General features: G+C 61.1%; 44 protein-coding genes (1 of these 44 running past the window's edge). 32 read left to right on the forward strand and 12 right to left on the reverse strand.

Going from position 1 to position 57,671, the window contains the following annotated elements; all coding sequences use genetic code 11:
- A partial coding sequence (locus tag BM317_RS10520; protein WP_092474264.1) for an Ig-like domain-containing protein occupies nucleotides 1–5,442 on the forward strand: 5,442 nt, incomplete at its 5' end.
- Between the two features lie 262 nt (nucleotides 5,443–5,704).
- Here BM317_RS10520 and BM317_RS10525 read toward each other — a convergent pair.
- The 3 genes from BM317_RS10525 to BM317_RS10535 all read right to left on the reverse strand — a co-directional run bounded on the left by BM317_RS10525 (nucleotide 5,705) and on the right by BM317_RS10535 (nucleotide 8,712).
- A complete protein-coding gene (locus tag BM317_RS10525; RefSeq protein WP_092474266.1) occupies nucleotides 5,705–7,603 on the reverse strand; it encodes a trypsin-like serine peptidase in 1,899 nt (632 codons plus the stop codon).
- Between the two features lie 117 nt (nucleotides 7,604–7,720).
- Complete coding sequence (locus BM317_RS10530) at nucleotides 7,721–8,116, reverse strand: YbaN family protein (RefSeq protein WP_092474268.1); 396 nt, start codon at nucleotides 8,114–8,116, stop codon at nucleotides 7,721–7,723.
- 8 nt (nucleotides 8,117–8,124) lie between these two features.
- On the reverse strand, nucleotides 8,125–8,712 hold the full coding sequence (locus BM317_RS10535) for a UPF0149 family protein (RefSeq protein ID WP_060738682.1): 588 nt from the start codon (nucleotides 8,710–8,712) through the stop codon (nucleotides 8,125–8,127).
- 400 nt (nucleotides 8,713–9,112) lie between these two features.
- Between BM317_RS10535 and recQ the strand changes: the two genes are divergently transcribed.
- The 3 genes from recQ (at nucleotide 9,113) to BM317_RS10550 (ending at nucleotide 13,872) form a co-directional block, all read left to right on the forward strand.
- Nucleotides 9,113–11,239, forward strand: coding sequence for a DNA helicase RecQ (gene recQ, locus BM317_RS10540; RefSeq protein ID WP_092474270.1), 2,127 nt, complete (start codon nucleotides 9,113–9,115; stop codon nucleotides 11,237–11,239).
- Nucleotides 11,240–11,356: 117 nt separating this feature from the next.
- A complete protein-coding gene (locus tag BM317_RS10545) occupies nucleotides 11,357–11,791 on the forward strand; it encodes a MarR family transcriptional regulator (protein ID WP_003199001.1) in 435 nt (144 codons plus the stop codon).
- A 119-nt stretch (nucleotides 11,792–11,910) separates the two neighbouring features.
- On the forward strand, nucleotides 11,911–13,872 hold the full coding sequence (locus BM317_RS10550) for a FimV/HubP family polar landmark protein (RefSeq protein WP_092474272.1): 1,962 nt from the start codon (nucleotides 11,911–11,913) through the stop codon (nucleotides 13,870–13,872).
- A 139-nt stretch (nucleotides 13,873–14,011) separates the two neighbouring features.
- On the opposite strand, the gene BM317_RS10555 is transcribed toward BM317_RS10550, so the two are convergent.
- Entirely contained in the window at nucleotides 14,012–16,219 is a 2,208-nt protein-coding gene (locus BM317_RS10555) for a patatin-like phospholipase family protein (RefSeq protein ID WP_092474274.1), read from the reverse strand.
- A gap of 71 nt (nucleotides 16,220–16,290) precedes the next feature.
- On the opposite strand from BM317_RS10555, the gene BM317_RS10560 reads away from it, so the two are divergent.
- On the forward strand, nucleotides 16,291–16,578 hold the full coding sequence (locus tag BM317_RS10560) for an Rdx family protein (RefSeq protein ID WP_060738678.1): 288 nt from the start codon (nucleotides 16,291–16,293) through the stop codon (nucleotides 16,576–16,578).
- Here the strand turns inward: BM317_RS10560 and BM317_RS10565 are convergent.
- Together BM317_RS10565 and BM317_RS10570 are read right to left on the reverse strand one after the other, a co-directional pair.
- Nucleotides 16,572–17,462, reverse strand: coding sequence for a DMT family transporter (locus BM317_RS10565; RefSeq protein ID WP_092167382.1), 891 nt, complete (start codon nucleotides 17,460–17,462; stop codon nucleotides 16,572–16,574). The genes BM317_RS10560 and BM317_RS10565 overlap by 7 nt on opposite strands.
- Before the next feature lie 117 nt (nucleotides 17,463–17,579).
- Nucleotides 17,580–18,329, reverse strand: coding sequence for a helix-turn-helix transcriptional regulator (locus BM317_RS10570; RefSeq protein WP_092167385.1), 750 nt, complete (start codon nucleotides 18,327–18,329; stop codon nucleotides 17,580–17,582).
- Between the two features lie 135 nt (nucleotides 18,330–18,464).
- Here BM317_RS10570 and BM317_RS10575 point away from each other — a divergent pair, with 135 nt between their 5' ends.
- Nucleotides 18,465–19,280 carry a UDP-2,3-diacylglucosamine diphosphatase gene (locus BM317_RS10575; RefSeq protein ID WP_092167387.1) on the forward strand — a complete coding sequence of 272 codons (816 nt, stop codon included), beginning with the start codon at nucleotides 18,465–18,467 and terminating at the stop codon, nucleotides 19,278–19,280.
- A 156-nt stretch (nucleotides 19,281–19,436) separates the two neighbouring features.
- Here BM317_RS10575 and BM317_RS10580 read toward each other — a convergent pair whose 3' ends face one another.
- Both BM317_RS10580 and BM317_RS10585 read right to left on the reverse strand, forming a co-directional pair.
- On the reverse strand, nucleotides 19,437–20,027 hold the full coding sequence (locus BM317_RS10580) for an HD domain-containing protein (RefSeq protein WP_092474276.1): 591 nt from the start codon (nucleotides 20,025–20,027) through the stop codon (nucleotides 19,437–19,439).
- A gap of 12 nt (nucleotides 20,028–20,039) precedes the next feature.
- Nucleotides 20,040–20,351 carry an Mpo1-like protein gene (locus tag BM317_RS10585; protein ID WP_092167391.1) on the reverse strand — a complete coding sequence of 104 codons (312 nt, stop codon included), beginning with the start codon at nucleotides 20,349–20,351 and terminating at the stop codon, nucleotides 20,040–20,042.
- A gap of 139 nt (nucleotides 20,352–20,490) precedes the next feature.
- On the opposite strand from BM317_RS10585, the gene BM317_RS10590 reads away from it, so the two are divergent.
- Entirely contained in the window at nucleotides 20,491–21,552 is a 1,062-nt protein-coding gene (locus tag BM317_RS10590; protein ID WP_092167393.1) for an AraC family transcriptional regulator, read from the forward strand.
- On the opposite strand, the gene BM317_RS10595 is transcribed toward BM317_RS10590, so the two are convergent.
- The gene (locus BM317_RS10595) at nucleotides 21,509–22,963 is read right to left on the reverse strand and encodes a TrkH family potassium uptake protein (protein WP_060738671.1); all 1,455 of its coding nucleotides are present in this window, start codon (nucleotides 22,961–22,963) and stop codon (nucleotides 21,509–21,511) included. The two genes, BM317_RS10590 and BM317_RS10595, sit on opposite strands and share 44 nt — an antisense overlap.
- Nucleotides 22,964–23,082: 119 nt before the next feature.
- On the opposite strand from BM317_RS10595, the gene BM317_RS10600 reads away from it, so the two are divergent.
- Nucleotides 23,083–23,646, forward strand: coding sequence for an NAD(P)H nitroreductase (locus BM317_RS10600; RefSeq protein WP_092474278.1), 564 nt, complete (start codon nucleotides 23,083–23,085; stop codon nucleotides 23,644–23,646).
- Between the two features lie 196 nt (nucleotides 23,647–23,842).
- On the opposite strand, the gene BM317_RS10605 is transcribed toward BM317_RS10600, so the two are convergent.
- The 3 genes from BM317_RS10605 to phhA form a co-directional block, all read right to left on the reverse strand.
- Nucleotides 23,843–25,036 carry an amino acid aminotransferase gene (locus BM317_RS10605; protein ID WP_092474280.1) on the reverse strand — a complete coding sequence of 398 codons (1,194 nt, stop codon included), beginning with the start codon at nucleotides 25,034–25,036 and terminating at the stop codon, nucleotides 23,843–23,845.
- Complete coding sequence (locus BM317_RS10610; RefSeq protein WP_003184087.1) at nucleotides 25,036–25,392, reverse strand: 4a-hydroxytetrahydrobiopterin dehydratase; 357 nt, start codon at nucleotides 25,390–25,392, stop codon at nucleotides 25,036–25,038. The genes BM317_RS10605 and BM317_RS10610 overlap by 1 nt, the downstream gene beginning before the upstream one ends.
- A 99-nt stretch (nucleotides 25,393–25,491) precedes the next feature.
- Complete coding sequence (gene phhA, locus BM317_RS10615; protein ID WP_053120239.1) at nucleotides 25,492–26,277, reverse strand: phenylalanine 4-monooxygenase; 786 nt, start codon at nucleotides 26,275–26,277, stop codon at nucleotides 25,492–25,494.
- Nucleotides 26,278–26,703: 426 nt separating this feature from the next.
- Here phhA and BM317_RS10625 point away from each other — a divergent pair, with 426 nt between their 5' ends.
- The 24 genes from BM317_RS10625 to BM317_RS10740 all read left to right on the forward strand — a co-directional run.
- Nucleotides 26,704–28,263, forward strand: coding sequence for a sigma-54-dependent transcriptional regulator (locus BM317_RS10625; RefSeq protein WP_060738667.1), 1,560 nt, complete (start codon nucleotides 26,704–26,706; stop codon nucleotides 28,261–28,263).
- Between the two features lie 179 nt (nucleotides 28,264–28,442).
- The gene (vioA, locus tag BM317_RS10630; RefSeq protein ID WP_060738666.1) at nucleotides 28,443–29,561 is read left to right on the forward strand and encodes a dTDP-4-amino-4,6-dideoxy-D-glucose aminotransferase VioA; all 1,119 of its coding nucleotides are present in this window, start codon (nucleotides 28,443–28,445) and stop codon (nucleotides 29,559–29,561) included.
- Complete coding sequence (locus BM317_RS10635) at nucleotides 29,558–30,316, forward strand: WbqC family protein (RefSeq protein ID WP_092167404.1); 759 nt, start codon at nucleotides 29,558–29,560, stop codon at nucleotides 30,314–30,316. The genes vioA and BM317_RS10635 overlap by 4 nt, the downstream gene beginning before the upstream one ends.
- A complete protein-coding gene (locus BM317_RS10640; protein WP_170842296.1) occupies nucleotides 30,303–31,289 on the forward strand; it encodes a hypothetical protein in 987 nt (328 codons plus the stop codon). The genes BM317_RS10635 and BM317_RS10640 overlap by 14 nt, the downstream gene beginning before the upstream one ends.
- Nucleotides 31,286–31,843: a GNAT family N-acetyltransferase gene (locus tag BM317_RS10645; protein ID WP_092167409.1), complete on the forward strand. Its 558-nt coding sequence runs from the start codon at nucleotides 31,286–31,288 to the stop codon at nucleotides 31,841–31,843. The genes BM317_RS10640 and BM317_RS10645 overlap by 4 nt, the downstream gene beginning before the upstream one ends.
- Entirely contained in the window at nucleotides 31,840–32,619 is a 780-nt protein-coding gene (locus tag BM317_RS10650; RefSeq protein ID WP_060743068.1) for a phytanoyl-CoA dioxygenase family protein, read from the forward strand. Before BM317_RS10645 ends, BM317_RS10650 begins: the two co-directional genes overlap by 4 nt.
- Before the next feature lie 4 nt (nucleotides 32,620–32,623).
- On the forward strand, nucleotides 32,624–33,376 hold the full coding sequence (locus tag BM317_RS10655) for a class I SAM-dependent methyltransferase (protein WP_060738662.1): 753 nt from the start codon (nucleotides 32,624–32,626) through the stop codon (nucleotides 33,374–33,376).
- Nucleotides 33,373–36,879 (forward strand): glycosyltransferase family 2 protein, encoded by a 3,507-nt coding sequence (locus BM317_RS10660; protein WP_092474284.1) that lies wholly within the window; start codon nucleotides 33,373–33,375, stop codon nucleotides 36,877–36,879. Before BM317_RS10655 ends, BM317_RS10660 begins: the two co-directional genes overlap by 4 nt.
- A gap of 246 nt (nucleotides 36,880–37,125) precedes the next feature.
- A complete protein-coding gene (locus tag BM317_RS10665) occupies nucleotides 37,126–37,863 on the forward strand; it encodes a flagellar basal body rod protein FlgF (RefSeq protein WP_060738660.1) in 738 nt (245 codons plus the stop codon).
- Nucleotides 37,864–37,912: 49 nt separating this feature from the next.
- The gene (gene flgG, locus BM317_RS10670; protein ID WP_053146447.1) at nucleotides 37,913–38,698 is read left to right on the forward strand and encodes a flagellar basal-body rod protein FlgG; all 786 of its coding nucleotides are present in this window, start codon (nucleotides 37,913–37,915) and stop codon (nucleotides 38,696–38,698) included.
- A gap of 70 nt (nucleotides 38,699–38,768) precedes the next feature.
- A complete protein-coding gene (flgH, locus tag BM317_RS10675) occupies nucleotides 38,769–39,464 on the forward strand; it encodes a flagellar basal body L-ring protein FlgH (RefSeq protein WP_060738659.1) in 696 nt (231 codons plus the stop codon).
- Between the two features lie 45 nt (nucleotides 39,465–39,509).
- Entirely contained in the window at nucleotides 39,510–40,580 is a 1,071-nt protein-coding gene (locus BM317_RS10680; protein WP_162488974.1) for a flagellar basal body P-ring protein FlgI, read from the forward strand.
- 10 nt (nucleotides 40,581–40,590) lie between these two features.
- On the forward strand, nucleotides 40,591–41,895 hold the full coding sequence (gene flgJ / locus BM317_RS10685) for a flagellar assembly peptidoglycan hydrolase FlgJ (protein ID WP_092167414.1): 1,305 nt from the start codon (nucleotides 40,591–40,593) through the stop codon (nucleotides 41,893–41,895).
- A gap of 10 nt (nucleotides 41,896–41,905) precedes the next feature.
- A complete protein-coding gene (gene flgK / locus BM317_RS10690; RefSeq protein WP_092167416.1) occupies nucleotides 41,906–43,972 on the forward strand; it encodes a flagellar hook-associated protein FlgK in 2,067 nt (688 codons plus the stop codon).
- Between the two features lie 13 nt (nucleotides 43,973–43,985).
- Complete coding sequence (locus tag BM317_RS10695; protein ID WP_092167418.1) at nucleotides 43,986–45,551, forward strand: flagellar hook-associated protein 3; 1,566 nt, start codon at nucleotides 43,986–43,988, stop codon at nucleotides 45,549–45,551.
- Nucleotides 45,552–45,661: 110 nt separating this feature from the next.
- Entirely contained in the window at nucleotides 45,662–49,243 is a 3,582-nt protein-coding gene (locus BM317_RS10700; protein WP_092474336.1) for a glycosyltransferase, read from the forward strand.
- 64 nt (nucleotides 49,244–49,307) lie between these two features.
- Nucleotides 49,308–52,202 (forward strand): TIGR00180 family glycosyltransferase, encoded by a 2,895-nt coding sequence (locus tag BM317_RS10705; protein WP_092474287.1) that lies wholly within the window; start codon nucleotides 49,308–49,310, stop codon nucleotides 52,200–52,202.
- Nucleotides 52,203–52,532: 330 nt separating this feature from the next.
- Nucleotides 52,533–53,459 carry a ketoacyl-ACP synthase III gene (locus BM317_RS10710; RefSeq protein WP_027912745.1) on the forward strand — a complete coding sequence of 309 codons (927 nt, stop codon included), beginning with the start codon at nucleotides 52,533–52,535 and terminating at the stop codon, nucleotides 53,457–53,459.
- Between the two features lie 274 nt (nucleotides 53,460–53,733).
- Nucleotides 53,734–54,582 (forward strand): flagellin domain-containing protein, encoded by an 849-nt coding sequence (locus tag BM317_RS10715; RefSeq protein WP_053178496.1) that lies wholly within the window; start codon nucleotides 53,734–53,736, stop codon nucleotides 54,580–54,582.
- 72 nt (nucleotides 54,583–54,654) lie between these two features.
- Nucleotides 54,655–55,020 carry a flagellar protein FlaG gene (locus tag BM317_RS10720; RefSeq protein WP_072408533.1) on the forward strand — a complete coding sequence of 122 codons (366 nt, stop codon included), beginning with the start codon at nucleotides 54,655–54,657 and terminating at the stop codon, nucleotides 55,018–55,020.
- Nucleotides 55,021–55,102: 82 nt separating this feature from the next.
- The gene (gene fliD / locus BM317_RS10725) at nucleotides 55,103–56,533 is read left to right on the forward strand and encodes a flagellar filament capping protein FliD (protein ID WP_092167425.1); all 1,431 of its coding nucleotides are present in this window, start codon (nucleotides 55,103–55,105) and stop codon (nucleotides 56,531–56,533) included.
- Between the two features lie 131 nt (nucleotides 56,534–56,664).
- Nucleotides 56,665–57,060, forward strand: a complete 396-nt coding sequence (gene fliS, locus BM317_RS10730) for a flagellar export chaperone FliS (protein WP_060738652.1) — start codon at nucleotides 56,665–56,667, stop codon at nucleotides 57,058–57,060.
- Between the two features lie 11 nt (nucleotides 57,061–57,071).
- Nucleotides 57,072–57,368, forward strand: a complete 297-nt coding sequence (locus tag BM317_RS10735) for a flagellar protein FliT (RefSeq protein ID WP_003199075.1) — start codon at nucleotides 57,072–57,074, stop codon at nucleotides 57,366–57,368.
- A gap of 168 nt (nucleotides 57,369–57,536) precedes the next feature.
- Nucleotides 57,537–57,671, forward strand: the 5' portion of a protein-coding gene (locus BM317_RS10740) for a sigma-54 dependent transcriptional regulator (RefSeq protein WP_003199076.1). The gene runs 1,341 nt beyond the window's last position; only the first 135 of its 1,476 coding nucleotides appear in the window; the start codon lies at nucleotides 57,537–57,539; the stop codon falls past the right edge of the window.

The raw sequence follows: 57,671 nt of genomic DNA on the forward strand, positions 1-57,671 counted from the left end.
TTCGCCGTAGTCGTTACCGACGATAACGGCACCACGGCCAACGGCAACCTGGACGTAAATATCGTCGACGACCTGCCCAAAGCCGTGGACGACAGCAACGCCAGTACGGCCTCGGAAACCCACCTGACCCTGACCGGCAGTGTGCTGACCAACGACACCCAAGGTGCGGACCACGTGGCGTCCGGCCCAATCACGCCCGGCACTTTTACCGGCACCTACGGCACCCTGGTGCTCAACGCCGACGGTTCCTACACCTACACCCTCAACACCGCCGATGCCGATTTCAAAGGCTTGCACGGCGGCGGCAACGGCAGCGAAACCTTCACCTACACCCTGACCGACGCCGACGGCGACACCAGCACCGCGAACCTGGTGCTGCAAGTGCACAACAATGATGATCCGGTGGTCATCACCGGCCTCGACACCGAGGGCGGTGAGCTGTCGTTGCAGGAGAAAAACCTCAGCGACGGCAGCAACCCGGACGCATCGGCCCTGACCCAAAGCGGCACGTTCACCGTGACCGCGCTGGACGGTGTGCAGACCTTGAGTGTTGGCGGTATCAATGTGGTTGTAGGCGGCGTGTCGGCAGGTTTCCCGCAGTCCATCACCACCGCGCTGGGCAACACGCTGACCATCACCGGCTTCAACGCTGCTACTGGTGTGGTCAGCTACAGCTACACCTTGCTGGACAACGAAGCCCATCCAAACGCCAACGGCGCCAACAGCGTTAGCGAACAATTCGCCGTTGTGGTCACCGACGATAACGGCACCACAGCCAACGGCAACCTGAACGTGAACATTGTCGACGACTTGCCGACCGCCCATGCTGATGCCGCCTCGGTGGATGAAGGCGGAACGGTCAGTGGCAACGTCCTGAATAACGACGAAGGCGGCGCCGACGGGCCGGCCGTGAGTGGTGCCGTGATTGGTGTGCGCGCTGGCAACGACACCTCGACTCCGGCGATCGGTGGTTTGAACACCCAGATCAATGGCACCTACGGCTACCTGACCCTGGACGCCAACGGCAACGCCGTCTACCACAGCAACCCAAACACCGTCAGCGCCCCAGGCGCGACCGATGTGTTCACCTACACCGTGCGTGACGCCGACGGCGATGAGAGCACCACCACCATCACCATCGATGTCCACGATATCTGCCTCGTCGCCACACCCGAGCACGAAATCAGCGTCTACGAAAAAGCCCTCGACCTGAACCAGGACGGCCAGGACCTGGCCCCCGGGACTGTCACGGGCAGCGCCCCGAATGCCACCAGCGAGACCGCCAGCGGCAGCCTTGTCGGCTCGATCAGCGGTGCCGTTGGCGCGGTCACGTTCGCGCTGGTGGGCAACGCCGCCGGTGCCTACGGTCAACTGTCGCTTCAGCCCGACGGTTCGTATACCTACACCCTGACGACGCCAGCCACCACCACGCCCCAGGCCAACGATGGCCCGAACGTGCTGAGCGAAAGCTTCACCTACCAGGCCACGGACTCGTTGGGCAACACGGTCACCAGCACCATCGTCATCGACATCGTCGACGACGTGCCCAACGCCCATGCCGATGTTGCCTCGGTGCAGGAGGGCGGCACGGTCAACGGCAATGTGCTGGACAACGACGTGCTGGGCGCGGACGGTGGCATGGTGGTTGGCGTACGCGCCGGCAGCGATACCTCGAACCCTGCCGTCGGTGGCTTGAACACCCAGATCAATGGCACCTACGGCTACTTGACCCTGGACGCCAACGGCAACGCCGTCTACCACAGCAACCCGAACACCGTCGGCGCACCGGGCGCCACCGATGTGTTCACCTACACCGTGCGCGATGCCGACGGCGATGAAAGCACCACCACCATCACCATCGACGTGCACAACAGCTGCCTGGTCGCCGCACCGGACCACGAAATCAGCGTCTACGAAAAAGCCCTCGACCTGAACCAGGACGGCCAGGACCTGGCCCCCGGGACTGTCACGGGCAGCGCCCCAAATGCCACCAGCGAGACCGCCAGCGGCAGCCTTGTCGGTTCGATCAGCGGTGCCGTTGGCGCGGTCACGTTCGCGCTGGTGGGCAACGCCGCCGGTGCCTACGGTCAACTGTCGCTTCAGCCCGACGGCTCCTACACCTACACCCTGACCTCGCCAGCCACCACCACGCCCCACGCCAACGATGGCCCGAACGTGCTGAGTGAAAGCTTCACCTACCAGGCCACGGACTCGTTGGGCAACACGGTCACCAGCACCATCGTCATCGACATCGTCGACGACGTGCCCAAGGCTCACTGCGATTTCGCCTCGGTGGTGGAGGGCGGCACGGTCAATGGCAACGTGCTGGACAACGACGTACTCGGTGCCGACGGTGGTGCAGTCATCGGCGTACGTGCCGGCAACGACACCTCGAATCCAGCCATCGGCGGCCTCAACAGCCAGATCAGTGGCACCTACGGCTACCTGACCCTGGACGCCAACGGCAACGCCGTCTACCACAGCAATCCCGATGCTGTCGGCGCACCAGGCGCGACCGATGTGTTCACCTACACCGTGCGCGACGCCGATGGCGATGAAAGCACCACCACCATCACCGTCGATGTACACAACAGCTGCCTCGTCGCAGAAACCGACCATGACGTGACCGTCTACGAAAAAGCCTTGGACCTGACCCAGGACGGCCAGGACCTGGCCCCCGGCACCGTCACCGGCAGTGACCCGAGCGCCACCGGTGAAACCGCCAGCGGGACCTTGGTCGGCTCGGTCAGCGGTGCCACGGGTGCCGTCACCTTCACCCTGGTGGGCAATGCCAGCGGTGCCTACGGCCAGTTGCTGCTCCATCCCGATGGGTCGTACACCTACACCTTGACCTCGCCGGCCACGACCACACCCCATGCCAACGATGGCCCGAACGTGCTGAGCGAAAGCTTCACCTATCAGGCCACGGACGCACTGGGCAACAGCACCACCGGCAGCCTGGTGGTCAGCATCGTCGATGACATACCAAAGGCCGTTGCGTCCGAGCGTTCGGTGACGGCGGTGGAGGTCGATTCGAACCTGCTGATCGTGCTTGATGTGTCCGGCAGCATGAAAGACGATTCCGGCGTGCCGGGGCTCTCGCGTATGGATCTGGCCAAACAGGCAATCAGCGCCTTGCTCGACAAATACGACGACATGGGCGACGTCAAAGTCCAGCTTGTGACCTTCAGCGGCAGTGCCACCGACCAAAGTGCCGTGTGGGTGGACGTGGCAACTGCCAAGACGCTGATCGCCGCGCTGAGCGCTCACGGTGACACCAATTACGATGCGGCCGTGGCGATGGCCAAGACGGCGTTCGCAACTCCCGGACAACTGACCGGCGCACAGAACATTGGTTATTTTTTCTCCGATGGCAAGCCGACCTTGGGCGAAATCGGCGCGGCGGACGAGGTCGCGTGGAAAGCCTTTCTCGATGCCAACGGCATCAAGAATTACGCCGTCGGCCTGGGCAGCGGTGCCAGAAACGTCAACCTCGACCCGTTGGCTTATGACGGCAGCACGCACACCAATACCAACGCGGTGGTGGTCACCGACCTGAACCAGCTCAACTCGGTGCTTTCCGGCACCGTGCAAGGCGCGCCGGTCACCGGCAACCTGCTGGGCGAGGGGGGCTCGTTCGGCGCCGATGGCGGGTTTATCAAGAGCCTGGTGGTCGATGGCACCACGTACAGCTATGACCCGGCGGCCAACGGGGGCCATGGCGCGCTGACCGCCAGCGGCGGGCTCAACCATGGCTCCTTCAATACCGCCACCAACACATTGAGCATCGCCACCGACCACGACGGTACCCTGGTGGTCAACCTGGATACCGGTGCGTTCAGCTACACCTCCCAGACGGCCACCAGCACCTTGATCACCGAGCACATCGGCTACACCGTCAGCGACCATGACGGTGACCTGGCGAGCTCCAACCTGGTGATCAACGTCGTGCCCAACAGCCCACCGATCGCTGCCGACGACAACATCATCACCAACGTGCTGTCGGGCAACATCGTGATCCCGGGCGAGTTGCTGCTGGGTAACGACAGCGATGCCAACGGCGATCCGCTCACCGCGTCACCCACCAGTTTCAATACCGGTTGGGTCGCCAAAGGCGCGGACTTCACCGGCAGCACCGGCACGGCCAGCTTCACCGGCAACAACGTGCAGTCGATCAACCTCAGCCGCAGCGCTTTCGTCGCCAATACCGCGAGCATGACGGCGATGCTGGTGGTCAGCGGTGCATTGGGGATGGTGTCCAATAACAACACCAACGATGAAGACCGGCTCAACATCAGCCTCAAACAGGGCGAAACCCTGACCCTGGACCACAACCTGTCGGCCGGTCACATTGCGATGGAGTATTCACTCAACGGCGGGCCGTTCATTGCGATCAACGACGGGGCTTCCTTCACCGCTGCAGCGGATGGCAATTACCAGATCCACGTCACCAATATCGCCAATCCCGGCGGCGGTAATTCCAACGCGGCGGAGAACTATCAACTGACCCTCACCGTCGACTATGCCGGGGCGCAAGACAAGACACCGGATTACCACGGCAGCTACACCGCCAGCGACAACCACGGCGGCAGTGACAGCGCAGCGGTAGGCATCAGCTATCAGGCGGACCATACCCTGACAGGCACCAGTGGCGACGATGTGCTGTTGGCCGGCAACGGCGACAACCTCCTCAACGGGGGCGATGGCAACGACGTACTCAGTGCCGGTTCGGGCAACAACACCCTGAACGGTGGGGCAGGCAATGATCTGCTCTACAGCGGCACGGGCAACGACCTGCTTGATGGCGGTACGGGCAACGACACCGTCAGCTACGCCCACGCCACGTCGGCAGTCACGGTGAACCTGGGCCTGTTGGCGGCGCAGAACACCCTGGGCGCGGGCACCGATACATTGAGCCACATCGAAAACCTCGTGGGCTCGAATTTCAATGACACCCTCACCGGCGACGGCGCCAGCAACCGCCTCGACGGTGGCCTGGGCCATGACGTGCTCAATGGCGGTGGCGGTGACGACCTGCTGATCGGTGGCCTGGGCAACAACACCCTCACCGGCGGCAGCGGCGCCGACACCTTCCAATGGCAGGCGGGCAACAATGGCCACGACGTGATCACCGACTTCACGCCCGGCATCGACAAGCTCGACCTGTCCCAGCTGTTGCAAGGGGAGAATGGCAGCGCGGCGTCACTGGATGATTACCTGCATTTCAGCGTGAGCGGCAGCGGGGCGTCGCTCATCACCAGCATCGACGTCAGCGCCATCGCCGGCGCCACGCCGAACCAGACCATCGACCTGGCGGGCGTCAACCTTGCCAGTCACTACGGCGTCGCGCCAGGCGCGGGGGGGATCATCGGCGCAGCGGACACGGCGACCATTATCAATGGGATGTTGAATGATCATTCGTTGAAGGTGGATACGGTGTGAGGTGAGCTGAAATGACAGAGCCCGCCATTTTCCTGAGTGGAAATGGCGGGTTTTTATATTCCGCTCCCAAATCCCTTGTGGAAGCGAGCCTGCTCGCGATGACGGCGGCACGGACGACATCTCCATCAACTGAACCACCGCCATCGCGAGCCAGCTCGGCTCCCACGGATGTGATGGCGGCAGAGCGGACTGACGTTATCCGGCGTTCAGTTCGCCCACTGCCAGCATTTGATGGTGACTCCGGGCGTTGGCGCTCGCGCGCTCATATCGTGCCCACAATGATGATGAACGTCGCCGCCTTGTCATTGGAGGTCGCGGTTATCGTCACGAAACCAGATTTGTTCCCGGCGATCAGCTTCGGCGACACTGCCTCACCATGGCTATTGGTCGTCGCTGTCGGCGTCTGATCGGCCCCGACGAATCGGGTTCCAGTCTCCCTGTCATCGGTAATCGTGTAGGTGACCCATGCATCCTCTACCGGATCCCGACCTTCATCCAATGTCCGTGCCGTGAGGGGAAGAGGGAACTCGGTACCCTCTGGCGCGATCTGTCCTTGCCCCGTTATCACCGACAGATGCTCCACAGCATCCGTCGGGTCACCGTCTTGCGACACCACCCGCAAGTGGAACGTGGCCGTCCTGCCGCTCGACATGGCAGTAACCTGCAATGTACCGGCCCTGGAGTCGGCGACCAGCGTTGGCGACGTCGCGTCACCCACGGTGTTCGTCTGCACGGTGGGTGTCTGATTGTCCCCTTCGAACCGCGTCCCTGTTCCACCGTCATCAGTGACCGCGAAGGTGACATCCGCGCCCACGACCGCCGCGTCCATCGGGTCTTTCGCCCGTGCGGTCAAGGGTTCCGGGAACCGGCTGTGCAGTGGGGCGGCCTGAAAATTCCCCGCCTGTGCTCGTAGTGACTGAACCTCGCCTGGGCCCCGCGACATCACGTTCAGGGCGAGGTTGTTCGCTCCGCGGATCTGTCCTGTATAGGACAATAGTCGTACCCGGCCATCGCTGACCAGGCCGTCGGGGGCGGTATCATCCACGCGCAGCGCCACCGACTGTGCCGTGGTCCAGTTCGCTGCGCCTGACAAGGTGCATGACGCGGCCTTGCCGTTCTCGGCGATCCATTGGGTGGTTCCGCTCTGGCAGGACACGTCGGTGATCGTGGTATGTGTGGGGGCGTGATAATACAGCTGTTCACCGGGTGCCCCGGCCACCGGGGATTGCCCATCCACCTGCGTCACGCGCACGGGTACCTGTACGCCCACCGCTCCCGGCTTGGCCATCGGCACGCCCGGCTGCTCCACCGGGACACTGCCCTCAGGCAACTTCTCGTCGAAATATCCCGCGATAGCGGGCCAGATGCTGCTCATCTGCGCGCCAGCGTTGTACCCCGAACTGAAACCAAAGTTCAGGGCAATCACTGCGTTGGTTCGTGCATCGATCACTGGCGATCCGGAAGACCCTGAGTCGGTATCGCAGTTGTATTTTGCGAAATCAGTGCGACCGTTGTTGCGTACTTCGGTTACCCAGCAGGGATGTCCGTCATCATGAAGACGCGAAATCCGTTTCGGCCCCGCCAAGGGATGCCCTGCAACGTAGACCGGGTCGCCGACCTCCGAGATACGGGTATCCAGGCCCAGGTAGCCGAAGGCATCCAATACGCCGCTGTCGACCGCCTCCTGATCCAAGGCCAGCAGCGCAAAATCGGCCGACCCATCGGAGGCCAGGAGCCGCTCGACCGGAACCCGGACAGCAGGCTGAACTGCATCCGAGTCGCAGCTGGATTCCTCGTAATCGAACTCCACGACCATCCGAGCCAGATCCGGGTTCTCACCCACGACATGCAGGTTGGTGAGTACCAGGTTTCCAGGGCCTACCCGCCACGCAGTCCCGTAGCTGCTCCCTGTATAAAGCCGGCCCACGGCGCGTGAGCGTTGGTATTTTGCCGGTTCCGACTCCTGTACACACCGAGCCTTCTCGAGCTGACTCTCGCCGATGATCTGGCCCGGAGTGATCGGGATGGGAGGCGCAGGCTGCGCGGCGGCAGCGACGGCCGCCCCCGCGACCATTACCAGCCCAGCACAGGACTGTATCAACCCATGGGCAGCCGACCGCAAGGCCAGCGGCACCGGAGTTTTTTTCAGTCGGGTCAGCATGGCAGACGCTCCGTTCGCGTAGGGACGATGGAGCGATTTATGCGGTGGAATGGGTTGACTGCCTACTGTCAGAGCTGACAGGGTTAAGCAGGTCACAGACGGATGGTCGGGGCTTGCTTAAGGTTTGCGCAGGGTTTTTTGCTTGAGGATGTAAATTGTCACCAGCACTGCGCTGGTGAGCATGAACCCCCGCGCCCATGGCAGTGGCACCAGGTAGCAGGACAACAGGATACTCGCCCACATCAGCCCGATGGCATAGGCCTTGCCCTTGAGCGGGATGCCGTTGCCGCTGAGGTAGTCGCTGATCCACGGGCCGAGGCGGGGATGTTCGACCAGCCATCGGTAGAAGCGCGGCGAACTGCGGGCGAAGCAGGCCGCGGCCAGCAGCAGGAAGGGAGTGGTGGGCAATACGGGAACGAAAATGCCGATGACTCCCAGCACCACGCTCAGCCAGCCGATGGCCAGTAGAGCGTAACGCAGGATCAGCGGGCGGTTGCCGACTGGCGAGGGCACCCGGTCACTCAGTGGTGGCGAGGCTTGAGGATCGCCGGTTTCTCGTCCGGGGCGTTGCACAGCAGGTACAGGGCGGTGAGGGCTTCGGGGATCTGGACGATCATGTCGTCCATCAGGTTCGCGTCCGCGGCGATGTCGGAAAATTCCGGTTGCTCGTCGAACAGGCCGGAACCCACCATGATCGGCAGGAGCATTTCGCTGACTTCCTCTTCGGCGGTTTCGAACCAGGCGGCTTCGCGCAGGAACACGCCTTCCATGAAGCCGATGCACCAGCCTCGCAGCTCCGAATCGTCCGGGTCATCGCCCAGGTCCAGTTCGCATGGCAGCTCGAATTCTTCGTCGGAGGCCAGTTGACGGGCGATATGGGCCTTGAGGCCGACCAGGGTGGCTTCGATTTCGGCGCGCTGGGCTTCGTCGCTGTAATGCGGCTCTTCGGCGAACAGGGCGTCGATCCACTCACGATCCGGCACCGTTTCGGCGCAGATCGACAGGGCGGTCAGGTAGCCGTGAGCGGCCACGTAGTCCAGCGCTTCCTCGTGCAGCTCATCGGCGTCGAGGAAGACTTGCAGGCGGGTCAGTTGCTCAGCGAAGGACATTACGGGCTACCTTGGGGAATAAACAATGCGGGAATTCTAGGCCTTCTTGAGCGCCCAGGCCAGCCGCGTGGTGTATTTGCCTCCACTTGGGGGCACGGGCGGGCCGCTATACCTGTAGGAGCTGCCGTCTTGATCTTTCGTTTCTCGACTCAATGGGCAGTGGAAAGATCGCAGCCTCGTTGCACTCGGCAGCTCCTACAGGGCGCATGGCGTGCAATCGCCTATTTGACACCTCTTGTCAGCAGCGCCCTTCGCAACGAAGGCCTCGGGTATACTGCCGCGTTTTGTGATGCCCTGCGGCGTCCCGCCGGTTCGAAACGCGCACTTACGATTTGCCGGTGCAGCTTTTTTGATTCTGAACCAGCCTTGCAGGGATGTTTCGGTGATTTTTGGAGTTTCTATGCTCGAACAGGCTCAACGCGTCCTCAAGGATATCTTCGGCTACGACAGTTTCCGTGGCCGTCAGGGTGCCATTATTGAGCGCGTGGCCAGCGGTGGCGATGCCTTGGTGCTCATGCCCACCGGCGGCGGCAAATCCTTGTGCTTCCAGGTGCCGGCGCTGCTGCGCAACGGCCTGGCGGTGGTGGTTTCGCCGCTGATTGCGCTGATGGACGACCAGGTCGCGACCCTCGAGGAACTGGGGGTTGCCGCCGCTTCACTGAATTCCACCCTCAGTGCCGAGCAACAGCGGGACCTGGCGACGCGGATCAAGCGCGGCGAAGTGAAAATGTTGTACCTGGCCCCGGAACGCCTGGTACAGCCGCGCATGCTGGCGTTCCTGCAGAGCCTGGAAGTCGCCCTGTTCGCCATCGACGAAGCCCACTGCGTGTCTCAATGGGGTCACGATTTTCGACGTGAGTACCTGCAACTGGGGCAATTGGCGGAACTGTTCCCCGACGTGCCGCGCATCGCGCTGACCGCCACCGCCGACAAACGCACCCGCGAGGAAATCGTCGAGCGCCTGCACTTGCAGGGGGCCGAGCGGTTCCTGTCCAGCTTCGACCGTCCCAATATTTTCTACCGCATCGTGCCCAAGGAGCAGCCACGCAAGCAACTGCTGGCGTTTCTCGCCGAGCGCCGCAGCGATGCCGGCATTGTCTATTGCCTGTCGCGCAAAAAGGTCGATGAAGTGGCGGCGTTCCTGTGTGAGCAGGGGTTCCCGGCGTTGCCGTATCACGCCGGCCTGCCCAACGACCTGCGGGCCTACCACCAGAAGCGCTTCCTCAACGAGGAAGGCCTGATCATGGTGGCCACCGTGGCGTTCGGCATGGGCATCGACAAGCCCAACGTGCGTTTTGTCGCACACCTGGACTTGCCCAAGTCCCTCGAGGCGTACTACCAGGAAACCGGGCGTGCCGGCCGTGATGGCTTGCCGGCCGATGCCTGGATGGCCTACGGCCTGCAAGACGTGGTGATGCTCAAGCAGATGCTGCAGAACTCCGAAGGCGATGAGCGCCACAAGCGCCTGGAACAGCACAAGCTCGACGCCATGCTCTCGCTGTGCGAAGAGACCCGCTGCCGTCGCCAGACCCTGCTGGCCTATTTCGACGAAGACATGCCCCAGCCTTGCGGGCACTGCGACAACTGCGTCGATGGCGTGGAAACCTGGGACGCCACCGAACCGGCCCGCCAGGCCTTGTCGGCGATTTTCCGCACCGGCCAGCGCTATGGCGTCGGGCACCTGGTGGACGTGTTGCTGGGCAAGGACAACGAGAAGATCCGCAACTTCGGCCACCAGCACCTCTCGGTGTTCGGCGTGGGCAAGGCGCGCACCGAAAGCGAGTGGCGTTCATTGTTCCGGCAACTGGTGGCCCGCGGCCTGGCAGACATTGACCTGGAAGGCTATGGTGGCCTGCGCTTGTCCGAAACCTGCCGGCCCTTGCTCAAGGGCGAGGTTACCCTAGAACTGCGCCGCGACCTCAAGCCGGCCACGGCGATCAAGAGCAGCAAGAGCCAGGCCAGCCAATTGGTCCGTGGCGAAGAGCGCGATCAATGGGAAGCCTTGCGTGCCTTGCGTCGCAAGCTGGCCGAGGAACACGGTGTGCCGCCGTACGTCATCTTCCCCGATTCGACGCTGCTGGAAATGCTCCGCAGCCAGCCCACCTCCCTGGCGGAAATGGCCCGGGTCAGCGGCGTGGGGGCGCGCAAGCTGGAGCGTTATGGCGAAGCCTTCCTCCAGGTCCTGGGGGGCGAGGTCGAAGCGCCGAAAGCGGTGGCCGATGTGCGCCACGAGCTTATCACGCTGGCCCGGGCCGGCATGACCCCGCTGCAGATCGCCGGGCAATTGCAGTGCTCGGAGAAAAACGTCTACACGATGCTGGCCGAGGCCATCGGCAAACAGCAGTTGTCCCTGGAACAGGCACTGGATCTGCCCGAGGAACTGATGGGCGAGGTACAGGACGCGTTCCTGGACGGCGAAGGCGAGTTACCGCCGGTGTCCGAAGTCGCCGCGCTGTTTGTCGGACGGGTGCCCGAAGGTGTGCTGTATTGCGTCAGGGCTGCGTTACAGTCGGAATTTGAAGTCTGATCAGTGAGTTGCGCTCCTTTAACGATTCAGTACAAGGCGAACCTTGCTTGAATCCAAAGCTCATGCTTAGCTGACTAATAATTAGTTTTTCTCTATTTCAGATCTGATGAGTTTTTTATGCCGTTAACCGATCAACACCGTTTTGGCATGCAGTTGGCGCAAATGTCTCGAGGCTGGCGCGCCGAACTGGACCGCCGCCTGGCCGGGCTGGGCCTGTCCCAGGCGCGCTGGCTGGTGCTGCTGCACCTGGCCCGTTTCGAACAGGCGCCGACCCAGCGTGAACTGGCCCAGAGTGTCGCCGTCGAAGGCCCGACCCTGGCCCGGTTGCTCGACAGCCTCGAGACCCAGGGGCTGGTGCAGCGCCAGGCGGTGGCCGAAGACCGTCGGGCCAAGAAAATCGTGCTCTGCGCACCGGCCCTACCGTTGATCGAACAGATCGAAACCATTGCCACGCAATTGCGCCGGGAGCTGTTCGAAGGTGTCGACGAGGCGGACATGCGCGTGTGCATGCGGGTTCACGGCACGATCCTGGCTAACCTGGAAAAATCCTGAGGCAGATCCCTGGCGTCAGACTTTTGAGATTCGCCGGTTAGCGAACTATAACCAGTACTAGGCGTTCCTATTGGGAGCGTTTACGCCGCGGTTGGTTCTGGTAATCGAAAGGGATGCCCATGCTTGTAAGTTTGCAGTCCACGTTGCGCAGTTGGGTCAACGTGTCGATCGTCGTGGGTGCCCTGGGGTTTTCGGCCTTGGCGTCCGCGCTGGGCCTTGGCGAGATCACGCTCCATTCCGCCCTGAACCAGCCGTTGCGCGCCGATATCGCCCTGGTCGATGTGGCCGGAATCAGTGAAGGGGATCTGTCGGCCAGCCTGGCGAGCCCGGACGACTTCAGTCGTGCGGGTGTGGAGCGGGTGTTCTTTCTCAGCAACCTGCGCTTTACGCCGGTATGGCGGGGTGAGCGCAGCTTCATTCGGGTGACGTCCAGCAAGCCGGTGGAAGAGCCCTTTCTCAATTTCCTGGTGCAGCTCAATCAGCCCAATGGGCGCCTGCTGCGCGAATACACTGTGCTGATCGACCCACCGGGCTCACCGGGTATCGTGCCGGCCCGTGACGAACCGGCCACGGCCCAGCAGGCTGCGATGCCGAGCCAGGCCACTCCGGCCATCAAGCCGCCCCCGGCGGTACAGGGCAAGCGTTACACGGTCGTGCAGGGAGACAACCCCTGGGTGATTGCCCAGCGCCTGCATGACGCCGGCAGCAACGCGTCGGTCAATGAGTTGATGCAAGGGATCCAGGCCTTGAATCCCGGCAGCGACCGGCTCTCCATCGGCCAGCGCCTGTTATTGCCCGACTCGGCCGTGCTGCCGACAGCGGCTGCATCCACCGCTGGCCAGGCGTCCGCCGCAGCCGATGAGCAGTTGGCCGCCAGCGTGCTGCAGAACCAGGAGCAGCAGAAGACCATCGAGGCTCTGCAGGCGCGGCTCCAGGCCCAGGACGAAGAAATCGCCGGCCAGCGCAAGCAGATCAGCGAATTGCAGACCCGCCTGGCCGAGACTCCAGTCCCCGTTGCGTCGACGCAACCGGCGCAGCCTGAATCGGAGCCGGCTCCAGACGTATCCCCCGTGACCGAACCGGTTGCAGAGCCAGAGGGCATCAATTGGACATGGGTGGCGGGGTTGATGGCCCTGTTGGGGTTGCTCGCATTGTTACTGTTCATTCGGCGTCGCCAGCAGCAGGGCGAGTTGGAGCCGATGACCGAGCGCCCCGAGCCGATGCTGGAGGAGGGTGACGAAACCTTTGCATCAATCCCCGAGACGGAGCCGTCCGAGGCTGCGAACTCGTTCAACAACGGTGATGCGCCCCAGGGTGATGTGCTTGAGGGCGTCGGGATCTACCTGACCTACGGCCGTTTCACCGAGGCCGCCGGGCTGTTGCGCGCGGCATTGCTGGCCGAACCGGAACGCACCGACCTGGGCCTCAAGTTGTTGGAGGTATTGGGCAAGCAGGGCGATGTCATCGGTTTCCAGGCCCAGGAACATCATCTGCTGGCACAAGGCGTCGATGCCGGGACGCTGGAGGATATCCGCGGGCGCTATCCCAAGGTTGCCTTGATTCCCGCACCGATAGCGGAACAGGCACAGCCCCTGGCGCCGGTTCTTGCGCCTGAACGTGAACAGGCACCCAATGACGAGTTCGAGCTGGACCTGGACGCACTGTCCATGGAAACCAGCTGGGACCTGGCGGATGACCAGGGCACCGTCGCCGAAGAAAAACCTGCGACGCCACTGCCCGACAACAGTGTCGAGGGCTTGTCGCTTTCAGGTTTCGACGAACCGGAGTTGCAATGGGAAGCGCCCCTGGAAACCGAGTCGCTGGACGATGATTTCCTCGATGGCTTTGCCGATGAAGAGCAGGCGCTGGAATTTGAGCCGCTGGCCCTTGAACCTGTTTCCCTGGACGGCCTGTCCCTCGAACCCCAGGGCCCGGAGCATTCGGTCAAGCTGGAAGAGGCACAGAACTGCATCGACGATGGCGACCTGAAGACCGCCATCACCCTGCTTGAAGAATTGCTCGTAGAAGGTGACGAACCCCTCAAGCAGACCGCCCGGGTGCTGCTGGCGGGGATTCGCTGAGATCCATCGAGGTTGTGGCGGCTGGTCTCATCGCGAGCAAGCTCGCTCCCACGGAATCTGCGCGTTCATGTGGGAGCGAGCTTGCTCGCGATGACGGTCTGTCAGGTTATCAATCCAGCCCAGGCAAACACCCAGCCCCTCAAAACGTCTGTCCCAGGTTCAGGTACACCGCCTGTTCATCGTCGTCGTTGAAGCCATAGCTGAAGTTCAATGGCCCCAGCGGTGTATCGAAACCGAGGAAAATGCTGGCGGCGTTGATATAGCCACTGTCGAATTCATTGTCGTTGTTCCAGGCCCGGCCGCGTTCCAGGGAACCGCCGATGTACAACGGGAAATCCAATGGCAGGTAGGCCCGCGGTGTGAGGCGGCGGTAATACACGGAACGCATCAGGCTCATGTTCTGTCCGGATACACCATCTTCGCGAAAGCCGGACAATTGCCGCGCGCCACCGAGCACAAAGCTGGAGGTCACGACCTCCGCGGTGTCCAGGGTGCGGCCGTAGCGCCCGCCCAGGATGAAGGTGTCCGGGCCGCTGCTAAGCGCCTTGTCCAGTTTGAATTCCCACTGGCGGTAGCGCTGGTCGGAGCCCAGCCCCGGTTCGTATTGGCGCCAGCTCAGGCCGATGTCTTCCCCTTCATGGGGGAAATACACGCTGTCGAGGGAGTCGAACGAATACTTGAGTTCGTAGAAACCTTCGTTGAAGTTCTCGCTGGGCTGGTCGTGGTCGCCGATGCGCACATCGGCCTTGCCCCAGGCCTGGCCGACACCGAAGCGGATTTCGCCGCTGTTGCCGATCTGGCGGCCCACGTTGAGCCCGAAGCCATAACGTTCGACGCGATACTGGGCCACCGGATCGTTGTCCAGGATGGACTCCACATTGCGCGATTCGAATTGCCCATAGGGGGCAATGAAGTAGCGCGAGCCGACGTCCAATGGCTGGTAGAACTCACTGTACAACTCCTGCTTGTCGCCGATCTGCGCCCGGGTCAGCCACTCGGCGCCCAGGCGATTGATGCCGTTGACCCGATAGCTGGCCCCCAGGTTGAAAGCGCTGTCGCCGCGCATATCGTCCGACAGGCTCAGCCCCAGCCGCAGGTAGTCGGTGCCGGTGCGTCGGCCCCGGGCGCTGATCACCAAGGTGTGGTCCGGGCCCTTGTGGACCACGCGGTATTGCACCTGTTCGAAGTAGTCCAGGCCGTACAGCGTGCCCATGTCGGTCTGCAGGCGGCCCAGGTCCAGCGGTTCGCCGATCTGCTGGCGAATGTAGTAGCGAATCACGTCATCGCCGACTTTCGAGTCGTTCTCTACGCGGATGGCGGTGATGACCGGTGTGCGTTCGCTGGGCGCGCGCGCGGCCATGAGTTCGGCGTCGGGCGCTTCGGAAGGGCGTAGCGGGGCCAGGCGTGCCTGGAGTATCCGGGTGGCGCGATAGCCGGCGTCGATCATGTCCCGGGCCCGGCCGAAGTCGGTGGAGCCGAAGCTCGCCAGGGCCGGCTGGATCAATACGTCGCTTTTTTTCAGGGTGGCCAGTTGTTCTTCAGAGTTGCGCCGGGTCATCAGGGTGGTCGACTGGTTCAGCACATCGACCACCGTGACCAGTTGCTTGCGGGTGCGCAGCGGGGTGCCGATGTCGACCACGATGGCCACATCCACACCCATGTCCCGGGCCACATCCAGCGGGATATTGTCGGCCATGCCGCCGTCCACCAGCAGCCGGCCGTCCAGCTCCACCGGGGCGAACACTGCTGGGATCGACATGCTGGCGCGAATGACCTTGGGCAGGTGGCCTTTGCGGAACACGACTTTTTCGCCTGTGGCGATGTCGGTGGCGACGGCGCGAAACGGGATCGGCAGTTTGTCGAAGTCCCGCGTGTCGCTGGCGTGGGCCAGCAGGCTTTCGAGCAGCAGGGCCAGGTTCTGGCCCTGGATGACCCCCAAGGGCAGGCCGAGGCTGCCGTCGTCGCGAAAGCTCAGTTTCTGTTTCACCAGGAAGTCGCGGTCATCCTGCTTGCGCCGGAATGGCACGTCCTTGCGTGGCGGGGCATCGGACAAGGCCTGTTGCCAGTCGATGCCCAGGGCGAGTTTTTCCAGTTCGTCGATCTTGTAGCCCGAGGCATACAGCCCGCCGATCACCGCGCCCATGCTGGTGCCGGCAATGGCATCGATCTTGATGCCTTGCTCCTCCAGGGCCTTGAGCACGCCGATGTGGGCCAGGCCCCGCGCCGCGCCGCCGGACAGCACCAGGCCGATTTTCGGGCGTGGCGCTTCGACGGCGGGCTCGTTGGCATGGCCGGACAGGGGCAACAGCAGCAGAAGCAGAAGCAGGAGGGGGAGCAGGCGGCGCATCGTCTATCTCGGGGCGGGCGATCAAAGGCAGGTATTATAACGACGCCTTCGAACCCAGGAGTTCACCCGCAATGACCGAGCACAAGCCTGAAGTTGTCATCACCTATTGCACCCAGTGCCAATGGCTGCTGCGTGCCGCCTGGCTGGCCCAGGAACTGCTCAGCACCTTCGGCGACGACCTGGGCAAAGTGTCCCTGGTGCCGGGCACCGGCGGTGTGTTCCACATCAGTTGCGACGGTGCGCAAATCTGGGAGCGCAAGGCTGATGGCGGTTTTCCCGAGGCCAAGGTCCTCAAGCAGCGGGTCCGCGACCGGATCGACCCGGAGCGGGACCTGGGCCACAACGACCGGGTTCAGTGAGACGCGGCTTGGGCGCCCATCCCCGGTTTCTTCGAACCGCCCAGCTGGCTCGAGATCACGATGGCCGCGATGATCACCACGCCGCCCACCAGCATCCGCAGGGTCGGGCGTTCGTCGAACAGCCACCAGGCCATGGCGATGCCGTAGACCGGTTCCATGGCGAAGACCACCGCCGCCGTGCGGGCCTTGATCACCGCCAGGCTGGCGACGAACAGGCTGTGGGCCAGGCCGGTGCAGAACACGCCGAGCAAGCCGATCCACAACCAGTCGAGGGGGCGAACGTCGCTCAGTTGTGGCGCGGCCATCGGCAACAGGCACAGCCCGACCACTACGTTCTGGCACAGCGCGGCCTGCACGGGCGGGACATGGGCGGAGCCGGCACGGTTGGTCAATGACAACAGTGAAAACAACAGCCCTGAAGCCACGGCCCAGAGCAGGCCGGTGGTGGCACCGCTGGCCAGGTCGAAGTTCGGCGTGACCAACACCAGGCCGACGCTCACCAGCACCACCAGCCAGATTTCATTGGCGCGAATCCGCTCGCGGAAGATCAGCCCCTCGAGCAATACCGTGAAGGCCGGGAAACTGGCGAACCCCAACGTGGCGATCGCCACGCCGGCCACCTTCACCGCGATGAAGAAACTCACCCAATGCCCAGCCAGCAACAGGCCGCCCAGCAGCAGTCGCCGGCCATCCTGTGCCCGCAGTTTCTGCCAGCGACTGCTGCTGGCGAACCGAGCGAACACCGCCAGGGCCAGCACGGCGAAGACGGCGCGACCGAACACGATGACCGCTGGCGAAGCCGCGGCGAGTTTGCCGAAGACACCGGTCAGGCCAAACATGAGTGCACCAATGTGCAGGGCGCCGAGGGCGGTACGAGGTGTCATTTCAATCCTTTCAACAGATAAGCCAAAACCGACGGACAAACATCGATCCCATGGGGGTATTTAAGCGTTGGGGAGGTGCTGGCGTCTGTCGCGATCCTAGCGATTTTTAGCGCGAAGCTAGCGCTGACGCCGCAGCTTGCCCGGCGAGACGCCGAATTCGCGCAGCACCGCCGCGGCGAAGGCACTTTGGGAGCTGTAGCCGACGCGGTGGGCGATCTCACCGATGGGCAACTGCGAATCACGCAACAACGCCACGGCCTGGTGCAAGCGGCGGCTGCGGATGTACTCCATCGGGGTTTGCCCGCACTCGGCGACGAAGCGTGCGTGCAGGCGGGCGTTGGAGAGGCCGGCGATTCGCGCCAGGTCCGCCACTTGCAGCGCATAGGCGGCGTTCTGGTCGATGTGGGCATTGAGCGCGGCGTAGGGCAGGCGCCGGCCGCCGTGGGTTGCCTGGCGAGCGTTATTGAGACTCGCCAGCAGCAGCACCGCGCCTTGCTGGGCGATCACCGGATCGTCCACCGGGCTGCCCGCCAACCAACTGACCAACTGGCTTTGCCCCGCATCCAGGGGCAGGCGAGCGGTGTCGTCGAGCAAGCGGCGGCTGGCGTCGGCGTGATCCCCCAGGCATTGGCCGAGCCAATCGTCACTGGGCACATCCAGCACCAGGCAGCGACTGCCCTGGGGACTGCCGCAGGCATGATGGGCACCGGCGGGTACTACCACGAAACTCTGCTGCACCACCTGGCTGCCACGCCCTTCGACCTCGAAATCCAGCGCGCCGGACAACCCGAACACCAGTTGCGCGTGGTCGTGGCTGTGGACAATCAAATCGTGGCTGTAGTGGCGTAGCGTGAGGATCGGTCTCATCGCGGTCTCCCGTGTCAGGCCGCCAGCATACACCGAGGGCACACCGCCCCGCGCTGTCATGTAATGGACTTGTGTTTGTCATGGGCCATTAACCGCTGGCGTGCACAGTGGCGAAAACGATCAGAGGGTTGCCCAATGACCAGCGCCGAGCTCGCCAAACCCAGCCGCAAGCAGCGTGTTCGCACCCTGTGGATTTCCGATGTGCACTTGGGCACCCGGGATTGCCAGGCCGAGCACTTGTCGCAGTTTCTCAAGGGCTACCACGCCGACAAGATCTACCTGGTGGGTGACATCATCGATGGTTGGAAACTGCGCGGTGGCATGTATTGGCCCCAGGCCCACACCAACGTCATTCGTCGCTTGCTGACCATGAGCAAGCGCGGCACCGAAGTGATCTACGTCACCGGCAACCATGACGAATTCCTGCGGCGCTATTCGAAGCTGATTCTGGGCAATATCCAGTTGGTGGATGAAGCGGTGCACGTCACCGCCGATGGTCGGCACTTGTTGGTGATCCATGGCGACCAGTTCGATGTCATCACCCGTTACCACCGTTGGCTGGCGTTCCTTGGGGATTCGGCCTACGAGTTCACCCTCACGCTGAATCGCTGGCTCAACCATTGGCGGGCTCGTTATGGCTACGGCTACTGGTCGTTGTCGGCGTACCTCAAGCACAAGGTCAAGACCGCCGTCAGCTTCATCAGCGATTTCGAAGAAGCCATCGCCCACGAGTGTGTGAAGCGCGAACTGCATGGCGTGGTCTGTGGGCATATCCACCACGCCGAGATGCGCATGGTGGGCGAGGTGGAATACCTCAATTGTGGCGATTGGGTCGAATCCTGCACGGCGCTGATCGAGCATTGGGACGGGTCGATCGAGTTGTATCGGTTGGCGGAGGCCCAGGCGCGGGAGGCGTTGCTCAAGGCCGAAAAGGTCGCTGAACCTGCGTGAGTCTTACACCCTTTGTGGCGAGGGGATTTATCCCCGTTGGGCTGCGCAGCAGCCCTCTCGGTTTATCAGGTAGATCGCAAACTCAGGTAGTCATTTTGGGGCTGCTGCGCAGCCCAGCGGGGATAAATCCCCTCGCCACAGGGGGCACTGTGTCTGTCAGGGCGGCGTTTGTTCCGCCATCGCCGCCTTGTAGATCGATTGCTTGGGCGTGGCAAAGACCCTTTCCAGCATCGGCTCGAAGAAACTCAACGGCAGGGTGTCGTATTCGGCATCGAATGCCGCCGCGTCGTACTTCGCACAGAACTCAATGGTCGCCTGGTATTGCGGATGGCCACTGAATTGCTCGCGCAGGTGCCGGTCCATGCCCAGGTGATGGAAGAAGTAATAGCCCTGGAAAATCCCGTGCTTTTCCACCATCCACAGGTTATCGGCGCTGATGAAGGGCTTGAGGATCGCCGCGGCGATGTCCGGGTGGTTGTATGAACCCAAGGTGTCGCCGATGTCGTGGAGCAGGGCGCAGACCACATATTCCTCGTCCCGCCCGTCACGGTAGGCGCGGGTGGCGGTTTGCAGGGAATGAGTCAGGCGATCCACCGGGAACCCGCCGAAATCGCCGTCCAGCAGCTTCAAGTGGGCCAGAATCCGGCCCGGCAATTGCCGCGCGTAGGCGCTGAAGTCGGCCGCGATGATCGCCCAGTCTTGCTGGGTGCCTTCTTCCATGTGGGTAAAGCGCGCGTGGTTGCTCATCGGCAGTCCTTATTAGAACGCGACCTTGCCCAGCAGCATGTCGCGGTACATGACGAAATCGCCGAGCAGGCTGTAGAGCGGATGCTGGAAGGTGGCGGGACGGTTCTTTTCGAAGAAGAAGTGCCCGACCCAGGCGAAGCCGTAGCCGGCCACGGGCAGGGCGAGCCACAGCCACCCGTTACCCATGACGAGAGCGAGGGCGAACACCAGAATGACCAAGGAGGTGCCGATGAAATGCAGTCGCCGGCAGGTGCTGTTGCTGTGTTCGCTGAGGTAATACGGGTAGAACTCGGCGAAACTATTGAATCGTTTAGCGTTTTCCACGACGGCTGGCTCTGTGGTTATTGTTCTGATACTTGAAGTCTAGAGCCATCAATCGCTACGGCCAGTGACAATCAGCGCCACTTTAGTATCCTTCGCAAATCCAGCCGTACCCTGCGGCTCGTCATGCAAGTAAAACGTCATGAGCGAACGAACCACTTCTTCAAGCTGGGCGATGGGGATTGTCAAGGCGTTGGAAATGGACGGCCTGGATTGTCGGGTGCTGTTCAAGCAACTGGGGCTGGACTTCGATGCGCTGGACGATCCGGATGCGCGTTTCCCCCAGGACTCGATGACCCGGCTCTGGCAACGGGCCGTGGAGTTGTCGGATAACCCGGCCATTGGCTTGAACATGGGCAAGGTGGTGCGCCCGGCCTCGTTCCATGTGGCTGGTTACGCCTTGATGTCCAGTCGCACCCTGGTGGAGGGTTTCCAGCGGCTGGTGCGTTACCAGCGGATCATTGCCGAAAGCGCCGATTTGAGTTTTCGCCAGTTGGAAGAGGGCTACGGGCTGATCCTGACGGTGCATGGCGACCACCTGCCGCCAACCCGTCAAAGTGCCGAAGCGTCCCTGGCGTGTGCGCTGGCCCTGTGCAGTTGGTTGACCGGGCGTACCCTGCACCCGGTGAAGGTGTTGCTCCAGGGCGCGGAACCGTTGGACCTGGCGCCTTATCACCGAGCCTTCCCCGCGCCCCTGGTGTTTGGCGCGCCTTATGACGCGCTGATCTTTGAGCGGGCCGACATGGAGGCGCCGCTGCCGACGGCCAACGAAGCCATGGCACAGCTTCACGACCGGTTTGCCGGGGAATACCTCGCGCGTTTTTCGGAAAGCCGCGTGACCCACAAGGCGCGACAAGTATTGTGTCGGCTATTGCCCCAGGGGGAACCCAAGCGAGACGCGGTGGCGCAGACGTTGCACCTGTCGCAGCGCACCTTGCAGCGGCGCTTGCAGGAAGAGGGCACCAGTTTCCAGAGCCTGCTCGAAGACACCCGTCGTGAACTGGCCGAGCAGTACCTGGCGCAGCCAGGCATGACGCTGCTGGAAATCGCCTATTTGCTGGGGTTCGCCGACCCGAGCAATTTCTTCCGGGCCTTTCGCCGCTGGTTCGACACCACGCCCGGCGAATACCGGGCGCGCTTGACGAGCCAGCCTGAACCGGTCAGTGGCGCCAGAACGCCGGGATACACAGCACGAACACCGTGATGATCTCCAGCCGGCCCAGCAGCATGCCCCCGGACAGAATCCATTTGGCCGCGTCCGGCAGCGGTGCGAAGTTACCGGCTGGCCCGATGGTTTCCCCCAGCCCCGGGCCGACACCGGACACGGTACTGGCCGCGCCGGTCAGGGCCGTCATCCACTCCACGCCCAGCAGTGACAGCAGCAGGGCGATCACGCAGATGGTGATGGCGAAGAAGAACGAGAACGTGAGGATCGAGCGGACGATTTCTTCGTCGAGGCGATGACCGTTGTACTTCTGCTTGATCACCGCACGGGGGTGGATCAGTTGGTTGAGGTTGGCCCGCAGCAGAATGTAGGCGACCTGGAAGCGGAAAATCTTGATCCCGCCAGCTGTCGAGCCCGAACAGCCGCCGACGAACCCCAAGTAGAAGAACAGCATCAAGGAGAAATTGCCCCACAGGCTGTAGTCGCCCAGGGCGAAGCCGGTGGTAGTGACGATGGACGTCACGTTCAGCGCCACGTGCCGCAGCGCGTCCAGCCAATGCAGGTCGGTGGTCGCCCAATACCAGGTGCCGAGTACCAGCCAGGTGACCAGTAGCACGCCGATGAGCCCTTGGACCTGCTGGTCCTTGATCAGCGCCCGGCGATTACCGCGCAGCGTCGAGACATACAGGGCAAATGGCAGGCTGCCGAGGATCATGATGACGATGGCGACCCAGTGCACCGCCGGCTGGGTCCATTTGGCCAGGGACAGGTCCGAGGTGGAGAAACCGCCGGTGGAGATCGCCGACATCGAATGGTTGATGGCATCGAACAGGCTCATCCCGGCCCACCAGAGCGCCAGGGTGCCGAGGATGGTGATGCCCACGTAGGACGCCACGATCAGTCGAGCCACCATGTGGGACCGGGGCATGACTTTTTCCGAGCGGTCCGAGGACTCGGTCTGGAACAGCCGCATGCCACCGATGCGCAGCAGCGGCAGGATCGCCACTGCCATGCCGATGAAGCCGATACCGCCGAGCCAGTGCAGCAGCGAGCGCCACATCAGGATGCCCGGGGACATGGTGTCCAGGCCGCTCAGGACGGTGGCGCCGGTGGCGGTGATGCCCGACATGCTTTCGAAGAACGAATCCGTATAGCTGATGTGCTGGGTCAGCAGGAAGGGCAGGGCGGCGAAGATACACACCACCAGCCAACTGCTGACGGTCAGCAGGTACATGTCCCGCGGACGCAGGTGGATGTGTTCCGGGCGTCCGGGAAGCACCAGCGCCAGGCCGGCGACGAAGGTAATCATGCTCGACCAGAGGAACGACGGCAGGTCGCGGGTGCGCTCGAAGACCAACAGGGTGGCCATGGGCACGACCATGAAGATCGCCAGGGTGATCAGGAAGATGCCGATGATGAAACCAATGATCCGCAGGGTCGGCAACGCCATGAAGTCCGCTCAGGCTGTAAAGGGAAGGGCGCCATTCTACCCGCGACAAGCGGCATGTAAACCGGCAGCCGGCGGCGCTTCCCGCTAGAATAGCCAAACATTTTTTCAGGAGGTGGCCGATGCAGGCTCTCGACGCTTTGCTCAACCGTGTTTCCGTCCCGCGCCTGGTGGAGCCGGCACCCACGCCGGAACAGCGCGAGGTCATGTTCGCCGCGGCCATGCGGGCGCCGGATCACGGCCAGTTGCGGCCATGGCGCTTTCTGACGGTCGAGGGGCAGGCGCGGCATCGCATGGGCGAACTGCTGGCCGAAGCGGCCAAATTCAACGACCCGCTCGTCCCCGAAGCCGTCGTGGAAAAAGCCCTCAACGGCCCATTGCGCGCGCCGCTGGTGGTGGTAGTGATTGCCCGTCTGCAGGACCATTTCAAAATCCCGAAATCCGAGCAATTGCTGGCGGCCGGTTGCGCGGCCCATGGCATCTTGCTAGCCGCGTATGCCCAAGGGGTGGGTGGGGTGTGGCGTACTGGTGAGCTGGCGTATTCGCCGCATGTGGCCAGGGGGCTTGGCCTTGAAGAGGGGGAAGAGGTGATCGGTTTTCTCTACCTGGGCACACCGCAGAAAGAAGCGCGCACGGCGCCGCAGGTGGAAACCGCAGAATTTGTTAGCGAGTGGACAGGCCTGTAGGTAGGGCGTCTGGCGCAGCTCCTGTGGTGAAGAGGACTTATCTGTGGCGAGGGGATTTATCCCCGTTGGGCTGCGTAGCAGCCCCCACCCTGGGGTGACCTGACATTCCAAGGTGTCTGATCTAGGGCTGCTGTGCAGCCCAGCGGGGATAAATCCCCTCGCCACAAGGGGATCTATTCAGCTATTTAAAGGCTGGTTATCTGCACGCGTCAGCAATCGCCTCGGCCAGCAGGTCCAGGCGCGTGGCGTCGATGCCGGCCACGTTGGCCCGGCCGGTGCCGACCATGTAGACACTGTGGCGCTCGCGCAGGTGCTTGACCTGTTCCGGCGTCAGGCCAGTGTAGGAAAACATCCCGCGTTGCACGCCGATATGGGCGAAGCGCTCGCGCAAGCCATGGGATTCGAGGGCTTCCAGCAAACCGCTGCGCAATTGCGCGATGCGCAGGCGCATGGCCTGGACTTCATCGGCCCACAGGCTTTTGAGTTCCGGGTCGCCGAGGATGGTCGCCACGACGGCCGCGCCATGGTCCGGCGGTGTCGACCAGAGGTTGCGAGCGATGTTTGCCAGTTGGCTGCGGATGTCCACCAGTTTCTCGCCATCCCGGGCGCAGACGATCAACGCACCGGTACGGTCGCGGTACAGGCCGAAGTTCTTCGAACAGGAACTGGTGACCAGCACCTCCGGCAGGGCCTGGGCAAACAACCGGACCGCCCAGGCGTCCTGCTCCAAGCCATCGCCGAAGCCCTGGTAGGCGAAGTCGATCAGCGGCAGCAGGTCGCGGTCGCGCACCACCTCCAGCACCTGGCGCCATTGCTCATGGGACAGGTCGAACCCGGTGGGGTTGTGGCAGCAGGCGTGCAGTAGCACCACATCGCCTTTGGGTGCCTGGTTCAAGGTCGCCAGCATCGCCTCGAAATCCAGGCGGTTATCGACGCCCACGTAAGGGTAGTGGCTGGCCTTGACCCCCGCCGCGGCGAAAATGGTTTCGTGGATCGGCCAGGTCGGGTTGCTCAGCCATACACCACGGCCCGGCAGGCACTGGGCGATGAAGTCGGCGCTCAGGCGCAGGGCACCGGTACCGCCCGGTGTCTGGGTGGCGCCCGCGCGTTTTGCTGCGATCAGCGGCGAGTCGGCGCCCAGTACCAGCTCATTGATCAGTTGGCCGAACGCGGCGTCACCATGACCACCGATGTAGGTCTTGGTGGTCTGGCGATCCACCAGTCGCTGCTCGGCCCGTTTCACCGACTCAAGAATCGGCGTCAGGCCCTGGGCGTCCTTGTAGACACCCACGCCCAGGTCGAACTTGCTCGGGTTGCTGTCCGCCCCGTAGGCCTCCATCAGGCCGAGGATCGGGTCGCCGGGTACCCGGCCGATGGCATCGAAATGCATTACTTGCGGCCCTCGGCGGTCTTGGCCACATCATCGGTGCGGGCGGCCATGATGAAGTCGTTGCGGTGCAGGCCCTTGATGGAGTGGCTCCACCAGGTCACGGTGACTTTGCCCCATTCGGTGAGCAGGCCGGGGTGGTGGCCTTCGGCCTCGGAGATCTCGCCGACGGCGTTGGTGAACGCCAGGGCGTGCTTGAAGTTCTTGAACAGGAAGACTTTTTCCAGCTGCATGACGCCGTCGCGCACTTCGATGTTCCAGTCGGGGATCTGCTTGATCAGCACCGGCAGTTCTTCGTCGCTGACTTGCGGGGCATCGGCGCGGCAGGCTTCGCAATGGGCTTGGTTCAGAGTGTTCATGGTGTGTTCCTGAATCGAATATTTGGAAAGCGTCGATGCACCCACGCTAAAGCAAAGCGGCGTCGTGCAACAGACTCAATTGGGATTAAAAGAGGCGGTTCACGCCGCTTTTGGTGGGAATTTCGGGGCATGCAAGCCCAGCTCCCGACCGCGCTTGACCATGCCCATGATGTCTTCGTGAGCCAGGTCGAACAGACGCTTGAGTTCGGGCAGCACGAAATACACCGGTTGCAGGATGTCGATGCGATACGGGGTGCGCATGGCTTCCAGCGGATCGAAGGCCTGGTGTTCCGGCTCGTCCGACAGGCAGTACACGGTTTCCTTGGGCGAAGACAGGATGCCGCCGCCATAGATGCGCCGGCCCTGCGGGGTCTGCACCAGGCCGAACTCGATGGTCATCCAGTACAGGCGCGCCAGGTAAACCCGTTCTTCCTTGGACGCCTGCAGGCCGAGTTTGCCGTAGGTGTGGGTAAATTCCGCAAACCAAGGGTTGGTCAGCAGCGGGCAGTGGCCGAAGATCTCGTGGAAAATATCCGGCTCCTGCAGGTAATCCAGCTCTTCCCGGGTGCGAATAAAGGTCGCCACAGGAAACTGTTTGCTGGCGAGCAATTCGAAGAAGGTCTGGAAGGGAATCAGCGCCGGCACCCGGGCGACTTGCCAGCCCGTGGTCTCGCCCAGCACCTTGTTGATTTCGTCCAGTTGCGGGATACGGTCGTGGGGCAGGCCCAGCTTGTCGATGCCATCCAGGTATTCCTGGCACGCACGGCCTTCGATGACTTTCAACTGGCGGGTGATCAGCGTGTTCCACACCGCGTGTTCTTCAGCGGTGTAGTGGATAAAACCTTGCGCATCGGGCTCGCGAGCCACGTACTGCGTCTGCTTCATGCTGCTCTCCTGCTGATTTCCCTCGGGGGGATGATGTGTTTGTTGTTATGTCCAGCGATGCAATAGAGATAACGCGAAGCAGCGGTGTGCGCATCGGCTTGGCGAGGATGGATTGGGCGAACGACGGGTTGATTCGTAAAGTTTTCGTTACGAATTGGCTGGCGCTACGATCTTTCCGGGACTTTCAGGTGGGAAACTGCCTACATCTGTCACATAATCTTGACGATTATTTACCTCGCCACGCCGAAAACCTCTATGGCGAGGGAGCTTACTCCCGCTGGGGCGTGTCGTGGGAGCTGCCGAAGGCTGCGATCTTTTGATCTTTCGCTTGAGATTCAAGCGGCAGGTGAAAGATCGCAACCTCGCTTCGCTCGGCAGCTCCTACATGGCGCGCTTTTTCTATCTCATACGCACCCGGGCCTTTCCATGCGCATCAAAGTCCACTGCCAGAACCGCATCGGCATCCTGCGAGACATCCTCAACTTGTTGGTGGAGTACGGCATCAACGTTGCCCGAGGGGAGGTCGGTGGTGAGCATGGCAACGCGATCTACCTGCACTGCCCAAACCTGATCAACATCCAGTTCCAGGCGCTGCGTCCGAAATTCGAAGGCATCGCCGGGGTGTTTGGCGTCAAGCGCGTAGGACTGATGCCCAGCGAGCGTCGGCACATGGAACTCAACGCCTTGCTCGGCGCCTTGGAGTTTCCGGTGCTGTCCATCGATATGGGTGGCTCTATCGTCGCGGCCAACCGGGCGGCGGCGCAGTTGCTCGGGGTGCGTGTCGACGAGGTGCCGGGCATCCCCCTGTCCCGCTACGCCGAGGATTTCGACTTGCCGGAACTGGTGCGCGCCAACCAGTCGCGTATCAATGGCCTGCGGGTCAAGGTCAAGGGCGATGTGTTCCTGGCGGACATCGCGCCACTGCAATCGGAACACGACGACAGCGAGGCCATGGCCGGTGCGGTGCTGACGCTGCACCGGGCCGATCGGGTGGGCGAGCGGATCTATAACGTGCGCAAGCAGGAGTTGCGCGGCTTCGACAGTATTTTCCAGAGTTCGAAAGTGATGGCGGCGGTGGTCCGTGAGGCCCGGCGCATGGCCCCGCTGGACGCGCCGCTATTGATAGAAGGCGAAACCGGCACAGGCAAGGAATTGCTGGCCCGCGCTTGTCACCTGGCGAGCCCGCGCGGGCAATCGCCATTGATGGCACTCAACTGCGCCGGGCTGCCCGAGTCCATGGCCGAGACCGAACTGTTTGGCTACGGGCCGGGGGCCTTCGAAGGCGCCCGGGCCGAAGGCAAGCTCGGCCTGCTGGAGCTGACCGCGGGGGGAACGCTGTTCCTCGATGGGGTCGGGGAGATGAGCCCGCGCCTGCAAGTGAAATTGCTGCGCTTCCTGCAGGACGGTTGCTTCCGTCGTGTCGGCAGCGATGAAGAGGTGTACCTGGACGTCAGGGTGATCTGCGCCACCCAGGTCGACTTGTCCGAACTCTGTGCCCGGGGCGAATTCCGTCAGGATTTGTACCACCGCTTGAACGTGCTTTCCTTGCACATCCCACCCCTGCGCGAATGCCTCGATGGCCTGGAGCCGCTGGTGGAACATTTCCTCGACCAGGCCAGCCGCCAGATCGGTTGTGCACTGCCCAAGCTGGCCCCGGCGGCGATGGACCGCCTCAGTCACTACCATTGGCCGGGCAATGTCCGACAGCTGGAAAACGTGCTGTTCCAGGCTGTTTCCCTGTGCGACGGCGGGAAGGTGAAGGCTGAGCACATCCGCCTGCCGGACTACGGCGTGCGCCAGCCCCTTGGCGATTTTTCCCTTGAAGGCGGGTTGGACGAGATCGTTGGGCGTTTCGAGAAAGCCGTGCTGGAGCGCCTGTATTCCGAGCACCCGAGCAGCCGGCAATTGGGCAAGCGGTTGGGGGTCTCCCATACAACTATCGCCAACAAGTTGCGTGAGTATGAGGTCGGTAAAGACGCACCGTAAGGCAACCGATTATCGGGGTCACCGGGAGTTGGCCGATTTTTTGCTGGGGTACCTCCACATCAAGAGTCAGCTGTCGGTTTCATGGCGTTGCAGCCCGCCGATATAGACCGCGATGCAACGCCGCGTCAGAGGAGCTCCCGAGCCGTGTGCCATTTTTCAGTCACCCGAGTAGTGTACCCATGGCCGATTCCATTACCGTTACCAGCCCGCTGCTACCTCCTCTGGAAGAGTTCACGCCTTACCTGCAGCGAATCTGGGACAGTAAGCGCCTGACCAATGGCGGACCCTTCCACCAACAACTGGAACAGGAGTTGGCCGAATACCTCGGGGTCGAGCATCTGTCGCTGTTTTCCAACGGTACCCTGGCTTTGGTGACCGCGCTCCAGGCCTTGCGCATTACGGGTGAAGTCATCACGACGCCTTATTCGTTCGTGGCCACCTCCCACTCGCTGCTGTGGAACAACCTCAAGCCAGTGTTCGTGGACATCGACCCAGTGACCAAGAACCTCGATCCACGGCGTATCGCCGAGGCCATCACTCCGGCGACATCGGCGATTCTTCCGGTCCATTGCTATGGCATTCCCTGTGATGTCGAGGGCATCCAGGCCGTCGCCGATACCTACGGACTCAAGGTTATCTATGACGCCGCACATGCCTTCGGGGTCCGGCATAACGGCGCAAGCGTTCTCAACAACGGCGACCTGTCGATCCTCAGCTTCCACGCCACTAAGGTCTTCAATACATTCGAAGGCGGCGCCATCATCTGCCGTGACGAAAAAATCAAGCAGCGTATCGATTACCTGAAGAATTTCGGTTTCGCCGATGAAGTCACGGTCATGGCTCCCGGTATCAACGGGAAGATGAACGAACTGCAGGCGGCGTTCGGAGTGCTGCAGTTACGCTACATCGATGAGGCCCTGAACCGTCGGCAAAAGGTGTTTGAGTATTATCGGAGCGCCCTGGAGGGCATTCCCGGTATCAGCCTGCTGGAGCAACCGCAGGGGCTGGACTGGAATTTCGCTTATTGTCCGATCCTGGTCGATGGTGAGCGGTTCGGGGTGAGTCGGGATGAGCTGTACGACCGCTATCGCGCAGAAAACATTCTCGTGCGCCGGTATTTCTACCCGCTGATATGCGAGTTTCCAATGTATCGCGGTCTTCCCAGTTCGGACCTCTCCCAATTGGGCAATGCCTACAACGTGTCCCGCCAGGTACTTTGCCTGCCGATCTATCCGGATCTCGATCCGCAGACCCAGGCGCGAATCATCGAGGTACTGCTCAGGGCCCGGGTGGCATGAGCCAGGCCAATACCTCGAAGAAGTGCGCCCCGGCAGCTGACGAGCAGTACCGGGTTGCGCTCATGCAACCTTATTTCCTGCCATACCTGGGTTATTTCCAGCTGATCGCCGCTGTCGACTGTTTTGTCATCTACGACAATGTGCAGTTCATCAAGAACGGCTGGATCGAACGCAACCGTTATCTGCTGGAGCAGGAGCCGAAGTGGTTCCGTGTACCACTGAGCAAGGGCAGTCACACTCAGCAGATCATGGAAAAACGTATTGCCGAGACGTTCGATCCTGGCGATATCCTCAACAAGCTGAGTTTCGCCTATCGCCGCGCGCCCCACGCTCCGTACCTGCTGGCGTGGCTGGAAGCGCTGCTGGTCGAACCGGCTTCGAGCATTGCCGAGCTCAACGAACGAATCCTGCGAGCCTGCTGCGCGCTGATAGGGTTGCAAACACCGATCATGCGCTCCAGCGATCTGTCGATTTGCGCGGACAGCAAAGCCCAGGATCGGGTACTCGAAGTGGTCCAGGCCTGCGCCGGCACTCACTACCTCAATCCTGTCAATGGCGGTCACCTCTACCAGGCCGAGGTATTCCAACAGGTTGGTATTACCCTTGAGTTGCTCAAGGCGACCTTGCCCGACTACCGGCAGGGAGGGCGTGAACAACCCTTCGTGCCCGGCCTGTCGATTCTCGACGTCTTGATGTACAACGACGCGCAGACCGTGGGGGCCTGGGCAAAAGGTGGAGAAATTGTCCGTGCCTGAAGCCATCGGCGGTTATTTCGAACTGGAACTGCGTAAAGGACATAATCCTTACCCGCAGGCCGTTGCCTTCAACTCGGCCCGCTCGGCCTTCAAGGCTCTGGTAATGGCGCGCAGCCTGCGCCGGGTTCATTTGCCTTTTTACATCTGCGATGTCATGCAGGACGTGCTGCGCGGATCCGGCATCGAGGTGTTGCGCTATGCATTGACCGAACGGCTTGAGCTGCCGGACTTCCCTGCCCTGCAAGCCGATGAAGCATTGCTGTTCGTCGATTACTTTGGACTCAAGGCCGACTACATCGGCCAAGTACTCGCTGTTCGCTACGGCGAGCAATTGATCGTGGATAATTCCCAAGCGCTGTTTTCCCGGCCGCAGCCTGGGATTGCAACCCTGTATTCACCCCGTAAGTTCGTCGGCGTTGCCGATGGTGGCTGGCTGGCCAATGCGCCCGCTGATCTGCCGCAAGCGCCGACCAGTCGCTCGCAGGGGCGTTTTGCCGCGCTGCTGGGGCGTCTTGAAGACCCTCCGCAACATCACTATGCAAGCTTCCAGGCATTGGAACAGGCATTGGAGAGCGATGGCATCAAGGCCATGGCCGCCAGTACCGCGCGCCTGCTCGACAGTATCGATTACCACGAAGTTGCCAGGCGCAGGATAGACAACCTGGCGCATTTGCGCGGGCGCCTGGACCACCTCAACCGCTTTGCCGTCTGGCCCGCGCAGCCCGTTGCTGCATTGTGTTACCCGCTGCTGGTCAAGTCCGCCGAGACGGCGCTCCGGCTACACGCTCAACTGCTGGACCAACACATCTATGTACCCAGCTATTGGCGTGAAGTGCTGAGCAGCCCAACGGCGCCGCCCATAGAAAAGGATTGGGCACAGTGCTTGCTGCCGCTGCCGATCGACCAGCGATACAACGTCGATGACATGAATCGTCTCGCCGACGCCATCCTTCAGAACACGGGGAAATCATGAGCATTCTAGGTCAACGCATCCTGCTCAGGGCGCTGGAGCTCGAGGACTTGCCGCTGTTGCATCAGTGGTCCAACGACGAAGCCCTCTGGAGTCTGCTGGGTGGCTGGCATTTCCCCACATCGCGGGAAGCACAACGGGACTGGCTGCTGGGTCTCAAGAACGACTCGCTCAACCAGCGCTTCGGTATAGAGGTCCCGGGCCATGGCCTGATCGGTACGGCGAACCTGGTCGGTATCGACTGGAAAAACCGCACAGCCGAACACGGCATGATGATCGGTGATCCCTCCCTGCGCGGCCAAGGCCACGGCACCGACGTGATCGCCACGGTGATGCGCTATGCCTTCGACGAACTGGGCCTGAGTCGTCTCTCGACCACCATCATCGAGTACAACGCAGCGTCGCTGGCGACCTACACGCGCAAGACCCCTTGGGTCATCGAGGGCGTACAGCGCCAGTGGTACTACCGCAAGGGCCAGCGTTGGGATCGCATCATGCTTGGCGTGAGCGCCGAGGAGTATCGCGCATGGCAAGCTGCGCGGGGGGACAGCCTGTGAATCCGATCTTGCAGGAGCTGCAAGCGAACGGCTACGTCTGCCTGCCCTCGCTGATTACCGATCCGTTGCTTGACCAGCTGCGTGAAGACCTGGCGTGTGCCATAGACCGTTGCCGTCGGGTACAACTGGAGAACGGTATCACTCAGCGAACCGAGCAGACCGCGCACCATATACTTGCGCCAGACACCCGTTTCGTCGAATTGCTCGATCGATTCGCCGAATGGGGGATCGTCGACGTCCTGCGGCATATGCTGGGCGGTGCTGCGATTCTCAATTCGTTCGGCGGCCTGAACAACCTGAACAGCACTGATGCCTACGTGCGTAACGTGCACCGGGACGTGCGTTCCTGGTCAGCCGAGTCCATGCAGATGGCCCAGGCGCTGGTATTGCTCGACGACTTCACCATCGACAACGGCGCAACCCTGTTTCTGCCAGGCTCGCACTCCGCTCCTGAAAAACCCGACCCTCAGGTATTCGAGGCTCAGGCCCGCAAGGCCTTGGGCAGCGCCGGTTCGATCTACTTGTTCGACTCACGTATCTGGCATGCCGCCGGCGTCAATCGTACCGACCAGCCACGACGCTGCCTGACATTGACCTTCACGCGAAGCTATTTCAAACCGCAGTTCGATTATTGCCGAGCTTTGGGCGAAGACTTCTGCCGCTCGCAAACACCGAGCATGCAACAACTGCTGGGGTGGTATGCCCGTACTCCCTCGACCCTCCATGAGTGGTACCAACCTGAAGAACATCGTTTCTACAGGAAAAGCCAGGAATAACGCCATGTCCGTACGTGATTACAACAAAGAGTTTCAGGATAACGCTCATCGCAGCTACTTCTACGACTTCGATGCGCGCCTGCGACGCTACATGCTGGACAGCTTCGGCCCCTGGCTGGCGGAGGGACCGACCCTGGAAATGGGCTGCTTCGAGGGGGCTTTTACGACACTGTTCGCAGAGCGCTTTGCCGACCTGACGGTCATCGAGGCGGCCAGCGACCTGATTGACGTCACCCGGAAAAAGGTCGGCTCAGGCGTCAAGTTCGTCTGCAGTACCTTTGAAGAGGCCGAGCTGGAGCCGCGCTTCGATAACATTTTCCTGATCCACACCCTGGAGCACCTCGACGACCGCCAGGCGGTGCTCAAGCGCGTGCGGAACTGGCTCGCTCCCGGCGGTCGCCTGTTCATCGCCGTACCGAACGCCAATGCCCCTTCGCGGCAGATCGCCGTCAAGATGGGCTTGATCGAACACAACAGTGCCGTGACCGAAGGCGAGCGGCTGCATGGCCACCGGATCACCTACACCCTCGACACCCTCGATCACGAAGTACGCAGCGCCGGTTGGCAAGTGAGTCACCGTGGCGGGGTGTTCTTCAAGCCATTGGCCAACTTCCAGCTGGACAAGGCCCTGGAAACCCAATTGATCGATGATCGCTTCATGGATGCCTGCCATGCGCTGGGGATGGTCTATCCAGACCTGTGCGCCAGTGTCTTCGTCATTTGTGAGCAGCCCTCCAGCCCCAAGGCAACCATATGATCACCCCATCCGTGCATGGCAAGCCGCGTCACCCTTACTACATTGGTGCCCCTAACTATCGGGAGACCTCTTCGGGGGTATGCGTGCTGCACTACCTGTGCCACGTCCTGAACCTGTCCGGCTACGAGGCCTATGTCACCCCATGCCAGGTCAACCCGAAACTGCGCACGCCGATCCTGACCGATGAAGTGCGGCGGCACCATCGGTCAATCGGCTTGGCGCCGATTGCGGTCTATCCCGAAGTGATGGACGGCAACCCGGTTGGCGCTCCAATCGTGGCGCGTTATCTCCTCAATCGCGAAGGCTTTCTCACCGGCCGTGCGATCAGCGTGCAGAAGTCAGACCTGTTCTTTTATTACACCCAGGATTTTGGCGGTGACGGCCAGAGCAGCAACTTGCTCCTGTTGCCCGTCATCGACTCGGAGTTGTTTTCGCCGCCAACCGAGCCGGTGCAGCGTAGTGGCAACTACCTGTATCTGCACCGCTTCGACAAGACCAAGGTCGACTATTCGCTGCTGCCGGACGATATCGAAGTCCTGAGCATGGCCAACCCCAAGACCCTGGCCGAGCTGGCGCAGATTTTCCGAACCGCTTCAACGCTTTACAGTTACGAGATCTCAGCGACGTGCACCGAAGCCATGCTCTGTGGCTGCCCGGTTATCTACATGCCCGGCGGTCACGTCAAGACCCAGCCTTTCGTCGAGCAGTTTGGTGATGCGGGCTCGGCGCTCTATGGCGAGGTGGGCGGACTGGAGCGCGCCCGCGCAACCGTGATGCAGGCGCGCAGGCGCTGGCTGGACCTTGAAAAGGCCTTTTGGCCTCAGTTGGAGCGTTTCATCGATATCACTCAGCAAGCTGCCATCCAGCATGCCATTGATGTCCGCGTACCTTCCGTCAAGGACTGGCTGCGTAACCGCGTACTGACGCCGATCCAGCAGCAACTTGTCGACAAGCGTCGTCAACAACTCAGCGGACAAACCAGCCTGACGCTGTTGGTGCGCGATCCCCTGGGCGATTTCAATGCCTTGAGCGATACCCTGGAAAGTCTTGCGTTGTGGCGATCACGCTCATCGATCAGCTTGCGCATGGTGGTCCTGAGCACCTCGCCATCGCCTGTCAATCTGCCCGACAGCCTGCACTGGCTGACATGTGTCAACCCGGGGGCCTTCGAACTGAACGAGATTCTGCAGGCAGACGACAGCGACTGGATCATGCTGCTGACGGCTGGCGATGAGGTCCTGCCCGCCGGCACGTTGATGCTCGATCTGGAGCTACCGGGTGCCGATGGCTGCCGAATGATCTATTGCGATGGCATGTATCGCTCGGAGAATGGTGCTCAAGCGATTTTTCGACCTGATATCAACCTCGACTACCTCTTGAGCCTGCCATTGGCCATGGCCAGCCATTGGCTGATCCGTCGCGGGCTGGCGCTGGAGGTTGGCGGTTACGACCCGCAAGTGCCCGCAGCACTTGAATTGGACTTGATCCTGCGACTGATCGAAAGCGGTAGCATGAACGGCATTGCCCACTTGAGCGAACCGCTTGTGGCAAGCAACACACCCCTCCTTGTCGATAACCCGGATGAGCGCCTTGCCCTGCAACGGCACCTGGACAATCGCGGCTACGCGAACGCCAGGGTCCTGCAGGAACCGACCCGCCATTACCACATCAAGTACGGTCATGATCAGCAGCCCTTGGTGTCGATCCTGATTCCTACCCGGGACCAGTTGCCACTCTTGCAGCGCTGCGTGGACAGCCTGTTGTCGAAGACCCGCTACCCCTATTTCGAGATCATTCTGATCGACAATGGCAGCGAGACCGAAGAGGCGCTCACCTGGCTGAGCGAGATGGAGTCGATTGGCGGTGACAAGATCCATGTCATCCGCTTCTCCTCTGCGTTCAACTTCAGCGCTATGAACAATTTGGCGGCCAGCCGTGCGCGCGGCGAGTACCTGGTGTTGTTGAACAACGATACGGCAATCATTCGCGAAGATTGGTTGGACGAGTTGCTCAATCACGCCTTGCGCCCGGAAGTTGGGGTCGTCGGCGCCAAGCTGATTACTCCGGCGGGCACCGTGAAGCATGCAGGCCTGATCACTGGCCTGCGCGGCCCCGCCGGCAGCCCTTTCATCGATCAGGCTGCCAACGGCGGCGGTTACATGCAGCGCCTGTTGGTCGACCAGAACAGCAGTGCGGTCAGTGCGGCCTGCCTGATGATCCGCACAGCGATCTATCTGGAAGCTGGTGGTATGGACGACGCGCAGTTCCAAGTCACCTGCAACGATCTGGACCTGTGCCTGAAGGTGGCGAACCTTGGCTACCTGAATGTCTGGACACCCCATGCCGTGCTCTTGCATGAGGGTGAGGCGACCTGGTCAAGCGTCGGCAAGGACCCACTCAACCAGCAACGCTTCGCCATGGAACAAGAGCAGGCCTTGAGCAAATGGTTGAGCGTCTTGGCCAATGATCCCGCCTACAACAGCAACCTGTCGTTGCGCGGTTCCGGCTTCGAACTGGAAGCTATCAACGAGTTGACCTGGCGCCCGCTGTCCTGGCGACCGCTTCCGGTAGTGCTGGTACATCCTGCGAAGTCGGCAAAAGCCGCCAATCTGCGAGTTGTCGAGCCGTTCACTGCTTTGCGTGACTGCGGCAAAATCGAAGGTTGCATCAGCAGTAGCCTGTTACCGGCAACGACGCTTGCGCGCTACAACCCCGATATCATTGTCTTCCAGCATCAGGCCGACCCGCTGCGTCTGGAGCAGATGCAGCGCATCAATACCCTCTCAAAAGCCTTCAAGGTCCTTGAGTTGGATGCATTGACGCCAGCGATCCCTGGGTGGGCGACTTCACTGCAACAAGCGGCAAGCCTGGTCGACCGCATCATTGTGGCGACGCCTGCGATGGCTCAAGCCTGTGCCGGACTGCACCGCGATATTCGCGTCCTTGAAACGCGTCTGGATAGCAGATGGCGCAACCTCCCCAATGTGCGCCAGACGTTTGACATTCCTCGCATAGGCTGCGATATCGACCCGGCGCAGCCCTTCGTTCAGCCGTTGATCATCGAGCTGATGCAAGCGCTGGCCGGTCAGGTGGAGTGGGTACTGTGGGGTGATGTGCCAGCGTATCTGCGACCGCTCGCCAGCGAGGTTCATGATGACGTTCACGACAATCCCGATGTCATGGCAAGCCTCAATCTGGATATTGTCCTCGCGCCTCGGGGCTTCGGCCAGGCAGGCGAAGGCGCAAGTTCGCTGGATCATCTGCAGTATGGCGCTTGCGGCTACAGCGTGATCGGCAGCGATACCGCCGATTACCCGGGTGATCTCGCCATCACGCGCGTGGCTGACAGCCGGGAGCAATGGCTGGAGGCAATTCGTGATCACTTGGCTGACCGGCAAGCCTCACGGCGCCAAGCCGCGCGACTGCGCGAGCAAGTGCTGGACAACTGGGTCTTCGACGATGCCTATGCGGCGCAATGGATCAAGGGGTGGATGCCTGACTGACGCAGACCTCAGAGGCGGCAGGGGAGTGCACCCAGCCGCCCCTGGGGGGTAAGGGTCGACACTTGCCACTTACCGGCATAACTGCGCCGGTTTTTCGTCTTCGATACATCTCCACAAGCCCACCAACCCCCTCAAGCCCTTTGTTTACAGGCCTGCGTGGCATCTAGGGGAAGTTGGTCTGCAAATTGCTTGAGGCTGTGCAACACAGCAGTGGACGGCAAACGTCCGGCATGCAGAGGAACGACAGTGGACAAGTACCTTTATGTGGCAATGACCGGCGCCAGCCAGAACGCCCTGGCGCAACGGGCCCATGCCAACAACCTGGCGAACATCTCCACCAATGGTTTTCAGAAAGACCTGGAGCAGGCGCGCTCGATGCCGGTGTTCGGCGACAGCTTTCCGGCGCGGGCCTTTGCCCTGTCCGAGCGTCCCGCTACTGACTTCACCCCGGGCGCGCTGGTGGAAACCGGTCGTGACCTCGACGTCGCGGTGAGCGGGCCGGGCTGGATGGCCGTGCAGAACCCCGACGGCGGTGAAAGCTACGTGCGCACCGGCAGCCTCAATGTCGATGCCTTGGGCGTACTGCGGGCCGGCAACGGCATGCCGGTGATGGGCAACGGCGGTCCGATCGCCGTGCCGCCGGAACAGAAAATCGAAATCGGCCAGGACGGCACCATCAGCATTCGCGCCATGGGTGAAGGCCCGCGGGTGATGGCTGAAGTGGACCGCATCAAGCTGGTCAACCCGGACCTCAAGAACATGACCAAGGGCCTGGATGGCTCGATCCGTACCAAGGACGGCCAGCCGGCGCCCATCGATGCCAACGTGCAGTTGGTGTCGGGTTTCCAGGAGGCGAGCAACGTCAATGCCGTGGATGAAATGACTTCGGTGCTGGCTTTGGCCAAGCAGTTCGAGCTCCACGTCAAGATGATGAACACCGCCAAAGAAGGCGATGAAGCCATGGCTCGGGTCTTGCAGATCTAATCATTAATTACAGCGCTGCGCCGAAAAACAGGCGTACGAGGAGAATCGAATGCTTCCGGCTCTATGGGTTGCCAAAACAGGTCTGTCCGCCCAGGACACCAACCTGACGACCATTTCCAACAACCTGGCGAACGTTTCGACCACGGGTTTCAAACGTGACCGCGCCGAGTTCCAGGACCTGCTGTATCAGGTAAAGCGCCAGCCTGGCGCCCAGTCGACCCAGGACAGCGAATTGCCGTCGGGCCTGCAAGTGGGTACCGGTGTACGCATTGTCGGCACCCAGAAGAACTTCAACGCCGGCAGCCTGCAGACCACCGAGCAGCCGCTGGACATGGCCATCGACGGTCGCGGTTTCTTCCAGATCCTGCAGCCGGACGGCACCACGTCCTACACCCGTGACGGTACGTTCCACCTCGACTCCAACGGCCAGATCGTCAACGCCAGCGGGTTCGCCCTGGAGCCGGCGATCATCATTCCGAACGATGCGCAGACCTTTACCGTGGGCCGTGACGGCACCGTGTCCATCACCGTGGCGGGCAACCCGGCCGCCCAGGTGATCGGTAACCTGCAGACCGCCGACTTCATCAATCCGGCCGGCCTGCAAGCGGTGGGCAACAACCTGTTCCTGGAAACCGCTGCCAGTGGCGCGCCGCAAGTCGGCACCCCGGGCCTGAACGGTTTCGGCACCACGCTGCAGAACACCCTGGAAACCTCCAACGTGAGCACCGTCGAGGAAATGGTCAACATGATCACCACCCAGCGTGCCTACGAGATGAACTCCAAGGTGATCTCCACCGCCGACCAGATGCTCTCGTTCGTTACGCAGAATCTGTAATCGTCACAACGCCCGTCATTACGTAGACAGGGCGGCCCCAGGGTCGCCTGCAACACCAAGAGGTAGGGTCATGAAACGCTTCGTATCTGTTCTGGCACTGAGTGGCATCACCGCACTCGCGGGCTGTGTCGCGCCGACACCCAGGCCCAATGACCCGTATTACGCTCCGGTGTTGCCGCGCACGCCGTTGCCGGCTGCCGCCAACAATGGCTCGATCTACCAGGCCGGCTTCGAGCAGAACCTGTACAGCGACCGCAAGGCCTTCCGGGTCGGTGACATCATCACCATCACCCTGAACGAGCGCACTCAGGCCAGCAAGAACGCCAACTCGCAGATCGACAAGACCAGCGAGACCAGCGTCGGCTTGACCTCGTTGTTCGGCTCCAGCCTGACCACCAACAACCCGGTCGGTGGCGGCGACCTGAGCCTCAACGCCGGGTACAACGCTGACCGCGCCACCAAGGGCGACAGCAAGTCCGGCCAGAGCAACAGCCTGACCGGCTCGATTACCGTGACCGTCGCCGATGTGTTGCCCAACGGCATCATCGTCGTGCGCGGCGAGAAGTGGCTGACCCTCAACACCGGTGACGAACTGGTGCGCATCGCCGGCATGGTTCGCGCCGACGACATCGCCACCGACAACACCGTTTCGTCCACCCGTGTGGCCGATGCGCGCATCACCTATTCGGGCACCGGTGCCTTTGCCGATGCGAGTCAGCCAGGCTGGTTCGACCGTTTCTTCCTCAGCCCGAAGTTCCCTTTCTAGGTGGCCCAGTTGAATCTTAAGCAGCTGTTGATCGGTGCTCTAGTGATGTCCGCAGCCTTTACCGCTCAGGCCGAGCGTTTGAAGGACATCGCCAGCATTTCCGGTGTGCGCTCCAACCAGTTGATCGGCTACGGCCTGGTCGTGGGCCTGAACGGCACCGGCGACCAGACCACCCAGACCCCGTTCACCCTACAGACCTTCAATAACATGCTGTCGCAGTTCGGCATCAAGGTGCCGGCCGGCTCTGGCAACGTGCAGTTGAAGAACGTTGCAGCGGTGTCGGTCAGTGCCGATCTGCCGGCGTTCGCCAAGCCCGGTCAACAAGTGGATATCACCGTTTCGTCCATCGGTAACTCCAAGAGCCTGCGTGGCGGTACGTTGCTGCTGACGCCGCTCAAGGGTATCGACGGCAACGTCTACGCCATCGCCCAGGGCAACCTGGTGGTGGGCGGTTTCGATGCCGAGGGACGCGACGGTTCGAAGATCACCGTCAACGTTCCGTCGGCCGGTCGCATTCCCGGAGGTGCGTCGGTGGAACGGGCGGTGCCGAGCGGTTTCAACCAGGGCAACAGCCTGACATTGAACCTCAACCGTTCCGACTTCACCACCGCCAAGCGCATCGTCGACAAGATCAACGACATGCTCGGCCCAGGTGTGGCCCAGGCCATCGATGGTGGGTCGATCCGTGTCACCGCGCCGCTGGATCCGAGCCAGCGAGTCGACTATCTGTCGATCCTGGAGAACCTCGAGGTTGATCCGGGCCAGGCGGTGGCGAAAGTCATCATCAATTCGCGTACCGGCACCATCGTCATCGGCCAGAACGTCAAGGTTTCCCCGGCCGCCGTGACCCACGGCAGCCTGACCGTGACCATCACCGAAGACCCGATCGTCAGCCAGCCTGGGCCATTGTCCAACGGCCAGACCGCCGTGGTCCCGCGTTCGCGGGTCAATGCCGAGCAGGAAGCCAAGCCGATGTTCAAGTTCGGCCCGGGTACGACCCTGGATGAGATCGTCCGGGCGGTGAACCAGGTCGGCGCGGCGCCGGGCGACTTGATGGCCATTCTCGAAGCCTTGAAACAGGCCGGCGCGTTGCAAGCCGACCTGATCGTGATTTGAGGGGCGAGTCATGGATATGCGCAAGGGCGCTTTGATCAGCGGGGATTCGGGTTCCTACTCGGACCTGAATCGCCTGAACCAGCTCAAGGTCGGCGACAAGAACAGCGACGGCAACCTGCGTAAAGTGGCGCAGGAATTCGAGTCGCTGTTCCTTGGCGAGATGCTCAAGTCCATGCGTTCGGCCACCGAGGCCTTGGGCAAGGACAACCCGATGAACACGCCGGAAGCCAAGCAATACCAGGAAATGTACGACCAGCAATTGGCCGTTTCCATGTCCCGCGAAGGCGGCGGTATCGGCCTGGCCGATGTGCTGCTGCGCCAGATGTCGAAGAACAAGCCACTGGCGCCCGGTGAGGCGGCGACGTTGTCGGCGGCCAAGCAGCAAGAGGCCCTGGACAAGGTCGCCAAGGCGCCGGTCCCGACGCCAGTGGCGGCGGGGACCTTGCCCACCGACGGTCCGTTGTCGCGTACCAATGGCCAGCGTCCGTTGTGGGCTTCGCGGGCCGTGAGTGCGCCGCAAGGCGCCGAGGGCGTCCACCGCAACGACATGGAATTGCTCAATCAGCGTCGCCTGGCCCTTCCGCCAAAACTGGCCGACCGCCTGCTCGCCGGGCTGGTGCCTTCGGCCTCGGCCAATGCCGATGTCCCTGCGCAGAACCTGCTGCCGGATCGCGCCATCGCCGCCATCAAGCCGACCACCGGCGAACTGGCCAATGGCGACTGGCTGGCCGCGCTCAAGGCTTCCGAGCCGAAAGGGGACATGCAGGTCTATGGTCGCGCCGTGGCCCAGCCACCGCTGGCACCGGCGCGCAAGGCCTTCCGCGATGCCGATGAATTCGTCAACGCCATGCTGCCAATGGCCAAGGAAGCTGCCGACCGCATCGGTGTCGACCCTCGTTACCTGGTGGCCCAGGCTGCCCTGGAAACCGGTTGGGGCAAGTCGGTGATGCGCCAGCCCGATGGCAGCAGCAGCCATAACCTGTTCGGCATCAAGGCCAGCGCCAACTGGAAGGGCGATTCGGCACGGGCGATCACCAGCGAATTCCGCGATGGCGCGATGGTCAAGGAGACGGCCGAGTTCCGTTCCTACGCCTCGTACCGCGACAGTTTCCATGACTTGGTCAACCTGCTGCAAAGCAACAGCCGCTATCAAGATGTGCTGAAGTCGGCCGATAACCCCGAACAGTTTGTACGCGAATTGCAGAAGGCCGGTTACGCCACCGACCCGCACTACGCCAGCAAGATTTCGAACATAGCCCGGCAGATGACGAGTTACCAAAACTACGCTTCTGCAGGCGCCACCACGACTTTATAAGGTCTGAACCATGAGTTTGCTCAATATAGGGATGTCGGGTCTGTCAGCAAGCCAGACTGCGTTGGTGACCACGGGTAACAACATTGCCAACGTCGATACCGCTGGGTATTCGCGTCAGCAGACCGTGCAGACCACCAAGGCCTCGAACCAGTACGGCAACGTGTTCATTGGTTCCGGCACGACCCTGGCCGATGTGCGCCGGGTGTATAACGCCTTCCTTGAAGCACAACTGAAAACCACCACGTCGCTCAACAGTGACGCGGCGGCCTACCAAGGGCAGATCACGCCGCTCGACTCCCTGCTGTCGGACAGCGGCACCGGCCTCAACGGCGCACTGACCAAGTTTTTTGCCTCGGTGCAGAACGTCAACGCCAAGCCGGGTGATGATGCATCCCGGCAGTTGCTGCTCAGCGATGCCCAGGCCTTGAGCAACCGTTTCAATTCGATTTCCAACCAGTTGACGGAGCAGAGCCAGAACATCAATGGCAACCTGTCGAACATGGTCGACCAGGTCAATAACCTGGCGGCCACCGTTGCGCAGTTGAACAAGAAAATTTCCGAAGTCTCCAACGCCGGTGGCGCCCCCAACGACCTGCTCGATGCCCGCAGCGAAACCATTCGCCAACTGTCGACCTTCACCGGCACACAGGTTGTCGAGAACGGCAGCAGCCTGGACATCTACCTGGGTTCCGGTCAGCCGTTGGTAATGGGCAACATCGTCAATACCCTGGAAGCGGTGCCGGACAAGAACGATCCGGGGCGCATGGGCATCCAGCTCAACAGCGGTTCCAGCTCCATGGACCTGACGTCGGTGCTCACCGGCGGCGAGATCGGCGGCCTGATGCGTTACCGCAGTACCGTGCTCGACCCGGCCATGAACGAGCTGGGGCGCGTGGCCCTGGTGGTCGCCGACCAGATGAACAGTGTCCAGGCCTCGGGCATCGACATGAACGGGGCCTTCGGCTCCAACTTGTTCACTAACATCAACAGCGCCACGCAGATCAGCCAGCGCAGCGTTGCGTCGTTGAACAACAGCGCCGGCTCCGGCAACTTCAACATCGCCATCAAAGACTCCGGCAAACTGACCACCAACGACTACAAGGTGACGTTCACCAGCGGCACGGACTACACCGTCCAGCGCCTGCCGGACGGCACCTCGATGGGCGCGTTCAACACCGCGACCACGCCACCTCCGGTGATCGACGGTTTTTCGATGACGTTCGCCAACGGCACCGCCGTCGCCGGCGACTCGTTCAAGCTCACGCCGACCCGCAACGCGGCGACCAACATCAAGACCGAGATGACCGACTCCAAGCGGCTGGCGATTGCCGCGCCGTTGGGCGCCGCCATCGTGCCGGGGGGCAGCGGCACACTGACCATCCCGGCCAGCGGCCAGCCGAGCATGACCACCAAGCTGGACATCTACGACGCAGCCACCACGACCATCATCCAGAACGGCATCAAGAACTCCATGCCGGTCAAGGTGGTGTTCGGCGCGACGTCCGCCGATGGCACCAGCCAGGCTTATCAATTGCTCGATGCCAAAGGTGTCCAGATCAGCAATGGCACGATCAAGCCCGGCGAAAGCAACACCTTGAGCCTGAGTGTTCCGCTCAAGGACGCCAGTGGCAACCCGATCATGGATTCGTCTGTGCCGCCGGTTCAACGCACCGTCACGTTCGACATGTCCATTGCCGGTGCTCCATCCAACGGCGCCTCGATCAATGTCAGCCTCAGCCAGGCCGGTAGCCTGGACAACCGTAACGGTACTGTCCTGGCCGGTTTGCAGACCGCCAAGACCGTAGACACCGGTTCGGCCAGCAAGGGTATTTCCCTGAACGATGCCTACGGCAAGCTGGTGGAAGGCGTCGGCGCCAAGGCCGCCCAGGGCAAGCTCGACAGCGCCGCCACTGGGGCGATCCTGGACAATGCCAAGACCGCCCGCGATTCGCTGTCGGGTGTGGACCTGGATGAAGAAACCGGCAACCTGGTCAAGTTCCAGCAGTACTACACCGCGTCTTCGCAGATCATCAAGGCGGCGCAGCAAATCTTCAGCACATTGATCAACAGCCTTTAAGGAGCCGTAGCCCATGCGCATTTCTACCTCTCAGTTCTACGAAAGCACGGCTGCGAACTACCAGAAAAACTTCGCCAAGGTGGTCAAGACCAGCGAGGAAGCCAGCAGCCTGGTGCGCGTGAACACCGCCGCGGACGATCCGGTGGGCGCCTCGCGCTTGCTGCAACTGGGCAACCAGGCTTCGATGCTTTCCCAATACGAAACCAACGTCACCACCATCAAGGCGACCCTGGGCACGACCGAAGCGGTCATGACCAGCATCGGCAACGTGCTGCAGCGCGCCAAGGAATTGGCCGTCAGTGCCGGTAACGCCGCCTACACCGACGCGGACCGTAAAGCGGTTGCCTCGGAATTGGGGTCGATCGAAGATCAGTTGCTGAGCCTGATGAACACCAAGGATGAAAACGGCAAATACATCTTCTCCGGTTCCAAGGGCGATGTCGTACCGTTCACCCGCAACGGCGATGGCACCTACAGCTACAACGGCGACCAGGTGACCCTGGATCTGCCGATTGGCGACACCATGTCGATGGCCACCAACAGCACCGGCTGGGAAGTGTTCCAACAGGCTGTCAACACCAGTCGCACCCAAGTCACCATGACTGCGCCGGCGGTGGATGATGGTCGCGTGGTACTGACCAACGGCCAAGTGTCGTCCAGCGTGACCTACAACAGCCAGTTCCGCAGTGGCGAGCCGTACACAGTGGAATTCGTCAGCGGCACCCAATTGAAAATCACCGACTCGGGTGGCAACGATGTGACCGCCGAAGCCAGCAAGGGCGGGGTCATCGAGCCTAGTAACCAGATCGGGCAGACGGTGAGCTTTCGCGGTGTCGACTTGACCTTGAACGTCAACCTTCAAGCAGGCGATGTTGCAGGCACGGTCTTGCCCGGCCATACCTTCACCCTGGCTGCCAAACCCGATTCGTTCACCCCGGCCCGCAGCCCGGGCAACACCACCGCGACCCAGATCACCGGTAGCGCAATCACTGATCCGACGGCCTACCACGCCAGCTTTCCGACGGGGGCGGCGGTGCTGAAGTTCACCAGCGCCACGGATTTCGACCTGTACGCCGCGCCACTGACCGCCGACAGCAAACCGGTGTCCAGCGGTACCCTGGCGGGCAACGTCGCCACCGCTTCCGGCGTGAGTTTCACCCTCAATGGTGCCCCGGCCGCCAACGATCAGTTCAGCATCGCGGTCAATACCCACGAGACGCAGAACATCCTGGACACCGTGAACCAGTTGCGGACTGCTTTGAGCACGCCGGCCGATGGCGACAACATCGCCATCCAGAAACTGAATGCGTCACTGGCTTCGGCGATCGGCAACCTGGCCAGCGGCACTGACCACTTGACCAGTGCATTGAGTTCGGTCGGTGGTCGTGGCCAGTCGCTCGATACCCAGAGCGATACCAATCAGAGCTTTGTCCTCGCCAACTCGCAGACCCAGTCGGCGATTCGTGATTCCGACCCGGCCGAAGTGATGACGCGCTTGACCTTGCAGCAGACGATGCTGCAGGCGTCGCAGTTGGCGTTCAGCAAGATCGCGCAATTGGGGTTGTTCAACAAAATGTGATCCAGGACAGGGACCGTGACGCTATAAGCGGTCCCTGACCCGTTCCTCTATACGATTCAGGACGTCCTGCTCTCGCCTGAGTTGACGCCCAACGGTTGAGAGCCATGCGTGTGAAATCAGCTCCTCTTGTCAGCATTGCCATCCCCGCGTACCACCCACGCTTTTTCCGCCTCGCCTTGCAAAGCGCGCTCGAGCAGACCTACGAGAACCTGGAGATTGTCATCTGCGACGACTGCCGCACCGATGCAATCGAGCAGATTGTCCAGGAAGTTGGCATGGGCTCCACTGTTACGGTGCGTTACCTGCGCAACCCGACCCGGCTGGGGTTCCAGCAGAATCTGTTACGCTGCCTTGAAGAGTCCCGGGGCGAGTTCATCAAGTTCCTGTGCGATGACGACCAGTTGCTGGCGTTCTGCGTCAGCCAACAGGCGGCCATCTTGCAGGAGCATGCGCAAGTATCGCTGGTGATCAACAAGCATCATTTAATCGATGCCGACAACTATGCCTTGCCGGTCCGCGTTGAAAATACGGGCATTACGCAGTTCGATGCGTTGTTCAACGGCAACGACATGCTGGCGTATTTTGAAAAGACCACCCGTAATATTCTCGGTGGTTTGAGTGGCGCATTGATGCGTCGCACAGATGTCGACGCCCTGCTGCCAGCGTTGGCGCGGCCCGGCGAAGGCTTCGAGGCTGTCCTCGATTTTGCCTTGTTCATCTGCCTGTTGCGCCGGGGCAATCTGGTCCAGCTTTATGCCGAGGGAAGCGGCCAGCGGTTGCACCCCGAGCGCCTCGAGCGTCAGCACAAGATGGTTGAGGCGGCCACGGTAGAGCTGACCTGGCTCAAGGAAATGCTGGCTCAGCGCAGTGGCGAGCCGGCGCCAGCCAGTGGCTGGGTGCGTTACCAGTCGCTGGGGCAGCCCAAGGAGCCAGGGGCGCCCGAGTGGGAAGAAATCAACGTCTATTCAGTCATTGCGACTCGCCAGGGCGTCATCGGCTCGCAAGTCGGCACGGACATCGAAAGCTACGCAGACCTCTATGCACAGTGGCTGACATGTCGACGTTTCAGTCCATTGCGCAAGCAAGTCTTGTCCCGGCAGATTGCCCGCTGGGCCTATCGACCGATGATCGTTCCCGTCATCATCGATGAGCAAGATGATCCTTATGCGCTGGGTATTACCCTGCAGAGTATCGCTACCCAAGCCTATGCCTGCGAATCGGTGCTGTTGCTGTCCAATGGGCGCCAGGCCGTGGACAACCATGTCCTGCGCCTTGGCCTGCAAGCGGACTGGGCGCAGCAGCTCAATGGGCTGTTGCCTCAACTGGACGGCGCCGACTGGTTCTACCTGCTGCGTGCCGGCGATCGCTTGACGGAGTCTGCGCTGCTGATCATGGCCGATCGGATTGTCAGCTCGCCGGCTGCTGCCTGTCTCTACAGCGATGAAGGTGCGCTGGTGGATGACAAGTCGGTGGAGCCGATCTTCAAACCTGACTTCAATCTCGACCTGATGCGCGCTTATCCCTATGTTGGTCGGACACTGGCTTTCGAGCGTGCCCGATTCCTGGCCTCGGGTGGATTCGATTCGAGCCTGGGCGAGCTGGCACCCCATGACTTGATCTGGCGGCTGGTGGAAACGGACGGGCCACAGGTCGTTGGGCATATTCCTGAAGTCCAGGTCGAGTCGACGTTTTCGTTTGCCCAATGGCTGTCGTTGCCGGAAGTCATCGAGCAAAACGCCCGGCTGATCGAAGCTCATCTACAGCGTATCGGCGTGCCTTACCGGCTTCACCCAGGACCGCTACTGGCGTTGGTCCCGCGCATCGAATACCTGTTCGCCGAGCGCCCCCTGGTGTCGATCGTCATCAGCGTCAAGGATGACCTGGGCGCGCTGGAGCGTTGCGTCAACAGCCTGATCAGCACGACTGCGTACCCGCATTACGAAATCATCATTGTCGATAACGCCAGTGAAAACGCCGAGCTGCAGCATTGGCTGCGGGCCATGGCCGAGCTGGGCAGTGAAAAGTTGCGAATATTCCTGCACCCGGAAAGCAGCAGCGAAGCAGTGATCCGCAACTTCGCCGCGCAGCATGCCCGCGGTGAATACCTGTTGTTGCTCAACCCCAATTGCATCGTGCTGGAAGCCGCCTGGCTGGATGAGTTGCTCAATCATGGACAACGTCCCGAGGTCGGTATCGTGGGGCCTCGTACACTCAACCAGCAAGGCCGGGTCATCGACGCCGGCATGATCATGGGGCTGGGTGGGTTGGCGGGCAGGGCCTTCGTCAACGAATCGGTCACGTCTGGCGGCTATATGCAACGCTTGCAGACGGTACAGAACTGGAGCGCTGTCGGCGATCACTGCCTGTTGGTGCGCAAGCAGGTTCTGGAGGAGGCCGGTGGGTTCGATGAGTCGATCACAACACAGCGCATCAACGCTCTGGAGCTATGTCAGCAGGTCGGAAAAGACGGCTACCTGATCGTCACCACGCCTTACAGTGATGTCGTGCTGGTGTCCGGCGTGGAAGCCAGTCGCGATCCTTCGTGGAAGCAGCGGCTGGAGCTCGAACAAGAGGCGTTCTATCAGCGCTGGTTGCCCAGGATTGCCAACGATCCTGCCTACAACCGTAACCTGACCCTGGTCGGCAAAAGCTTCTGCCTCGAGCCCGGACCACGCACCGGCTGGAATCCATTGATCACCCGCAACGTTCCTTCGATCCTGGGGCTGGCGGTCAATACCTCGGCGGTGGGGCATTACCGCGTCAGCCAACCGTTATTCGAACTGGAAGCGGCTGGGCGAGTCGTGGGGCGTGTTGCCTACGATACGCCCTCGATCATCGACATCGAGCGCCAGTCACCGGATGTGATCATCCTTCAGGGTCGCTACAACGTGGGTAAGTTCAAGGACATCACTCAAGTCAAGACTTACTCCAACGCCATGCGCATCTACGAATTGGATGACTACATCGCCAGGGTCCCGGAAAAAAACGAACACCGCCGCAATATGCCGGACAATCTCGAGGACTTGCTACGCCAGGGGATCGGCCTGTGTGATCGGGTGGTAGTGTCCACTCATCCGTTGGCGGATGCTTTGTCGAGCATGCATCACGATATCCGCGTGGTACCGAACATGCTGGCTGCCGGCCTGTGGAACCAGCTCAGAAGCCAGCGTGCAACCTCCAGCAAGCCGCGTATCGGCTGGGGCGGCGGCACCAGCCACCGTGGCGACCTGGAGCTTATTGCCGATGTCGTTCGGGAATTGGCCGACGAAGTCGAATGGGTGTTCTTTGGCATGTGCCCCGATTTGCTCAAGCCTTATATCCATGAGTTTCATCCGGGCGTGAGCCTGGCGGCTTATCCGGCGAAGCTGGCCAGCCTGAACCTCGACCTGGCCTTGGCGCCGTTGGAGTTCCATATCTTCAACGACTGCAAGAGCAACCTTCGCCTGCTGGAATACGGTGCGTGCGGCTATCCGGTCATTTGTTCGGATACCGAGGCTTACCGGGGGCACCTGCCTTGTACCCGGGTCCTCACCAACAGCACCGAAGAATGGCTGGAGGCAATCCGTATGCACCTGGCGGATCCGATTGCCAGCTACCGGATGGGCGACGAATTACGTGAAGTGGTGCTGCGCGACTTTATCTTGCGCGGCGATAACCTGCAGTACTGGGCCAATGGTTGGCTACCGGATTGAGAGTTTCAACTCACGAAACTCCCGGTGTCGCTGATGCGGTCACCCCACTTGTTAAGGAATGAATATGCAAAGCAATGTCCCAACAGGATCGACTGCGCCGTTGAATGAACGGTTTACCCTGGTGCTACTCGCTCACGACCAGTCGACTGCCCTGCGGCGGGCGTTGCGCCATTACCGCGACAGTTCGTTCGCCGTACTGGTGATCGACTCGTCGAGCCTGGTCGACGCTGATATCAAGGCAGCGTTCCCCGGCGTGCAATACCTGCACGCGCCCACGGCCATTGGTTTCGGCGACAAGGTTCGCCAGGCCGTCGAGCGCGTCGCCACGCCTTACCTGGCGATAGCCGAAGCCGAGAGTTTCCTGCTGCCGCCGGCGCTGGAACAGGCGTTGAATTTCCTGGAAGCGCACGCTGACTACAGTGCCTGCCAAGGCTACAGCCTGGCGTTCGAGGCCCATGCCGATCGTGTCGACTATTACTTGCTCGATCGCAAGGGCTGTGAGGATTATTCCGGCCCATCGGCCGAAGCCCGGCTGGCCGTTTTTGCCGAGGATTGCCCGTCCCTGGTGAATGCCCTCACGCGCACTGAAACCCTGCGGCGCAGTTACGCTGCGTTGCCTGCCGGTTTTGATTCGCGGTTGCAGGAGGCCGGTCATTGCTATGGGGTGGTGGCGGATGCCAGGGTTCGCTTGCTGGACATTCCTTATGGCCTGCATGAACGTAGCCGCGTGGCGAAGCCACAGAGCCAGGTTGCCACGGCGCCAGGCTCCGTGGACTTGCGTGCGGTCGCTGAACAGGAGCGTTTTGCCACGGCCCTGGCCGGTGCCTTCGGTACGGATACCTCGGTGCGGGACTATGCCAAGGCCATCGTCAAGAAACTGGACGAGCGTTCAGTGCCACAGACCAGGAAGCTGTTCGAGTCGATCTGGGATTCGCGGCGTGGCGAGCCGGTCCGTCGTTTCGAACCGACGCAATACGTTGAGATGCCGTTCTATAACCAGGCTTTTTTCGACGTGCTCACTTCGCTGGAATTCCTGCTGCATGCGGCGCCAAGCGGGCAGGTGCAGTTGAAAGAGCTGGAAGCCGTCATGCTCAGGCAGAAGGAGCTCTCCCGCCCCCAGCGCAACACCAGCGCCGAGCCGCTTGATGAACAGCTGGCGAGGGCTTTCCTGAGTTATGCGTTCAACCAGGATCTGGTGAAGCAACTGCTGGAGGTCATGCAGGCCAAAGGTGACAAGCGCTACGTGCAAATGCTCCAAACCTGGGACCAACGGCTCAAGGCGGCGGCGTTTGAAAATACCGCGAGGCTGTTCGACGTCACACGCTCCGGTCAATTGCTGCGCTGGCTCGAGGCGCGTGAGCCGAGTGCCAGTGAAGCTCGGAAAGTGTCCCAATACCTGGCCGCTCGCAACGGTGGCCCGACGTTTGGCATTTTGATCCTGGACCTGGACGCCGACATCTTCAAGATGCAGGCAACCTTCGACAGCGTGATCAATGGCTATTGCCGGGCGTTCAAAATTGTCGTGTTCACCACCGGTGAGCTGCCGAGCGAGACTACACCGCAGAACGTCCTGCATTTCGTCAAAGTCAACGAAAGCAATTACATCGACAAAATCAATCAGGTTGTCAGCCAGAGCGATTGCGATTGGATGGTCATGGCCGAGGCCGGCGATGAATTGACGCCCGGCGGGCTGTTCCGCGCGGGTGTGGAATTGCTGGCCGCGCCGCATTGCCAGGCCGTGGCAATGGACGAGCTCCAGCGCCAGCCTGACGGGACCCTGGCCGATGTTTTCCGGCCAGGGTTCAACCTTGACTTGCTGCAAAGCGCTCCGGCGTTGATGGCCCGTCATTGGCTGGTACGCCGGGAGACGTTGGTGAAACTCGGCGGTTATTCGCGCGAGTTCAAGAACGCGATGGAGTTCGACCTGCTGCTGCGTCTTATCGAGCAGGACGGCCTGGAGGGGCTTGCCCATCTGGATGAGCCTCTGCTGATTTGCCAGGCGCCTCCAGTGGAAGACAACGCCGATGAACGCAAGACATTGCTGCGTCATCTGGCGGTTCGCGGTTATCAGGCCGATGTGAGCGCGGTCGTGCCGGGCACGCATAAAATCGACTACCGCTTTGCCGAGCGCCCCATGGTGTCGATCATTGTCCACGGTGCCTGCGACCTGACGACCCGACAACGCTGCCTGCTCAGCGTCCTGCAGCGCACGCGATATCAGCGCTACGAGGTATTGCTCTGCGCCGCCGCGGCAGACAATGCTGTGCTGCGTACCTGGCTCCAGGGGCAGGGGCACCAGGCAAGTCGTGTTCGCTTGTTGGATATCGAACCAGGCACGGCGACGGGCGCATTGATCAACGCTGCCAGCCAGGAGGCCAAGGGCGACTATCTGGTGACGCTGGCGGCAGACGGTGAAGTGGTCAACGTCAACTGGATCGAATCGCTGCTCAACCAGGCCTTGCGTCCGGAAGTCGGCGTGGTCGGTGCCAAGCTGGTCGAGCGCGACGGACGTATCACCCAGGCGGGCCTGATTCTGGGCTTGAACGACGAAGTCGGCTCGGCATTCGTGGGCGAGCCGAAGACTGCCAGAGGCTACATGAACAGGTTGGTCGTCGAGCAGAACTGTTCGGCGGTGTCGTTTGCCTGCCTGATGATTTCCAAGCAGCTGTTCGAAGCGGCTGACGGCATAGGCAGCGATTTGTTCGACGATGCCTTGGGTGATGTGGACCTGTGCCTCAGGGTCGGCCAGGCCGGTTACCTGACGGTATGGACGCCGCATGTGCAGGTTATCCAGTCCGGCGTGCTGGCGAGTACGCCACAGGCGTGTGCGGCGCTGCGTGAGAAGTGGTCCGGGGTGTTCGCTCAGGATCGGTTCTATAACGGTAACCTGGCGCTGCAAGGCGCTGGTTTCGCCCTGGGGCCGGTGCGCAACGTACCCTGGACCGACTTGCTGGCATAACCCCGCCTTTCGAGGCGAGCCATCGACGCTGGCAGGTAAAACCTGCCGGCGCTCTCGCCCAATTGCACCGCCATCCTCAAGATTTCTGTCCAGCACCCAATACCGTCGTGGGAAATGACACGGCTTCGTTTGTCATGAAAAAATGCCCCTTCAGGACAAAACAGCGTGACGCATAGGTCATAAAGTGCATCTTCACTGTATTGTATTCCCCGGAGTGGAGGCCTGTTCGTTCGCCTGATAAGGCGTCCGCCCTTGGAAATCAACCATTTTTGACGCGCCCCTGAGCTTTCGGGGGTGAACCTAGTCGCAGTTCATGATCGGGAAGCCATGATGATTGGCATAAAAAGCATAGCGAGTTATGTGCCGACCGCTGGTGTGGATAACTACGCTCAGGGTGCCAAATTCGAGAAGGATGAAGAGTTCATCCTTGGCAAGATCGGTTCGGCGTTCCTGCCGCGCAAAGACGCTGACCAGGAAACTTCGGACCTGTGTGTCGAAGCAGTGAATGCATTGTTTGCCAACAATCCGCAGCTTTCGCGCGAATCCATCGACGCGTTGATCGTTGTCACCCAGAACGGTGATGAAGAAGGGTTGCCGCACACGGCCGCCATCGTGCAGGACAAGCTCGGGTTGCCGACCCATGTGGCGGCGTTCGATATATCGCTGGGCTGCTCGGGCTATGTATACGGCATTTATGCCCTGAAAGGCTTCATGGAGGCCGCAGGGTTGAAGAACGGGTTGCTGGTGACCGCCGACCCGTATTCGAAAATCGTCGACCCTGAAGACCGCAACACCACCATGTTGTTCGGCGATGCCGCTACGGCTACCTGGATGGCCGAGGGCGCCAGCTGGCAGTTGGGCAAGGCCAAGTTCGGCACCGATGGTTCCGGCGCGCCACACCTGAAGGTCAGCGACGGGGTGTTTTTCATGAACGGTCGCCAGGTGTTCAACTTTGCCTTGCTGAAAGTACCGGCTCATTTGCACGAACTGCTGGACGAATCCTCATTGCAAGCCAGCGACATCGACGCATTCTGTATCCACCAGGGCAGTGCGGCGATTGTCGATGCCGTGGCAAGGCGTTTCGAGGGGGAGCCTGAGAAATTCATCAAGGACATGGTCGAGACCGGCAATACCGTGTCGTCGAGCATTCCGCTGCTGCTGGAAAAGCATGTTCTGGATGCTGACTGGAAGCGCGTGGCGATCAGTGGTTTCGGTGTGGGCCTGTCGTGGGGCTCGGCGATTCTGTATCGCGATTGATCGAACCACGTCCTTCCAATAGCGCTTCAGGTTGCCCTGGGGCGCTTTTTTTTGCCCGCGACATTGTTCTGCGGTTTATTGACGCCATTTTTCGGGCCTTCCCCCATGGCTAAACCCTTGTTTCACAAGGGGTGGCAGTCTGCTAGCAAATTTTTTGAAAAAAGCCCTCAAGCAAGTTCCCAATCCGACGATAACTATTACGAAGGTTCTCTAGGCCACACCCGGCGGTTGCCAGGGCCGGAAGCCGCAGTACCCAACCAACGAGGAATTCGTCATGGCTTTAACAGTAAACACTAACGTCACATCGTTGAACGTTCAGAAGAACCTGAACAAGGCTTCCGATGCTCTGTCCACTTCGATGACCCGCCTGTCTTCCGGCCTGAAAATCAACAGCGCCAAAGACGACGCCGCCGGCCTGCAGATCGCTACCCGTATGACCTCGCAAATCCGCGGTCAGAACATGGCGATCAAAAACGCCAACGACGGTATCTCCATGGCGCAGACCGCTGAAGGCGCGATGCAGGAGCAGACCAACATTCTGCAACGTATGCGTGAACTGGCCATCCAGTCTCGTAACGACAGCAACAGCGCAGATGACCGTATTGCTCTGAACAAAGAGTTCTCGCAGATGAGCGACGAACTGACCCGTATCGCCAACAGCACCAACCTGAACGGCAAGAACCTGATGGACGGCACCGCGAGCACCATGACCTTCCAGGTCGGTGCTGAAAACGGTTCTGACAACCAGATCACCCTGACTCTGAGCGCCAGCTTCGACGCTGCTACCCTGGGTGTTGACTCGGCGATCACCATCGTTGGTTCCGACAGCGCTACTTCGGAAACCAACTTCTCGGCCGCCATGGATGCAATCACCAGCGCGATCGACACCATCAACAGTGCTCGTGCCGACCTCGGTGCTGCTCAAAACCGTCTCAACAGCACCATCTCCAACCTGCAGAACATCAACGAAAACGCCAGTGCTGCACTGGGTCGCGTACAAGATACCGACTTCGCTGCTGAAACTGCACAACTGACCAAGCAGCAGACTCTGCAGCAAGCGTCTACCTCGGTTCTGGCCCAGGCCAACCAACTGCCATCCGCTGTACTGAAGCTGCTTCAGTAATAGCTGGATGAGTTTTAGCGGGGGAGTGCGCTTGCGTGCTCTCTCGCTTTTTCCGTTCAAGAGGTGATGGACATGGATATGAGCGTGAAGCTGAACTTGTCTTATCCAGCGGCGAAGCCGGCACCTACAGTGGCCGACAAGCCCGTGGAGAAGCCTCAAGCCGACGTTGCTACCCTGACCCCGGTCAAGGAAACTCCTAAGGACGCTGCCGCCGAGCAGGACAAACTCAAGAAGGCCGTTCAGGAAATCGAGAAGTTCGTCCAGTCGGTCAAGCGCAACCTGGAGTTCTCTATTGATGAGCCTTCAGGCAAAGTAGTGGTCAAAGTGATTGCCAGTGGTTCCGGTGAAGTGATTCGCCAGATCCCGAACGAAGAAGTTCTGAAGCTGGCCAACAGTTTGAATGATGCAAACAGCTTGTTGTTCAGCGCCGAAGCCTGACAATCGGCACGAATTTTGTTGTTATGTTCTTTTGGGCGTTGTAAAGGTCAAAAGGCCGGCGACACACTGAAGGGAGTCCCACATGGCAAGTCCAATTCTACCTGGCTTGGGTCTAGGCTCTGGCCTCGATACCACTGCGATCGTCAAGGCGCTGGTCGATTCCGACAAGGCCGCCAAGCAAGGTCAGATCACCCGAGCGACCACGACGACGACCAACAGTATCTCCGGGGTGGGAACCCTGAAGTCGTTGTTGGCGGCGTTCAACACCGCCATGAAGGACTTGTCCAGCACCACGACCCCGCAATTCTCGGGTTTTGCTGCCACATCCTCCGCCCCAGGTGTTGTCACGGCTACCGCCGGCAACTCGGCGGTGAATGGCACTTACGCAATCAAAGTCACAAACCTTGCCACGGCATCCAAGGTCACTTCGGCGGCCTTTGCCGGGGGGACGACCAGTGCCATCCCCAGCGGCACGCTGACGATCGCGCAAAAGGGGGTCAACTACAACCTCAATGTGCCGGATGGTTCGACCTTGCAGTCGGTTCGCGACGCGATCAATGCTGACACTTCGCTCAAGGCCGCTGGCGTCAGTGCCAACATTGTGACCGACTCCTTCGGTTCGCGCCTGGTACTGGGCTCCACCACTACCGGGGCGGGTTCTGATATCTCGGTGAGCGGCATCGCGGGGCTGGAGATCGATGGAACGAATGTCGTAGGTGCCGGCAATACTCCACTGACGGCTACCTCGGCGGGTGCCATCGGTGCTTTGGCCCTGGATGCCAATTTCTCTGTCGATGGCATGGTGCTGACCAGCAAGAGCAATACGGTAAGCACGGCGATTTCCGGATTGACGTTGAATTTGGTCGGAGTGGCAGGCGACGGCACTTCAACCCTAACGGTGGCGCCGAACAACGATGGCCTGAAAGCCTCGATCCAGAAATTCGTCGATGCCTATAACGCGATCGCCAATAGCATCACCGCACTGACCAAGCCGTCGCTCGACAGTGATGGGAAGCTGACGGTGTCGGCAAAATTGACGGGTGACGCGTTGCCGCGCGCTCTGCTGGCATCGATTCGAACGCCTTTGTCTGAAACCGGCGCTGGCGACAAGCTGACGTCGCTGGCCCAGTTGGGTATTACCACCGACCAGAAGACGGGCGCGTTGAACTTCGATACCACCAAGTTCAACACGGCGATGAACGACAAGAAGCTCAGCGGTGAAGTCCAGACGTTGTTCACTGGCACCAATGGCCTGCTGGAGCGCATGGGCAAGGCCATCGAACCCTACAGCCAGACGGGCGGCATCCTCGATCAGCGCACTACGGCGCTGAGCAGGACCCAAACCCGCCTGAAGAACGATCAGGAGGCTTTGGATCGCCGGGTCGAGACCCTGACCGCCACGCTGACCAAAAAGTACAACGACATGGATACCCTGGTCGGCAAGCTGAAGGCGACTGCGAGCAACATCACCTCGATGTTCGAAGCATTGACGGCGCAACAGAAAAACAGCTGATTTTCGACGGATGCAAAAAGCCCGGCAACGTTTTGACAACGTTCCGGGCTTTCGGCTTTTAGGTCTAAAGTTTTTTGACGCAGCGTCGATACGCTGTTTATACGAACCGAAGTTTTTTGATGAGGTAGAACATGAATCCGATGTTAGCCCTTCGCCAATACCAGAAGATTGGCGCCCAGGCGCAAACCTCCGAAGCAAGTCCCCATCGTCTTGTACAGATGCTCATGGAAGGCGGGCTGGATCGTATCGCCCAGGCCAAGGGTGCGATGGAGCGCAAGGATATTGCAAACAGAGGCATCCTGATCAGCAAGGCCATCGGCATCGTCGGTGGTTTGCGTGAAGGCCTGGACCTGGAAAACCAGGCCGAGTCGGTCGCTGAATTGGATGCTCTTTACGCTTACATGATGAAACGTTTGGCCGAAGCCAACGTCAAGGCCGATCCGAAGATCCTCGACGAAGTCGCCGATCTGCTTCGCACGGTCAAGGAAGGCTGGGACGCCATTGCCGCACCTGGTCCGCAATTCTAAGGAGCACGCTCATGAGTCTTGTCCTGCAGCGAATCGAACAAACCCGTGATGCCTTGGTCGATGCCCTGGCCGAGCGAAACTGGGAAGCCATCGGTCAGTTGGACCTGGCTTGCCGTTCCTGCATGGAAGACGTCCTGGGCGAGTCCCAGGTGGATGAGGCGGCGTTGCGGATCAATCTTGAGGAATTGCTGGGGGTGTACCGGCAATTGCTGGAGGCGGCGACAGGAGAGCGTCAGGCGATCGTCGACGAGATGCAGCAGATCCATCAAGCACAGAACGCCGCAAAGGTTTACCATCTGTTCGGTTAATGCTCAGTTAATCCGAGCCCGTTGCGCCATAAATTTGACTGTGCACGGTTTTTTGACTTAACTAGTATCTGTTTACAGATTTAAGGCGTCTACAGGCATGACAAGTCTGCAAGCGTCTAGCTTGCCCCTAATTTCGGGCATTGGGTTGACTAGGGAAGTTGCTATTGCATGTGGCGTGAAACCAAAATTCTGCTGATCGATGACGATAGCGTTCGGCGCCGCGACCTGGCGGTGATCCTGAATTTTCTTGGCGAAGAAAATTTACCCTGCGGAAGCCATGATTGGCAGCAGGCTGTCGGCTCG

It is taken from the genome of Pseudomonas sp. NFACC24-1, assembly GCF_900115235.1.
In the GTDB taxonomy this organism is placed as follows: Bacteria; Pseudomonadota; Gammaproteobacteria; order Pseudomonadales; family Pseudomonadaceae; genus Aquipseudomonas; species Aquipseudomonas fluorescens_AA.

Bases quoted from the DNA above. Each gene is read 5' to 3' on its own strand.
- flgH (WP_060738659.1), top strand. From the start codon at position 38,769: ATGAAACGCTTCGTATCTGTTCTGGCACTGAGTGGCATCACCGCACTC.
- flgG (WP_053146447.1), top strand. From the start codon at position 37,913: ATGCTTCCGGCTCTATGGGTTGCCAAAACAGGTCTGTCCGCCCAGGAC.
- BM317_RS10645 (WP_092167409.1), top strand. From the start codon at position 31,286: ATGAGCATTCTAGGTCAACGCATCCTGCTCAGGGCGCTGGAGCTCGAG.
- BM317_RS10555 (WP_092474274.1), bottom strand. From the start codon at position 16,219: ATGCGCCGCCTGCTCCCCCTCCTGCTTCTGCTTCTGCTGCTGTTGCCC.
- BM317_RS10525 (WP_092474266.1), bottom strand. From the start codon at position 7,603: ATGCTGACCCGACTGAAAAAAACTCCGGTGCCGCTGGCCTTGCGGTCG.
- BM317_RS10590 (WP_092167393.1), top strand. From the start codon at position 20,491: ATGAGCGAACGAACCACTTCTTCAAGCTGGGCGATGGGGATTGTCAAG.
- BM317_RS10565 (WP_092167382.1), bottom strand. From the start codon at position 17,462: ATGACACCTCGTACCGCCCTCGGCGCCCTGCACATTGGTGCACTCATG.
- BM317_RS10680 (WP_162488974.1), top strand. From the start codon at position 39,510: ATGTCCGCAGCCTTTACCGCTCAGGCCGAGCGTTTGAAGGACATCGCC.
- phhA (WP_053120239.1), bottom strand. From the start codon at position 26,277: ATGAAGCAGACGCAGTACGTGGCTCGCGAGCCCGATGCGCAAGGTTTT.
- BM317_RS10610 (WP_003184087.1), bottom strand. From the start codon at position 25,392: ATGAACACTCTGAACCAAGCCCATTGCGAAGCCTGCCGCGCCGATGCC.
- BM317_RS10705 (WP_092474287.1), top strand. From the start codon at position 49,308: ATGCAAAGCAATGTCCCAACAGGATCGACTGCGCCGTTGAATGAACGG.
- BM317_RS10710 (WP_027912745.1), top strand. From the start codon at position 52,533: ATGATTGGCATAAAAAGCATAGCGAGTTATGTGCCGACCGCTGGTGTG.
- BM317_RS10655 (WP_060738662.1), top strand. From the start codon at position 32,624: ATGTCCGTACGTGATTACAACAAAGAGTTTCAGGATAACGCTCATCGC.
- BM317_RS10605 (WP_092474280.1), bottom strand. From the start codon at position 25,036: ATGCATTTCGATGCCATCGGCCGGGTACCCGGCGACCCGATCCTCGGC.
- BM317_RS10545 (WP_003199001.1), top strand. From the start codon at position 11,357: ATGCCGTTAACCGATCAACACCGTTTTGGCATGCAGTTGGCGCAAATG.
- BM317_RS10580 (WP_092474276.1), bottom strand. From the start codon at position 20,027: ATGAGCAACCACGCGCGCTTTACCCACATGGAAGAAGGCACCCAGCAA.
- fliD (WP_092167425.1), top strand. From the start codon at position 55,103: ATGGCAAGTCCAATTCTACCTGGCTTGGGTCTAGGCTCTGGCCTCGAT.
- BM317_RS10595 (WP_060738671.1), bottom strand. From the start codon at position 22,963: ATGGCGTTGCCGACCCTGCGGATCATTGGTTTCATCATCGGCATCTTC.
- flgJ (WP_092167414.1), top strand. From the start codon at position 40,591: ATGGATATGCGCAAGGGCGCTTTGATCAGCGGGGATTCGGGTTCCTAC.
- recQ (WP_092474270.1), top strand. From the start codon at position 9,113: ATGCTCGAACAGGCTCAACGCGTCCTCAAGGATATCTTCGGCTACGAC.
- BM317_RS10660 (WP_092474284.1), top strand. From the start codon at position 33,373: ATGATCACCCCATCCGTGCATGGCAAGCCGCGTCACCCTTACTACATT.
- BM317_RS10635 (WP_092167404.1), top strand. From the start codon at position 29,558: ATGAGCCAGGCCAATACCTCGAAGAAGTGCGCCCCGGCAGCTGACGAG.
- BM317_RS10560 (WP_060738678.1), top strand. From the start codon at position 16,291: ATGACCGAGCACAAGCCTGAAGTTGTCATCACCTATTGCACCCAGTGC.
- BM317_RS10575 (WP_092167387.1), top strand. From the start codon at position 18,465: ATGACCAGCGCCGAGCTCGCCAAACCCAGCCGCAAGCAGCGTGTTCGC.
- BM317_RS10695 (WP_092167418.1), top strand. From the start codon at position 43,986: ATGCGCATTTCTACCTCTCAGTTCTACGAAAGCACGGCTGCGAACTAC.
- BM317_RS10715 (WP_053178496.1), top strand. From the start codon at position 53,734: ATGGCTTTAACAGTAAACACTAACGTCACATCGTTGAACGTTCAGAAG.
- BM317_RS10570 (WP_092167385.1), bottom strand. From the start codon at position 18,329: ATGAGACCGATCCTCACGCTACGCCACTACAGCCACGATTTGATTGTC.
- BM317_RS10735 (WP_003199075.1), top strand. From the start codon at position 57,072: ATGAGTCTTGTCCTGCAGCGAATCGAACAAACCCGTGATGCCTTGGTC.
- BM317_RS10535 (WP_060738682.1), bottom strand. From the start codon at position 8,712: ATGTCCTTCGCTGAGCAACTGACCCGCCTGCAAGTCTTCCTCGACGCC.
- vioA (WP_060738666.1), top strand. From the start codon at position 28,443: ATGGCCGATTCCATTACCGTTACCAGCCCGCTGCTACCTCCTCTGGAA.
- BM317_RS10625 (WP_060738667.1), top strand. From the start codon at position 26,704: ATGCGCATCAAAGTCCACTGCCAGAACCGCATCGGCATCCTGCGAGAC.
- BM317_RS10600 (WP_092474278.1), top strand. From the start codon at position 23,083: ATGCAGGCTCTCGACGCTTTGCTCAACCGTGTTTCCGTCCCGCGCCTG.
- fliS (WP_060738652.1), top strand. From the start codon at position 56,665: ATGAATCCGATGTTAGCCCTTCGCCAATACCAGAAGATTGGCGCCCAG.
- flgK (WP_092167416.1), top strand. From the start codon at position 41,906: ATGAGTTTGCTCAATATAGGGATGTCGGGTCTGTCAGCAAGCCAGACT.
- BM317_RS10720 (WP_072408533.1), top strand. From the start codon at position 54,655: ATGGATATGAGCGTGAAGCTGAACTTGTCTTATCCAGCGGCGAAGCCG.
- BM317_RS10550 (WP_092474272.1), top strand. From the start codon at position 11,911: ATGCTTGTAAGTTTGCAGTCCACGTTGCGCAGTTGGGTCAACGTGTCG.